47 protein-coding genes and 2 pseudogenes (2 of these 49 cut by a window edge) are annotated in these 57,671 nt (G+C 46.0%); 36 read left to right on the top strand and 13 right to left on the bottom strand.

Features of this window, described 5'->3' with window-relative positions; translation table 11 throughout:
• The 10 genes from ACT6PV_RS08245 to ACT6PV_RS08200 form a co-directional block, all read left to right on the top strand.
• On the top strand, positions 1 to 928 hold the 3' portion of the coding sequence (locus ACT6PV_RS08245; protein ID WP_445115916.1) for an alpha/beta fold hydrolase. Its footprint begins 83 nt before the window's first position; only the last 928 of its 1,011 coding nucleotides appear in the window; the start codon falls outside the window, past its left edge; its stop codon occupies positions 926 to 928.
• A gap of 249 nt (positions 929 to 1,177) precedes the next feature.
• On the top strand, positions 1,178 to 2,098 hold the full coding sequence (locus ACT6PV_RS08240) for an IS5 family transposase (RefSeq protein WP_445115915.1): 921 nt from the start codon (positions 1,178 to 1,180) through the stop codon (positions 2,096 to 2,098).
• 480 nt (positions 2,099 to 2,578) lie between these two features.
• Entirely contained in the window at positions 2,579 to 3,331 is a 753-nt protein-coding gene (locus ACT6PV_RS08235) for a UTRA domain-containing protein (protein ID WP_445115914.1), read from the top strand.
• Positions 3,332 to 3,426: 95 nt separating this feature from the next.
• On the top strand, positions 3,427 to 4,470 hold the full coding sequence (locus tag ACT6PV_RS08230) for a putative 2-aminoethylphosphonate ABC transporter substrate-binding protein (RefSeq protein ID WP_445115913.1): 1,044 nt from the start codon (positions 3,427 to 3,429) through the stop codon (positions 4,468 to 4,470).
• A 27-nt stretch (positions 4,471 to 4,497) separates the two neighbouring features.
• Entirely contained in the window at positions 4,498 to 5,709 is a 1,212-nt protein-coding gene (locus ACT6PV_RS08225; protein WP_445115912.1) for an ABC transporter ATP-binding protein, read from the top strand.
• The gene (locus ACT6PV_RS08220) at positions 5,703 to 7,409 is read left to right on the top strand and encodes a putative 2-aminoethylphosphonate ABC transporter permease subunit (protein ID WP_445115911.1); all 1,707 of its coding nucleotides are present in this window, start codon (positions 5,703 to 5,705) and stop codon (positions 7,407 to 7,409) included. The genes ACT6PV_RS08225 and ACT6PV_RS08220 overlap by 7 nt, the downstream gene beginning before the upstream one ends.
• 99 nt (positions 7,410 to 7,508) lie before the next feature.
• Positions 7,509 to 8,663, top strand: a complete 1,155-nt coding sequence (locus ACT6PV_RS08215; RefSeq protein WP_445115910.1) for a TIGR03364 family FAD-dependent oxidoreductase — start codon at positions 7,509 to 7,511, stop codon at positions 8,661 to 8,663.
• Positions 8,664 to 8,714: 51 nt separating this feature from the next.
• Positions 8,715 to 9,854: a 2-aminoethylphosphonate--pyruvate transaminase gene (gene phnW / locus ACT6PV_RS08210; protein WP_445115909.1), complete on the top strand. Its 1,140-nt coding sequence runs from the start codon at positions 8,715 to 8,717 to the stop codon at positions 9,852 to 9,854.
• 46 nt (positions 9,855 to 9,900) lie between these two features.
• Entirely contained in the window at positions 9,901 to 10,713 is an 813-nt protein-coding gene (phnX, locus tag ACT6PV_RS08205) for a phosphonoacetaldehyde hydrolase (RefSeq protein ID WP_445115908.1), read from the top strand.
• 546 nt (positions 10,714 to 11,259) lie between these two features.
• Positions 11,260 to 12,315, top strand: a complete 1,056-nt coding sequence (locus tag ACT6PV_RS08200; protein ID WP_445115907.1) for a 3-deoxy-7-phosphoheptulonate synthase — start codon at positions 11,260 to 11,262, stop codon at positions 12,313 to 12,315.
• A gap of 55 nt (positions 12,316 to 12,370) precedes the next feature.
• Here ACT6PV_RS08200 and gcvH read toward each other — a convergent pair whose 3' ends face one another.
• The 4 genes and pseudogenes from gcvH to ACT6PV_RS08180 all read right to left on the bottom strand — a co-directional run bounded on the left by gcvH (position 12,371) and on the right by ACT6PV_RS08180 (position 15,816).
• Complete coding sequence (gene gcvH / locus ACT6PV_RS08195; protein WP_445115906.1) at positions 12,371 to 12,745, bottom strand: glycine cleavage system protein GcvH; 375 nt, start codon at positions 12,743 to 12,745, stop codon at positions 12,371 to 12,373.
• 71 nt (positions 12,746 to 12,816) lie between these two features.
• Positions 12,817 to 13,848 (bottom strand): helix-turn-helix domain-containing protein, encoded by a 1,032-nt coding sequence (locus ACT6PV_RS08190; protein WP_445115905.1) that lies wholly within the window; start codon positions 13,846 to 13,848, stop codon positions 12,817 to 12,819.
• 23 nt (positions 13,849 to 13,871) lie between these two features.
• Positions 13,872 to 13,958: pseudogene (locus ACT6PV_RS08185) on the bottom strand (dehydratase); the annotation flags it as partial.
• A gap of 1 nt (position 13,959) precedes the next feature.
• A complete protein-coding gene (locus tag ACT6PV_RS08180; RefSeq protein WP_445115904.1) occupies positions 13,960 to 15,816 on the bottom strand; it encodes an ABC transporter ATP-binding protein in 1,857 nt (618 codons plus the stop codon).
• 653 nt (positions 15,817 to 16,469) lie between these two features.
• Here ACT6PV_RS08180 and ACT6PV_RS08175 point away from each other — a divergent pair.
• The 4 genes from ACT6PV_RS08175 to ACT6PV_RS08160 are packed head-to-tail and all read left to right on the top strand — an operon-like array spanning position 16,470 to position 19,369.
• Positions 16,470 to 17,210: a HesA/MoeB/ThiF family protein gene (locus ACT6PV_RS08175; RefSeq protein ID WP_445117069.1), complete on the top strand. Its 741-nt coding sequence runs from the start codon at positions 16,470 to 16,472 to the stop codon at positions 17,208 to 17,210.
• Positions 17,211 to 17,265: 55 nt separating this feature from the next.
• Positions 17,266 to 18,561, top strand: coding sequence for an ABC1 kinase family protein (locus tag ACT6PV_RS08170; protein ID WP_445115903.1), 1,296 nt, complete (start codon positions 17,266 to 17,268; stop codon positions 18,559 to 18,561).
• An 18-nt stretch (positions 18,562 to 18,579) separates the two neighbouring features.
• Complete coding sequence (folB, locus tag ACT6PV_RS08165; RefSeq protein ID WP_445115902.1) at positions 18,580 to 18,960, top strand: dihydroneopterin aldolase; 381 nt, start codon at positions 18,580 to 18,582, stop codon at positions 18,958 to 18,960.
• On the top strand, positions 18,917 to 19,369 hold the full coding sequence (locus tag ACT6PV_RS08160) for a 2-amino-4-hydroxy-6-hydroxymethyldihydropteridine diphosphokinase (protein ID WP_445115901.1): 453 nt from the start codon (positions 18,917 to 18,919) through the stop codon (positions 19,367 to 19,369). Before folB ends, ACT6PV_RS08160 begins: the two co-directional genes overlap by 44 nt.
• A gap of 167 nt (positions 19,370 to 19,536) precedes the next feature.
• Here the strand turns inward: ACT6PV_RS08160 and coq7 are convergent, their stop codons facing one another.
• Positions 19,537 to 20,172, bottom strand: coding sequence for a 2-polyprenyl-3-methyl-6-methoxy-1,4-benzoquinone monooxygenase (gene coq7 / locus ACT6PV_RS08155; RefSeq protein ID WP_445115900.1), 636 nt, complete (start codon positions 20,170 to 20,172; stop codon positions 19,537 to 19,539).
• Positions 20,173 to 20,174: 2 nt separating this feature from the next.
• A complete protein-coding gene (locus ACT6PV_RS08150; RefSeq protein ID WP_445115899.1) occupies positions 20,175 to 21,491 on the bottom strand; it encodes an MFS transporter in 1,317 nt (438 codons plus the stop codon).
• Between the two features lie 182 nt (positions 21,492 to 21,673).
• Between ACT6PV_RS08150 and ACT6PV_RS08145 the strand changes: the two genes are divergently transcribed.
• From ACT6PV_RS08145 to gltS, 7 genes and pseudogenes are all read left to right on the top strand, one after another.
• Entirely contained in the window at positions 21,674 to 24,406 is a 2,733-nt protein-coding gene (locus tag ACT6PV_RS08145) for an autotransporter assembly complex protein TamA (protein ID WP_445115898.1), read from the top strand.
• Positions 24,407 to 24,444: 38 nt separating this feature from the next.
• The gene (locus tag ACT6PV_RS08140) at positions 24,445 to 28,971 is read left to right on the top strand and encodes a translocation/assembly module TamB domain-containing protein (RefSeq protein ID WP_445115897.1); all 4,527 of its coding nucleotides are present in this window, start codon (positions 24,445 to 24,447) and stop codon (positions 28,969 to 28,971) included.
• A gap of 321 nt (positions 28,972 to 29,292) precedes the next feature.
• Entirely contained in the window at positions 29,293 to 29,658 is a 366-nt protein-coding gene (locus ACT6PV_RS08135; RefSeq protein ID WP_445115896.1) for a hypothetical protein, read from the top strand.
• Between the two features lie 246 nt (positions 29,659 to 29,904).
• The gene (locus tag ACT6PV_RS08130; protein WP_445115895.1) at positions 29,905 to 32,544 is read left to right on the top strand and encodes a bifunctional aconitate hydratase 2/2-methylisocitrate dehydratase; all 2,640 of its coding nucleotides are present in this window, start codon (positions 29,905 to 29,907) and stop codon (positions 32,542 to 32,544) included.
• Between the two features lie 319 nt (positions 32,545 to 32,863).
• Positions 32,864 to 33,847, top strand: coding sequence for an ion transporter (locus tag ACT6PV_RS08125; protein ID WP_445115894.1), 984 nt, complete (start codon positions 32,864 to 32,866; stop codon positions 33,845 to 33,847).
• A 93-nt stretch (positions 33,848 to 33,940) separates the two neighbouring features.
• Positions 33,941 to 34,304, top strand: a pseudogene (locus tag ACT6PV_RS08120) (transposase); the annotation flags it as partial.
• A 125-nt stretch (positions 34,305 to 34,429) separates the two neighbouring features.
• Positions 34,430 to 35,653, top strand: a complete 1,224-nt coding sequence (gltS, locus tag ACT6PV_RS08115) for a sodium/glutamate symporter (protein WP_445115893.1) — start codon at positions 34,430 to 34,432, stop codon at positions 35,651 to 35,653.
• An 85-nt stretch (positions 35,654 to 35,738) separates the two neighbouring features.
• Here the strand turns inward: gltS and ACT6PV_RS08110 are convergent, their stop codons facing one another.
• Positions 35,739 to 36,407, bottom strand: a complete 669-nt coding sequence (locus tag ACT6PV_RS08110; RefSeq protein WP_445115892.1) for an epoxyqueuosine reductase QueH — start codon at positions 36,405 to 36,407, stop codon at positions 35,739 to 35,741.
• A 233-nt stretch (positions 36,408 to 36,640) separates the two neighbouring features.
• Between ACT6PV_RS08110 and ACT6PV_RS08105 the strand changes: the two genes are divergently transcribed.
• Both ACT6PV_RS08105 and ACT6PV_RS08100 read left to right on the top strand, forming a co-directional pair.
• On the top strand, positions 36,641 to 37,774 hold the full coding sequence (locus ACT6PV_RS08105) for a 5-methyltetrahydropteroyltriglutamate--homocysteine S-methyltransferase (protein WP_445115891.1): 1,134 nt from the start codon (positions 36,641 to 36,643) through the stop codon (positions 37,772 to 37,774).
• A gap of 350 nt (positions 37,775 to 38,124) precedes the next feature.
• A complete protein-coding gene (locus ACT6PV_RS08100; RefSeq protein ID WP_445115890.1) occupies positions 38,125 to 39,045 on the top strand; it encodes a LysR family transcriptional regulator in 921 nt (306 codons plus the stop codon).
• An 81-nt stretch (positions 39,046 to 39,126) separates the two neighbouring features.
• On the opposite strand, the gene ACT6PV_RS08095 is transcribed toward ACT6PV_RS08100, so the two are convergent.
• Positions 39,127 to 39,579 carry a DUF441 domain-containing protein gene (locus ACT6PV_RS08095; protein WP_445117068.1) on the bottom strand — a complete coding sequence of 151 codons (453 nt, stop codon included), beginning with the start codon at positions 39,577 to 39,579 and terminating at the stop codon, positions 39,127 to 39,129.
• A gap of 209 nt (positions 39,580 to 39,788) precedes the next feature.
• On the opposite strand from ACT6PV_RS08095, the gene ACT6PV_RS08090 reads away from it, so the two are divergent.
• Positions 39,789 to 40,514 (top strand): pseudouridine synthase, encoded by a 726-nt coding sequence (locus tag ACT6PV_RS08090; RefSeq protein WP_445115889.1) that lies wholly within the window; start codon positions 39,789 to 39,791, stop codon positions 40,512 to 40,514.
• A gap of 24 nt (positions 40,515 to 40,538) precedes the next feature.
• Here ACT6PV_RS08090 and ACT6PV_RS08085 read toward each other — a convergent pair whose 3' ends face one another.
• The 3 genes from ACT6PV_RS08085 to ACT6PV_RS08075 form a co-directional block, all read right to left on the bottom strand.
• Positions 40,539 to 40,982, bottom strand: coding sequence for a GNAT family N-acetyltransferase (locus tag ACT6PV_RS08085; RefSeq protein ID WP_445115888.1), 444 nt, complete (start codon positions 40,980 to 40,982; stop codon positions 40,539 to 40,541).
• A 95-nt stretch (positions 40,983 to 41,077) separates the two neighbouring features.
• A complete protein-coding gene (locus ACT6PV_RS08080; protein WP_445115887.1) occupies positions 41,078 to 41,386 on the bottom strand; it encodes a type II toxin-antitoxin system RelB/DinJ family antitoxin in 309 nt (102 codons plus the stop codon).
• A gap of 104 nt (positions 41,387 to 41,490) precedes the next feature.
• Entirely contained in the window at positions 41,491 to 42,408 is a 918-nt protein-coding gene (locus tag ACT6PV_RS08075; RefSeq protein WP_445117067.1) for a pseudouridine synthase, read from the bottom strand.
• A gap of 182 nt (positions 42,409 to 42,590) precedes the next feature.
• On the opposite strand from ACT6PV_RS08075, the gene tsaE reads away from it, so the two are divergent.
• The 4 genes from tsaE (at position 42,591) to hfq (ending at position 46,662) form a co-directional block, all read left to right on the top strand.
• A complete protein-coding gene (tsaE, locus tag ACT6PV_RS08070) occupies positions 42,591 to 43,067 on the top strand; it encodes a tRNA (adenosine(37)-N6)-threonylcarbamoyltransferase complex ATPase subunit type 1 TsaE (protein ID WP_445115886.1) in 477 nt (158 codons plus the stop codon).
• A gap of 39 nt (positions 43,068 to 43,106) precedes the next feature.
• A complete protein-coding gene (mutL, locus tag ACT6PV_RS08065) occupies positions 43,107 to 45,095 on the top strand; it encodes a DNA mismatch repair endonuclease MutL (protein ID WP_445115885.1) in 1,989 nt (662 codons plus the stop codon).
• Positions 45,096 to 45,098: 3 nt separating this feature from the next.
• Positions 45,099 to 46,043: a tRNA (adenosine(37)-N6)-dimethylallyltransferase MiaA gene (gene miaA / locus ACT6PV_RS08060; RefSeq protein WP_445115884.1), complete on the top strand. Its 945-nt coding sequence runs from the start codon at positions 45,099 to 45,101 to the stop codon at positions 46,041 to 46,043.
• A gap of 91 nt (positions 46,044 to 46,134) precedes the next feature.
• On the top strand, positions 46,135 to 46,662 hold the full coding sequence (hfq, locus tag ACT6PV_RS08055; protein WP_445115883.1) for an RNA chaperone Hfq: 528 nt from the start codon (positions 46,135 to 46,137) through the stop codon (positions 46,660 to 46,662).
• Between the two features lie 148 nt (positions 46,663 to 46,810).
• On the opposite strand, the gene ACT6PV_RS08050 is transcribed toward hfq, so the two are convergent.
• Positions 46,811 to 48,157, bottom strand: a complete 1,347-nt coding sequence (locus ACT6PV_RS08050; RefSeq protein WP_445115882.1) for a peptidylprolyl isomerase — start codon at positions 48,155 to 48,157, stop codon at positions 46,811 to 46,813.
• On the bottom strand, positions 48,157 to 50,601 hold the full coding sequence (locus ACT6PV_RS08045; RefSeq protein WP_445115881.1) for an LPS-assembly protein LptD: 2,445 nt from the start codon (positions 50,599 to 50,601) through the stop codon (positions 48,157 to 48,159). The genes ACT6PV_RS08050 and ACT6PV_RS08045 overlap by 1 nt, the downstream gene beginning before the upstream one ends.
• Positions 50,602 to 50,719: 118 nt before the next feature.
• Here ACT6PV_RS08045 and ACT6PV_RS08040 point away from each other — a divergent pair, with 118 nt between their 5' ends.
• The 8 genes from ACT6PV_RS08040 to msbA form a co-directional block, all read left to right on the top strand.
• Positions 50,720 to 51,733 (top strand): aminoglycoside phosphotransferase family protein, encoded by a 1,014-nt coding sequence (locus ACT6PV_RS08040; protein WP_445115880.1) that lies wholly within the window; start codon positions 50,720 to 50,722, stop codon positions 51,731 to 51,733.
• Positions 51,733 to 52,437, top strand: coding sequence for an N-acetylmuramate alpha-1-phosphate uridylyltransferase MurU (gene murU, locus ACT6PV_RS08035; protein WP_445115879.1), 705 nt, complete (start codon positions 51,733 to 51,735; stop codon positions 52,435 to 52,437). The genes ACT6PV_RS08040 and murU overlap by 1 nt, the downstream gene beginning before the upstream one ends.
• A 71-nt stretch (positions 52,438 to 52,508) precedes the next feature.
• Positions 52,509 to 53,141, top strand: coding sequence for a 16S rRNA (guanine(527)-N(7))-methyltransferase RsmG (gene rsmG, locus ACT6PV_RS08030; protein WP_445115878.1), 633 nt, complete (start codon positions 52,509 to 52,511; stop codon positions 53,139 to 53,141).
• Between the two features lie 22 nt (positions 53,142 to 53,163).
• The gene (locus tag ACT6PV_RS08025; RefSeq protein ID WP_445115877.1) at positions 53,164 to 53,946 is read left to right on the top strand and encodes a ParA family protein; all 783 of its coding nucleotides are present in this window, start codon (positions 53,164 to 53,166) and stop codon (positions 53,944 to 53,946) included.
• On the top strand, positions 53,943 to 54,830 hold the full coding sequence (locus ACT6PV_RS08020) for a ParB/RepB/Spo0J family partition protein (RefSeq protein WP_445115876.1): 888 nt from the start codon (positions 53,943 to 53,945) through the stop codon (positions 54,828 to 54,830). Before ACT6PV_RS08025 ends, ACT6PV_RS08020 begins: the two co-directional genes overlap by 4 nt.
• A 56-nt stretch (positions 54,831 to 54,886) precedes the next feature.
• Entirely contained in the window at positions 54,887 to 55,522 is a 636-nt protein-coding gene (locus tag ACT6PV_RS08015; RefSeq protein WP_445115875.1) for a MotA/TolQ/ExbB proton channel family protein, read from the top strand.
• A 17-nt stretch (positions 55,523 to 55,539) separates the two neighbouring features.
• The gene (locus ACT6PV_RS08010; RefSeq protein WP_445115874.1) at positions 55,540 to 55,962 is read left to right on the top strand and encodes an ExbD/TolR family protein; all 423 of its coding nucleotides are present in this window, start codon (positions 55,540 to 55,542) and stop codon (positions 55,960 to 55,962) included.
• Between the two features lie 3 nt (positions 55,963 to 55,965).
• Positions 55,966 to 57,671, top strand: the 5' portion of a protein-coding gene (gene msbA, locus ACT6PV_RS08005; RefSeq protein ID WP_445115873.1) for a lipid A export permease/ATP-binding protein MsbA. Its footprint extends 25 nt past the window's final position; only the first 1,706 of its 1,731 coding nucleotides appear in the window; its start codon is at positions 55,966 to 55,968; its stop codon lies off the right edge, out of view.

Raw genomic sequence — 57,671 nt, 5'->3', positions numbered from 1 at the left:
TGAGAGACTTGAGGGTTTTAATTATAGCTGGCCAGTTAAAAATTTTACCTTAACCTCGCAAAACCAATCTCTGGAAATGGCTTATCTTGATGTTAAGCCAAAGCTGGAAAAATCCAATGGTCGTACAGTAGTACTGATGCATGGCAAAAACTTTTGTGCAGGAACCTGGGACCGTACAATCCGTGTGCTATCCGATAGTGGCTATCGTGTGATAGCACCCGATCAAATTGGTTTCTGTAAATCCAGTAAACCAGAACACTATCAATACACATTCCAGCAATTGGCAAATAATACCCACGCATTATTAAATGAACTTGGTATTGATCGTGTGACGATCATTGGGCATTCCACTGGTGGTATGTTAGCAACACGCTACTCACTTATGTGGCCACAGCAGGTAGAAAAGCTGGTAATGGTTAACCCTATTGGTTTAGAGGATTGGAAAGCGCTGGGCGTGCCGCATATTACGGTTGACCAATGGTATCAGCGGGAACTGAAAACAAATGCGGATAAGATACGTCAGTATGAGAAAAATACATACTATGCCGGGGAATGGAAACCAGAATACGAGCGTTGGGTTACCATGCTGGCTGGGCTGAACAATGGCCAAGGCAAAAAGCATGTTGCCTGGAACTCAGCTCTGATCTACGACATGATTTATACCCAGCCGGTTATATATGAATTTAGTGATTTAAAAATGCCAGTACTATTAATTATCGGGACGAAAGATAATACGGCTATCGGTAAAGACCTTGCACCGCCAGAGATAAGAAAACAACTTGGTAATTACGCTGTGTTGGGTAAAGAAACCTCCAGGCGCATACCCAGAGCAACATTGGTTGAATTTAACGATATGGGGCATGCACCACAGATGCAGAATCCTGAGCAATTCCATGAAACGCTATTAAAAGAGCTGAAAGTTCACTGATCCGTACAATAATAATATGCATGACAGTGTACTAATTTCTTAGTCTGATAGGCAATTCAGAAGCCTGCTGTATTCTTTAAGAATTATTTTCAGATTTAGTATCAGTTCAACCTGACTAATAAGCATTGTATAAAGCCATCCAATGGATGGCTTTTATCAGAAAATCTATACAACAGCGCTATTCCAGTTCTAAAGGGCTTTGTTGCACAAACCTATCTCTAAAGGCTGATTCCACACTATAATTTTCAAATGAATAAGCCTCGCCCTAAAATTTACCGTACTCTTAATTGGTCTTCATACAACCGAGCTCTCATTAATCGTGGAAATATTGCCATTTGGTTTGATCCCAATACTCAGTGGTATGAACAACCGCAAGGCAAACAAGGTCGAAATCAAACCTATTCAGATACAACAATCCAATGTTGTTTAATGATTAAATCCTTATTCCGTCTGTCTTTACGTATGGTCACTGGCTTTGTTCAAAGTCTCATTCAACTTTTTGGCCTGGATTGGGCAGCACCAGATTACTCCACCCTCTGTAGAAGACAAAAGCATATTGATATTTCGATTTGCTATCAAAGAAGTAGTGGTGGACTCCATCTACTCATTGACTCTACTGGTTTGAAATTTTTAGGTGAAGGTGAGTGGAAACGTAAGAAACATCAGCCTGAATATCGTAGACAATGGCGTAAATTACATATTGGTATCGATGCTGAAACCCTGCAAATACGTGCAGTTCAGCTCACTACAAACAATGTCAGTGATTCACAGGTACTCGGTGATTTACTTAATCAGATTCCACCAGCTGAACCAATTGATTCCGTTTATACTGATGGAGCTTATGATACGAAACAATGTCGAGAAGTGATTTCCGATCGGCAAGCTCATGCAGTAATCCCACCCAGAAAAAATGTTAAACCCTGGAAAGATACAAAGATTAGCTCGCTGGAACGCAATGAACTGCTTCGAACAGTTAAACATTTGGGCAGGACTATATGGAAAAACTGGTCTGGCTATCATCGCCGAAGTTTAGTTGAAACCAAAATGCATTGCGTCAAGTTATTAGGGGATAAACTGACTGCAAGACATTTTCAAAGCCAGGTCAATGAGATTCATGCACGTGTAGCAGTATTAAATAAATTCACGGATTCAGGAAGACCTCATACCTGAGTTATATCTTAAATTTAGATAACTTAGGTGAACTTTAATTTTAAATCTTTGTGCAACAAAGCCGTTCTAAAGCTATACATTCAACTTCCACTCGCGCATTTATTATCAGTTCACTGACTCCAGACACACTTCTTGCCGGATAGTTATTTATATTAAATGTGTTGCTCTTATCCATGTCATATTGAAAATTATGACGGTAATCATCAGTCACATTTAATCAGCTGACAACATTGCTGCCCGTACAAAATTGACAAAATCCTGAATGTTACATGTGGTCTTATCGTTTTTGTTTTAAATTTAAATATATATTTGAATTTAATAATTATTTTTAATTTCCCTTACTTTCTGAAAATCATGCTGCTGGCGTTTAAGACTGACACAATTGGTTCCATATCTGGCAGTGACCATGAATTACATGATTCTTTTTTCACAAATGTTTAGTATATTCAGTCATGGTAACTTTTATTTCATTTTAGTGGTATGACCTCAGATAACGCAGTACCGGGCAGCAAAGACGATCAATTACGTATTCTTCCGAAATATATTCCCATCCGTGATGCGATTGCCCATCAGATTGAATCCGGGGTATTGGTCCGTAATTCCAGGCTGCCTTCAGAGCGTGTGCTTTCAGAGCAGTTTTCAACAACACGTGTTGCTGCACGTGAGGCTTTACTGGCATTGGAAACCGATGGTCTGATTTATCGGCTGGACCGGCGTGGCTGGTATGTACGCGCGCCACGGATTATTTATCATCCGCAATCGACCAAAAGTTTTAATCAGTATGTGCGGGAGCAGGGCTATCAGCCCTCCACCGAACTGATTTCTGCCCAGCTGGTGACGGCAACCGACTGGGATGCACTGCATCTGAACATAGACAGTCATCAGCAACTGTATTCCATCTGGCGTCGCAGAAGTATTAATGGCCGGCCTGTGGTGGTGGAGCATTTACGGGTCAACAGTGCATTATTTCCTGGGTTTCTGGAACATGATTTACAACAGTCACTGACGTTACTGATGGCGGAACAATATCAATGCCATATTACCCGGGCCAATATTAATCTGTATCCGACGGCACTGGCAGAGCAGCAAGCCAGGGCACTGCATGTCAATCCGGGTTCACTGGGCTTATACATCTGCCGTCAGAACCGGAATCAGAATGGTGTGATTACCGATGTGGATCAGGAATACTGGCTGCATGATGTGCTGGATTTGCACTTTGAAGCGACAGAATAAAAAACAAAACTGGTTTAAACCACTTTAATAAAAGTGTCATAAAAAACTGTTGAAATACGGACTATCAGAAAAATTACCTTCTTCAGGGATTGTACATGAGCCAGTATCTTCAACAGCATAAAAAAAGCTTGTTTTCCATTACATTCAGCGTGCTTGCTGCACTCGCCGTGACCGGATGTTCCAAGGGGTCAACTTCGAAAGACTCAGAACAGATTACGGTATATACCGCAGTTGAAGCAGATCAGCTGAAGCTCTATCAGCAGGATTTACATAAAGCCTACCCTGAACTGAAGGTTAACTGGGTTCGTGATTCCACCGGGGTGATTACCGCAAAATTGCTGGCAGAGCAGAACAATCCTCAGGCAGATGTGGTGTTTGGGCTGGCGCTGACCAGTCTGTTGGTGATGGAACAGAAAAATATGCTGCATCCTTATAAACCACAGGGTGTGGAACATCTGAAAGCAGAGTTTGTCAGTCCAAAGCCGCAACCGACATGGACGGGAATGGATGCCTGGGAATCTGCGGTCTGTGTGAATACGGTTGAAATGAAAAAGCGTAATTTGCCAATTCCACAGAGCTGGGAAGATTTAACCAAACCGATTTATAAGGGTCAGGTGGTTATGCCGAACCCGGCATCCAGTGGCACAGGCTATCTGGACGTTACGGCATGGATTCAGCTGTTCGGTGAAAAAAAGGCCTGGGATTATATGCAGGCATTGGATAAAAACATTTCCCAGTATGTGCATTCAGGCTCCAAGCCCTGCAAAATGGCAGCGCAGGGGGAAATTCCCATTGGTATTTCATTTGGTTACCCGGCTTTTAAACTGAAATCAGAAGGTGCGCCGCTGGAAGTGGTTTATCCGAAAGAAGGTCTGGGCTGGGAAATGGAAGCATCTGCCATTGTCGAAGGCAGCAAAAAACTCAGCAGTGCTCAGAAGTTCATTGACTGGTCAGTCAGCCGCAGTGCCAATGAAGCCTATGCCCGTAACTTCTCCATGGTCGCCTACAAGGGTGTGGAAAGTAGTGGCCTGGATTTCCCTAAAAATCTACCGCAGTTATTGGTTAAAAATGATTTTGCCTGGGCAGCTGAGCAACGTGAACCTATTCTGGCTGAATGGTCCAAACGTTTTGAAAAATAATATCGGTTTTTAAGAGTCAGGTGCAATATGCAAATTCCTACGCCGCTGCAATCACCTTCATTATTGGAGCAGCAACATCCATCCGGTTCCGGTGCGGGGCATTTATTGTCCACGCTGAAAACCTATAAGTACGCTGAAAATCGGGCGCCGGTATTGGAGGTGATGGACATTCAGAAACGATTTGATCAGTTTCAGGCACTGAATCATATCAATCTTGATGTCCAGGCGGGGGAATTTGTCAGTTTTCTGGGACCTTCTGGCTGTGGCAAAACCACGTTGCTGCGGATTATTGCCGGTCTTGAACAACCTGATTACGGCAAAGTCATTAAAAAAGGGGTGGATATCACCCGACAGCAGGCTGAAAAGCGCCGCTGTGGCATTGTTTTTCAGAACTACGCATTGTTCCCGAATTTAACGGTGAAGGAAAATATCGCCTTTGGTCTGAGTAAAAATCAGTGGTCATCGGCTGAACGGGATGAGCGGGTCCATCTGTTACTGGATCTGATTGAACTTCCTGATATTGCCGGGAAATATCCAAATCAGCTGTCGGGTGGGCAGCAGCAGCGGGTTGCCCTGGCACGTGCCATTGCACCGAAACCGGATGTACTCTTGCTGGATGAACCACTGTCTGCACTGGATGCCCAGGTGCGTCTGAATGTACGGCAGAAAATCCGCTCCATTCAGCAGCAGTTTGATTTACCGACCATTATGGTGACTCATGACCAGGAAGAGGCACTGAGTATTTCAGACCGGGTGGTGGTGATGAATCATGGGGTGATTGAGCAGATTGATAGCCCGCATAATATTTACTATAAGCCGCAGACCAGTTTTGTTGCCCGTTTTATTGGCAGTATGAATTTTCTTGATGCTGTGTGTCAGCAGCCGCATCAGCTGGATATATTGGGCTCCATGTCTTTGAACTTCCCGCAACAGAACTTACAGGTCGGGCAGCATTATACCCTTGGATTCCGTCCTGAGTCGGTGATGATTGTCGAAGAAGCGGCAGCGGATGAGCAGTTTTTATATATGCCGGTCCAGGTGAAAAGTTCAGAGTTCCTGGGCGCAAAACGCCGGTTATTCTGTGAAATCGAGCTGGAAAATATGCCGTCTGCTGACGTGCCGACATTACAGATCGAAATTGAAAATGCACAGTCTGCACAGATCCAGACGCAGATGTTGATCAGAGTGGCGCACCCATTGATTCATATTTTTGATGAACAGGGGCGTGCTTTATGTTGAATGAGACAGCTTCTGCGGTTCTAAAATCACAACCACGGCTGAATACGCAATATTCCCTGAGGGCAAATCTCATCCTGTGCCTGATTGCCATTGCGTTGACGCTGGCGATTGTTGCGCCGCTGATCATGCTGTTTCAGACTGCTTTTTATGACGACAATCAGCATTTTATCGGCCTTCAGAATTTTGTTACCTATTTTGCCAATCCGGCATTACTCAGTTCTGTGTTTAATTCGCTGTGGATTTCACTGACAGCAACCGTGATTACCGTGGTCCTGGCTGCAATTTATGCCTTTGCATTGACTAATGTGTCCATCCGGGGCAAGGGCTTTTTTAAGGCAGTTGCCTTGCTGCCGATTCTGGCGCCGTCGTTATTGCCTTCACTGGCACTGGTTTATCTGTTTGGTAAACAGGGCATGATCAAGTCTTTACTGGGTGATCAGAGCATTTATGGGCCGATCGGTATTTTAATCAGTTACTGTTTCTGGTTATTTCCGGCTATGCTGATCCTCATGAGTGGCGCTTTTCGTAATGTCGATCAGCGATTGATTGAAGCATCCAGATCACTGGGGAAAGGTGTGTGGGCGACCCATTATGCCGTGACACTGCCTGCCGTCCGTTATGGCCTGGTCAGCGCCTGTCTGGTGTCTTTCACTTATGTCATGACCGATTTCGGGATTCCCAAAGTCATTGGCGGCTCATTCAATATGATGGCGCTGGATGTCTATAAGCAGATTATTGGCCAGCACAATATGAGTATGGGCGCAGTGATTTCCATCCTGTTGCTGTTTCCTGCCATTATTGCCTTTATTTTTAACCGTTTTCAGAATCATCGTCAGGCACGTTATCAGAGTTTTCAGATCAAACCGTATATGTCGGAAAAGAATGTAAAACTTGAAACGGCACTGACCATTTTCTGTAGTGTGGTTTCAGGTTTTATTCTGCTGATTATTGTCACGGCAGTCGTGGCATCGTTTGTCAGTTACTGGCCTTATGATCTGTCTCTGACGCTGAGTCATTATCATTTTGAATATGTCGATGGCGGCGGCTGGGGCGCTTATTTTAACTCCATTAAAATGGCATTGATGAGTACGGTTGCAGGCACCATCATTATTTTCATGGTGGCGCTGCTTTCTGAGCGTTTCAAAACCCATCCCCTGATTAAAAATTATGTACAGATGCTGGCATTATTACCGCTTGCTGTACCGGGGCTGGTACTGGGTATTGCCTATATTCTGTTTTTTAACCAGCCGGATAATCCATTGGGCGTGCTGTATGGCACCATGACCATATTGGTGATTTCAACCATTATCCATTATTACACGGTGCCGCATCTGAACCTGACGGATGCGATTAAGCAGATTCCCGTACAACTGGATCAGGCTGCTCAGAGCCTGGGTATGTCCAAATGGAAAACGTTCTGGAAAGTATATCTACCCATGAGTTTTCCTGCACTTTGTGATGTCACGGTCTATATCTTTGTCAATGCCATGACTACGGTTTCCGCAGCAATCTTCCTGTATTCACCCAATACCAGTCTGGCTGCTGTGTCGGTCCTGAATATGGATGATGCAGGAGATACAGTGGCTGCTGTTGCCATGAGCATTCTGATTTTAGTGACCTCCTGCGTGGTGAAGTTATTGCATTGGTTATTGACCAGAAAAATGATGGCGCATAGTCAGCGCTGGAGAACAAACACCTGAAGCGATGAGTCCCCTGAACTGATGGACGAAATCAAAATGCCTTGCATAACGGGGCAGGGGGGTTTATTGCCCTGAATTTACTGAAACGATGGAATAACTATGAATACAGCACAATTTGACCTGATTATTGTTGGCGCAGGAATCCTGGGATTATCGGCAGCCATTCAGGCGAAACAGCAGGGACTGAACGTCTGTATTTTTGAAAAAGATGCAGAAGCGGTCGGTGCGACCCGTCGTAATTTTGGCATGGTCGGAACATCCACTCTGACCCGTCCGGATGCAAAATGGCGTGATTACGCCATACAGACCCTTGAGTTTTATCAGCAGATTCAGGCGCAGACCGATATTTCATTTCAGCAGCGCCAGGGCGTGTATTTTGCCAACACGGCACTCGAGTATCAGGTACTGACCGAATTTGCCGGAATGGCTGATCAATATCAGATTCCGGTGCAATTACTGGATGCTGCGCAGCTGAGAACACGTTTTGAATATCTGAATCCTGAGACTGAACTTCAGGGCGGACTGATTTTTGAAGAAGATTATTCTGTTGAACCGCAACTGGTGGGGAAACTCTTACTGGCCTATGCACAGGCTCAGGGTGTTGAAATTCACACCAATGCCTGTGTGGTCAGAACAAGTGCTGGTCATGGGCTGTGTCAGGTGTCATTGGCCAGCGGTGCGGTGTTCCAATCGGCAAAGGTGCTGATCTGTCATGGTGATGCGGTTGATATTTTATATCCTGAGCTACTGCAGCGTCTAGGACTAAAACGTTGCGGCCTGCAGATGGCGCTGACCCGGCCGCTGCCTTATCAGCTGAATGCCTCCATTTATTCCGGTCTATCCATTGCACGTTATCCTGCTTTTGAAATATGTCCGGGCTATCCAGCACTGCTGCAACAGTCCCAGCAGGGATTGGTTAAGGATTACGGTATCCATATTCTGATTAAACAGAACGCATCCGGTGAGTTGATTATTGGCGACAGCCATGAATATTTCCCTATTCAGGATGCGCCGCAATTTCAGCAGCGTGAACAGATTAATCAGTTTATTGAAGATTATTGCCGTAACAGGGTGGGACTGGCATTACCGGACATTCAGAACCGCTGGAATGGTTATTACCTGACCCATGATTCGGAACTGGCCTGTGTAACCGAAGCTGAACAGAATATTTTCCTGGTCAGCGCCATTGCCGGTAAGGGAATGACAACCGGGCCGGGTTTTATGGCTGAAGTTTTAACCCAAAATATTTTCTAAACTGGTTTAAACCAGTTTAGAATGATTGCACATTTATCTCAGGGAAATGCCATGACCTTATTTGATGATCTTGAAAATAAATATTTACTGCTGACGCCGGGTCCATTATCTACATCTGCGACGGTACGTCGTGCCATGCAGCGTGACTGGTGTACCTGGGATCACGAATATAATTCACTGGTCCAGCAGATTCGCCATCAGCTGGTCAACCTGGCGACCCGACAGGCTGAATTATATACAACAGTGCTGATGCAGGGCAGTGGCAGCTTTTCTGTTGAGGCGGTACTGGGTTCAGTGATTCCTGAACAGGGCAAAATTCTGATCATTAACAATGGTGCGTATGGTGCACGTATGGTGCAGATGGCCCGCTGCTTAAAGATTGATGTGCTTGAACTGGCGTACCCTGAAACGCAGATTCCCGATCTGAACGACATTGAGAAAGCACTGCAGGATCCAAAGATCACGCATGTGTCCTGTGTGCACTGTGAAACAACGACCGGTTTGCTGAATCCGATTCAGCAGATTGGTCAGCTGGTCAAGGCTGCGGGCAAAGTCTGGATTGTCGATGGCATGAGTTCTTTTGGCGGAATTCCCATGGATATTGCAGAACTTGATATCGACTTTCTGATTTCCAGTGCCAATAAATGCATTCAGGGGGTCCCGGGTTTCGCCTTTGTTGTGGCAAGACGTAAGTTACTGCAACAGTGTAAGGGACGGGCACGTTCTGTCAGTCTTGATCTGTATGATCAATGGAACACCATGGAACAGTATGACGGCAAGTGGCGTTTTACTTCACCGACTCATGTGGTTCGTGCATTCTATCAGGCACTGCTGGAGCTTGAACAGGAAGGTGGTGTAGATGCCCGCCATCAGCGTTATAGCCAGAATCAGCAGATTTTAGCTCAGGGCATGCAAAAACTCGGTTTTGAGCTGGTCCTGGACAGCCAGGTTCCGCAATCCCCCTTTATTACCACGTTTCTTTACCCTTCAGCAGCAGAATTTAATTTTCAGGAATTTTATGAGGCGCTGAAACAATCAGGTTTTGTCATTTACCCAGGTAAGGTGACTGACCTGAGTTGCTTCCGTATCGGCAACATCGGTGAAGTGTATTCAAAAGATATGGAGGCTTTATTAACTGCAATTTCCAGTTATTGCCGGAAGCACCTGCAACAGGGTGTATCAACTGAATAATCCGACCAATTCATTTATTTTATTTTTTATCTGAGGGAGATACATTATGACAACTGCAAACAAAATCCAGGCGGTGGTTTTTGACTGGGCGGGGACCACTGTTGACTTCGGTTCACGTGCGCCCATTCTGGCATTTATGACATTATTCAGCGACAACGGTGTTGATCTGACCATTGAAGAAGCACGTGGGCCAATGGGTATGGAAAAACGTGATCATATTGCTGCAGTTTTAAACATGCCGCGTGTGGCGGAAGTGTGGAAAGCGAAACATGGCAGCGCTGTTACTGAAGCTGATATTGACCGTTTATATCAGGACTTTATTCCATATCAGCTGAAAACCATTCCACTGTGTTCAAAACTGATTCCCGGGGCACTGGAAACCTTTAAAAATATTCGTGACCGCGGGGCAAAAATTGGCAGTAACACCGGTTATGCTGCAATGATGATTGGTGAACTGATTAAGGATGCGGCGGATCAGGGCTATCAGCCGGACTGTATTATTACTGCCACCGATGCCAGATATGGTCGTCCGTATCCGGAAGTGCTGTGGCGCAATCTGATTGAATTCGGTGTTTCTGATATCAAAACCGTGGTTAAAGTGGATGACACGGCTGTCGGGATTGAAGAAGGGCTGAATGGTGGATGCTGGACTGTTGGCCTGGCCATCAGTGGAAATGAGGTTGGGCTGAGCCTGGAAGAATGGCAGGCCTTATCGGCAGATCAGCAAAAAGTGCTCAGGGATAAAGCCTATGCAAAACTGAATGCTTCCGGTGCGCATTATGTGATTGACAGCATTGCAGATTTAGTACCGGTATTGGACGATATTGAAAAGCGGCTGGCCAATGGTGAAAAACCCTGAGCATCTGTTTGACTGAGTCAGCGATCAGTCTGAAACTGATTTTATGAGACCGGACAGGCTGCAGATGCAGCCTGTCCGGTGTCTGTCTGGTGCAATTGTATTGATCGTATTTTATGATGCTGCTTATTCAAATTATTTTGCTCAGCATACTTGTCAAATCAGCAGGCAGCAGGTATTGTAGCCCTTGGACAAATTTATCAGATACTGTAATCAAGATGTTAAAACGACCTTTGATCACAAGCGCTTATTTTTATTTCTGGCAATTCTTTAAATAGTTGCCTGGACGCATTCGGGCAATCATTTAGTTGCCCATCAAAGTTTATACCTGATTGGGCAACCCTGATCAGGTTTTTTTATGCTTATTTTAAATGACTTATTTTCTAACAACCTGGAGAAATCATCATGAAAACACGACACTCTTCATATTATGGCAATTTTTACTGGGTTTACTTTATTCAATTCATGACGAAAATTTTGCAGCCGACTCACTCTCAGATGCTCAGATAAAAGATCGGACTGTCAGTCATCAGTCCGGAGGAACGATCAATGAATGCCTTAAATCATGTACTGAATAGTAATATTTCAAAAGAAACCATACTCAGTTTGCCTTATCAGTTAAAAGCGGAATATCCACTCAGTCCTGTACTGGCCACTCAGGTTGCTGAACACAGACAGGCTATTTCCAGTATTCTCTCAGGTCAGGATCCACGCCTGCTGGTGATTGCCGGGCCATGTTCCCTGCATGATCCACGTTCTGCCCTTGAATATGCCGGGCAATTACAGCAGTTGCAACAGCAGGTATCAGATCAGATACTGCTGGTGATGCGCGCCTATATTGAAAAACCGCGGACCACTGTCGGCTGGAAAGGATTTTTATATGATCCGGATCTGGATGGTTCATCTGATTTGCAGCAGGGGCTGAAACAATCACGGGCGCTGTATCTTCAGTTGATCGAAATGGGTTTGCCCATCGCCAGTGAAATTTTAAGTCCGCTTGCAACGGCTTATTTTGATGATTTACTGGCCTGGGGGGCAATTGGTGCCCGGACCAGTGAATCCCAGGTGCATCGTGAAATTGCCAGCCATATGCCCTACAGCATTGGTTTTAAAAATGGCACAGATGGTTCTGTACAGATCGCCCTGGACGCGATTCAGTCTGCGTCAAATGCGCATCAGTTCATGGGCATCAGTCAGACCGGTTTACCGGCGATTATTCACAGTTCGGGAAATCCACTGGCGCATCTGATTTTACGTGGTTCAAATACCGGGCCGAACCATGACCTGGAATCCATTCTCAGCATCCGGAAAAAACATCAGGCTGATCTGCCTGCGCTGGTGATCGATTGCAGTCATGGCAACAGTTCAAAAAATCCCTTACGTCAGCCAGAAGTGCTGCAACAGATTATTGCAGAACGTGCGCTGACTCAGGTACGTGGTGTGATGCTGGAAAGTCATCTGGTCGATGGAAAGCAACAGATTTCCGATCAGCTGGTCCATGGACAGTCCATTACCGATGGTTGTCTGGGCTGGGATAAAACCAGTCAGTTGTTACTGGGCATACACCGCCAGTTACAGCAGAATGCTCTGTCCTGCAGTGCCTGATATCCAGGGATAAAAAATCAGCCGGTGTGGCTGATTTTTTATATGAAGCCTGACTTTATAGCCCGGCTTCATATTCGGCGCTGTTTAACAGCTGTTCAACGTCTGCCATATGATCCGGTCTGATTTTATAGATCCATCCCTGGTCATAAGGGGAGTCATTCACAAAATCAGGGTCATCTTCAAGAGCAGTATTGACTTCAACCACTTCACCTGAGACAGGAGCGTGAATGTCTGATGCCGTTTTAACTGATTCGACCACACCGGCCTGCTCACCGGCAATAACACGGCTGCCGACTGCTGGCGCTTCCACATACACCAGATCACCCAGTGCCTGCTGAGCATGTTCTGTAATGCCGGTAATCACCAGCTCCCCCTCAATTTTTACCCACTCATGGGTTGCAGCATACTTCAGATCCGAAGGATGATTCATCATAACTCCCTAAAATATTTTCCATCATTTCCGGCAAGTGTTATACCGTTTTTTTCACAAAAACAAAAGCGCTACAGATAGGGATCCTTGCGCCAGTTATTGGGACTACGGCCATTCCAGCGCTTGAATGCCCGGCTGAAATTGGCCACGTCTGAATACCCCAACTGATCTGAAATCAGTTCCAGGCTGTAATCGGTACGTGACAGCAGTGAGATGGCATGTCGATAGCGCACTTCATCCACCAGGGTGGAAAATGATGTTCCTTCAGCAGCCAGTTGCCGTTTGAGCGTACGATCTGACATATGCAGATGATCTGCCACATGTTCAATACTCAGGTAATGCTGTTCAGCATGGGTGAGAATGTCACGGACCCGCATTGACAGCCGACGGCGCTCACCGAATGCTGACAGTTCTGCTTCACACTGGTTAATGGCAATCTGACTGGCAATGGGATCAGCATTGACCATTTTCAGTCCCAGATATTGCTTGTCAAAACTGGCGATTAAGTGTGGTTGTTCAAATTGCATATGGTACTGTTGTTTCAGCAGATCCATATATTTTTCCAGACCGTCAGGCATGGGGAAGTCAAAATCGATATCGCTATGTAAATTCTGGATACCTGTCAGTGCTTTGGCCATGGTCATGATGCCAAAGCTTAGCCCCATGACAATTTCCGTCCGCAAGGGTTCAAGGTCGATATGACACTGCAGTTGCAGCGTCGCTTTTTCGCCAAAGGTGGAAAAATACAATTGCAGAAAGGGCATACGCAGCTGAATGAAGCGATTGGCCAGCACCAGCGCATCGCTGATATCGTGCGCTGTCATAATGGCATAGCCAATAAACCCGTGGATGGAGATCCGCATTTGTGTCCCCAGATGAAAACCGAGGGTACTTTCACCGGTCAAATCCCGTGCATAGCTGATCAGCTCATTGGCGACAGGCAGGGAAATTCGATATTCCGGTTCTGCCAGTTGTTCGACGTTCAGATGAAAGGGTGTAAACAGGGTTTCTGCACTGTAGCCCCAGCGGGAGACCACATCCAGTAACAGCAGGCCATAAACACCTGGAATTCCCTGATTTGGCGGGGATGATATTTTTTTCATTGGCGATCCAGTTCGCTTTTGCCGGCAAATTCCAGAATTTCATCCAGCGTCATTTCATACTCACGACTCTGAAAACGATCACCTACCTGTAAGTCTTCCAGATACAACATGTTAACCTTGCTCCCTGTCCTTAATTTTTTGTTGTTCAACCAGAAAGCCACCGGTCTGTCGCTGCCATAACTGCGCATAAACACCATTCTGCGCAATCAGTTGTTCATGCGTGCCCTGTTCTACAATGCGTCCCTGATCGAGCACAATCAGGCGGTCCATCTGGGCAATGGTGGAGAGTCGGTGTGCAATGGCAATCACTGTTTTATGTGCCATTAAATCATCCAGGCTGGACTGGATGGCGGCCTCAACTTCCGAGTCCAGGGCACTGGTGGCTTCGTCCAGAATCAGAATTGGAGCGTCCTTTAAAAAAACACGGGCAATGGCAATCCGCTGGCGCTGACCACCTGACAATTTTACCCCGCGCTCTCCGACATAAGCCTGATAACCGCGGTTGCCATGCAGGTCGGTCAGGGCAGGAATAAATTCATCGGCTTTTGCCTTGCGGACTGCGGCATACATTTCTTCATCGGTGGCATCAGGACGGCCATATTTAATATTTTCAGCAACAGTACGATGCAGCAGGGAAGTGTCTTGTGTGACCAATGCAATATTCTTACGTAAGCTGTCCTGAGTCACTTCTGCAATATTCTGTCGGTCAATACAGATACGTCCCTGATTCAGGCTATAAAAGTGCAGTAACAGTTGAATCAGGGTGGACTTACCGGCACCGGAACGACCGACAATTCCGATTTTTTCACCGGGTTTAATATCCAGGTTAAAGTGGCTGATAATGTTTTTTCTGTCATTGTAGGCAAAGCTCACATTTTCAAATTGAATGCGCCCGGCAGTGACCTGTAACAATTTTGAGTTTTCCTGGTCCTGAATATGTATGGGTTTGCTCAGCATGTTCATACCATCCTGAATGGTTCCTACATTTTCGAACAGTTCTGATGTCTCCCACATCATAAATTCGGCCATGCTATTCAGTTTCATAATCATGGCGGTGGCTGCTGCAATGACTCCAATAGCGACCTGACCCTGTAACCAAAGCCACACTGCTGTCCCCAATACGCCAAAATATAAGATCACAGTCAGCAGGTTGGTAAAGATTTCATAGAGCGCACCCAACCGCATTTGTTTAAAGACGGTATGCAGAAATTCCTTCATGGATTTCCGGGCGTACCGACTTTCCCGGCCGGCATGTGCAAACAGTTTGACGGTCTGAATGTTGGTATAGGCATCCGTGACGCGACCAGTCATGACGGAACGGGCATCTGCCTGTTCCCGGGCCACTTTGCCTAAACGTGGAATAAAAAAGCATGTGGCACTGATAAACAGGAGCAGCCATAGCATCAGCGGCAATAAAAGTATGGGGGAAATTGCACCCAGTACAATGCTGATGGTAATGAAATAAACAATGACATAAGTCACCATGTCTCCAAGAATAATCCAGAATTCCCGGACTGCCAGTGAGGTTTGCATGACTTTGGCGGAAAGACGTCCTGCAAAGTCATTGTGAAAAAAATCCAGGCTTTGTAATAACAGTAGATTATGGAACCGCCAGCGCAGACGCATGGGGAAGCTGCTGTATAAAATCTGATGTCGGATAATGGATTGCAGATTGGCAAAAAAGATATTCGCCAGTAAAAAGGTACTGAGAATCCAGAGATTCTGGCTGTGATTCTGTAGAAAGTCCTGTGGGGTAGACTGATTTAACCAATCCACTAGATGTCCGATCTGGGAAAAAAAGATGGCTTCAAAACTTGCAGTTGCTGTTGTAAGGAGAATCAGCAGTAGCAGGTAACGTTTGACTCCGCTTGCCGACTGCCATACAAAGGGGAAAAACTTTTTGGGTAATGGCTGATTCAGGCCTTCATCCGGATAAGGGTCAACCAGTTTTTCAAACCATTGCAACATATAGATATACCTGTCTGATCATTTTATTATGAAATTTTTCACCGGAGATCTGTTTTAAAAGCTGAATTTAATCGCTGCTGGCAACCTGTCGAAAATATGGGTTACAGGCACAAGTATATTTCAGGCATCAGGATACCCATGCTATTCAAGCTTTATGTTATATGGAAACTGAATTGTTCAGTTTCTTGGACTCAAAAAGCATATAGGTAAAGACACTGAGAAAAATACCCGCGGCTATTCTGGCATTTTATAGGAGAAATTTAAACCATTGCTGCTTTTTTATGTAGTGTACGGAAGCTGCCTATACGGCAGTGAACATACCCAGCCGGGCGATGGCAAAAAATACAAATTTCTAAGCTGCCTATACGGCAGTGAACAGTAAATTTAAGCCATAAAAATTATAAAGAACAAATGGATAAGTACAATAAGGATAAAATACCCAAAGTTTGTTAGTACTTTCTAAGGCATTGATTTTATTCGGCTGTGAAAGAGTCATTTAAATTTTGGGCTAAAATATACTGTTTGTCAAAATCAATCTGCTGAACCCTGGCCATAATTTCTCTATAATCCCTGTAGCATTTAAAATTGCAATGGCAGAGGGTCGATTGGTGACGGATCAATTTAATACGGTACAGGAATTGAGTGATGATGAAATGCATCTCTATAGTCGCCAGATTCTGTTGGAAGGCTGGGATATTGACGCTCAGGAAAAACTCAGACTTGCCAATGTACTGATTGTTGGATGCGGAGGAATCGGTTGTAGCACAGCTGAACTACTGGCGCGTGCCGGGGTTGGAAAAATTACGCTGATTGATGCAGACACAGTTGAACTGAGCAACCTGCAGCGACAGATTGCCTATACAGCGCAGGACATTGGTTTCCATAAGGCCGAAATCCTGGCAAAACGTCTGCAACAGATCAATCCATACATTGATGTGCAACGCTATACTGTCAGACTGGACCAATCCAATGCAGAACAACTGATTGCGTCACAGGATCTGGTACTGGATGGCTGTGATAATTTTGCGACCCGGTACCTGGTGAATCATCATTGCAGTCAATACCAGGTGCCACTGATCAGCGCCTCAGCCATTGGTTTTCAGGGCCAGTTATTTATGGTGGAAGGTGACTCAGCCTGTTATGAATGTCTGTTCCCCAGGCAGCAGTATGTCACTGAAAGCCTGCGCTGTGCAGATTCAGGAGTGCTGGCGACGACGCCGAATGTCATGGCGGCTTTGCAGGCACATCATGCCTTACTGTTTCTGGGACTGGAGAAAATGCCACTCAGGCAGAAACTGCTATTGTGGGATGGTTTAACAATGAAACAACGAATTTTAGCCTTTGAAAAAGATCACGATTGTTCAAACTGTCAGGCAAAGCAATCTGCAAACTGAGATAATTTTGTTACACTCAGCATAATTTATTTTTACTGACTTCAATCTGGACATTATGAAAAACAGGATCTGGCTGGATGGGCTGCGTTCCGTGGCTCGTGTGGGTGAAACGGCTGTCATTGCGGCAAGGGCCGGTATTAAATATGCAACAGAGAAACCCAGTCATGCAAAATTAATGCGTGAAACCTTTGAATCACTGGGGGCAACCTATATCAAACTGGGGCAGTTTATTGCCAGTACGCCGTCATTATTTCCAAGGGAATATGTGGAGGAGTTTCAGGGCTGTCTGGATCAGACAGTATCTTTGCCTTTCAGTTATGTGCAGGGCGTGCTGGCTTCAGAATTTGCCGGCAGGAATTTAAATGAAATTTTTGCTTCCATTGATGAAAAACCACTGGCATCTGCTTCCATTGCTCAGGTGCATGCCGCCCGCCTGGTCAGTGGTGAGGATGTGGTGATTAAAGTACAGAAACCGGGTGTGGAAACCATTCTCCATACCGATCTGAATGTACTGCACTGGGCCACGAAATTGCTGGAAAAAGCCGTGCCGAAAGTCAAATTTGCTTCACTGGCCGATATTGTGGATGAAATTAAAACCCGGATGGTGCGTGAAGTCGATTTTATTGAAGAAGCTCAGAATCTGGATGATTTTGTGGCCTATCTGAATTTAACCCGGAATCAGATTGCGACGGCACCTAAGGTCTATCATCAGTATTCAACACGCCGTGTACTGACCATGCAGCGTCTGTATGGTGTACCACTGACTGATTTTGATGTGGTGAAAAAAGTGGCGAAGGACCCGGCACAGGTGTTGATTTCAGCCATGAACACCTGGTTTGGCAGTCTGATGCTGTGTAAGAGTTTTCATGCAGATCTGCATGCCGGCAATTTAATGCTGCTGGAAGATGGTCGGATCGGTTTTATTGATTTCGGAATCGTCGGTCAGTTAAAGCCGGAAGTATGGACTGCCTGCATTGCCTTTATGGATGCCTTACAAAAAACTGATTATACCCTGATGGCTGAAAATATGCTGAAAATGGGCATGACCAGTCAGCAGATTGATATTGCGGTACTGGCGGCCGATGTGGAACGTCTGTTCAGTGGTGTATTAATGGCAGATCCGCAGCAGATTCTGACGTCAAATCCATCTGACATGAATGATATCATGATGGATATGGTGGCAGTTGGTGAACGCCACGGCATCCGCTTCCCCCGTGATTTTGCCTTGCTGTTCAAGCAAATGCTGTATTTTGATCGTTTCATGCGGGTATTGGCGCCTTATACCGACATTTATGCAGACCAGCGGCTGCACATGGTGCAGAATGCTGAGCCTGGCTTACGGTTACACTAAAATTTACAGGCTGAAAATATGGATGCGATTATTATTGAAGGATTAAAGGTGGACACAGTGGTGGGCTGTTTTACGTGGGAACGCCAGATCATTCAGCCTTTATTACTGGATATGACCATCCATACCGCGCTGGAACAGGCTGCCCGTTCTGATCAGCTGGAAGATACCCTGAATTATGCAGAAATCTGTGATATTTCTGCCCGGGTGATCCAGCAGGCCCAGCCGCAGCTAATCGAACATGCGGCAAAGCTTGTGCTTGACGCACTTTTTACTGTATTTCCTGCAATTGAATCGATTATGATTACTATCCATAAGCCTGCCATTATTGCGCAAGCAAATTCTGTAGGAATTCGTCTTGAACGTCACCGAAACGATTTTCGCCCTGACACTGGCGAGTAATTACAACCCGCAACAGCATTTCCAGCAAGCCATTGACCAGCTGATGGCAATGGGCAAAACAGTATTCTCCGATATTTATAGGTTGCCGTGCCGGGATGGTATTGGGGAGGATTACTGGAATGCGGCCTGTCTGCTGACCAGTCATTTATCTGTTGACGCAATGATGATTATCCTCAAAAAAATGGAAACCGATGCCGGTCGGGTTCATGGTTTACATCAGATCAGCCTGGATGCTGATGTCATTGCATGGGGACATGATTTAACTCAGATGCAGTTTAACCTGAAGAAATTACCGCTGGCGCTGGATGTCAGAATTCCAATGATGGACATCTGGCAGAACGATGCTTTTGCACATGATCAGCATCAGTTTTCGGTCGTGTCCTTAGACATCCCTGTAAAATCCGTCTGATCAAAACAACATCCGGGTTTTTAGGAAGTCCCTGGTTTTTATGGCAATGAGATGGGCGTTTAGACTCCTGATTTCACTGACACGCAAGGCGTACCAATTGCTGAGCCTGCTGATGCATGAAATAGCTGTACATGCATGCATCAGTCAGACATGAACGAATATATGAACTAAATATAATAACTGGTTTTGGTCATCAGTTTTGAAATGGCAGTCATGGTGATACGGACAGGTGCCGGTAAATCGACACCACCTGCATTGAGTGCAGTATCACGATGCTGAAGTTCGTCTTCATTCATCTGCACTAAAATTTTACGGGAGCGCTGATCCTGCTCCGGCAATTGGCTGATGTGCTGCTGAAGGTGCAAACTGACCTGACGTTCTGTTTCTGCCACAAAGCCCAGGCTGTATTTGTCACCGGCAATGCCGGCAATGGCACCCATACCATAGGAAAGACCGTACCAGACTGGATTCAGCAGGCTGGTATGGCTGTCCAGTTCCCTGAGACGGTCTTCACACCAGGCCAGATGATCCTGCTCTTCAATGGCAGCCTGTTCCATTTCACGGCGGACATCCGGGAGTTTTGCCGTCAGGGCCTGACCATGGTACAGCGCCTGGGCACAGACTTCACCACTATGGTTGACCCGCATTAATCCGGCAACATGACGGGCTTCACTGACTGCCAGCCGGGTTTCTGTATCACTGGCTGGATTATTTCTATGTGCCGCAGTTGCGCCCGGGACTAAACTTCTGAGTGCCTGATCAAAAGAGTTAATCAGTTTGTCAATACCTGTGTGTTGACGCATTTTTAGTCCTCCAGGGAAGTTTTTGTTGAGGCCACCAATGGTTTAAGCCGCAGCAGTAGCCATATGCTGAACATTGCACTGAGTACCGCAGTAATGCAGAACAGTATTTTAATATCGATTTTTAAAACACTGAGAATAATTATAGAGAAAATTGCAGAGCTGACCATGAAAATTGCATTAAAAATATTATTGGCAGCGACGACACGGGCACGATGTGACCTGGGCGCATAAGCCTGCATCATGGCATACAGCGGTACAATATAAAAACCACCACTGATCCCGAGCAGGGTAATGGCAATCATTACATGCCAGTAAGCGCCGCCCAGACTGAACATTTCAGAAATACCAATAAAATCACCACTGCGTTCCGGAATAAATGCAAGACTGGCCGCCAGATATACGGCAAATACCGTCAGACCAATGGCGCCAAACGGTACCATTTTAATATTCACCTCTGTTCCGCCAATTTTACGGCAGAGCAGTGAACCGACGCCGATTCCGACTGAGAACAGGGTCAGTAATAAACTGACCACATGCTCAGAACCATGCAAATTCTGCTGGGTTAACTGAGGAATCTGGGTCAGATAGGTTGCACCGTAGAACCAGTACCACGAATTTCCCAGCAAAATCAGAAAAATTAAAGGCAGGCTTCTGGCATAGCGCATGGTCTGGAAGCTGGTCCGGAAAAAATGCCAGTCAACGGTTAAATCAGTAGCTGTTGTATTTTGTCTGAGAATAAAGCGACTGCACAGCCAGCCAATAATGGCAATTATTGTTACGGTCAGACTGATCCACAGTAAATTGCCGGCTGATGCGTAAATGACGATACCGCCTAAAATCATGCCGGCCAGAATAGCAATGGAGGTCCCGGACTGAAACAGCGCATTACCGGACATCAGTTCATTCGGTTTCAGGATTTCCGGCAAAATTGCATATTTTATCGGGCCAAAAAAAGTACTGTGGGTGCCCATCAAAAAGAGCGCGAACAGCAGAATCCACAAATTCCCCAGCAGAAAACCGGCTGTCGCAATCAGCATGATCACAATTTCCAGTATTTTGATGGATCGGACTAAAAATGAGCGTTCGTACTTATCTGCAATCTGACCGGCTGTCGCAGAGAAAATAAAATAAGGTAAAATAAATAACAGTGCTGCAAGGTTATTCAACGTACTGATACTGCCTGATTGCTGGATCAGTCCGTAGGTAATGACCAGTAATAAGGCCTGTTTGTACACATTATCATTCAGTGCGCCAAAAAACTGAGTGAGAAACATCGGTAAAAACCGCCGTGTGCTCAGTATGTGTTCGTTTTTTTCCATTGCTGTTTGACTTCATTGAGTTTTATTAAGAAATGTCACGAATGACTAACTATATTGCAAAATCATGTATGATGTTTTTTACCTGTAAAATCTGTTAGAAGCTACAGAAAAATTGAGCTTCAGGGAAGCTGAGCGTCAGATTTTCCCATTTGTATTTCAACTATTGCGTTATCGAGCTTGGTATGCCAGCAAAAATTAAATTTAAAAAGTCAGTGCTTGCGCATAGCATGCATGGCATATTCAGTACAAATGATATCAATAAATTGCTGTGTGCCGGTGTTTTTTTAAGTGTTATTGTCAGCCCTGTTATTTATGCTGAAGATATACAGGCATCTGAAAATCAGCAACCTGCTGCAAATGAAAAACCTGTTGTCAGTCCGGAGCAGCTTGAAGAAGCCGCCCGACAGCAGGGCATATCCAATGATAAAGTCGCGCAACTGGATACAAAACTCAGTGAATTAAAGCAACAGAATAATCAGCCGGACAGTTTGTCCATGCTGCAGCAACAGGAACAGCATCCGGATGCAGGCAATGCATTTAAACCGATTCAGTTTGAAGATCTGGAGGAGTTGCCTGAAACAGCGGTTGATTCGTCTATGGCCAATGACATTCTGCGTGTGGCGGAAGAGGCAAAAAATGATGCCCAGACCCTTAGAAGTGGGGTGACTAAGGTGCCTGACACGACTGTGAGTGATGCGACCCAGCAGGAAATGAGTGAAATTACCCAGGCCCCTGTAAATATCGATCAGCTGATGCAGTCAATTCAGGCAGACAGTAAAATTGTGGTTGAAGCCAATGAGAGTGGCCGGACCCTGTCTGAGTCGAGTCTCAGTGGGCCACAACCTGAAACCAGAAAGCCGGGTTTTTTTAAACGTCTGCTGTATCGGATTCGGCCGCCTAAGGACGATACCGTGGTGATTCAGAAAATCAGTGCCGATGTCAGTGGTGCGCCGGCCATTCTGGCCAGTAATATCAAGGCAAAGTTATCGACATTTACCGTGGAGGCTTTTTCTGATTTTAATGCAGCAGTTCCTCAGTTGCGGGCTTTGTCCATCCAGGCGGCTCAGGCAGTGGGCTATTACAATGCACAGTTTAAATTTCAGAAAGAGAGTGACAGCAAAGTCAAAGTCACGGTTACCCCGAATGAACCTGTGACGGTTCAGCAGCAGCATATCGAATTTTCCGGTGCAGGTGAAAACCTGCCACAGTTACAGGTCATCCGTGTATTACCTGATCTGGATGAAGGTGATATTCTGAATCATGGTCTGTATGAGACGACCAAATCACGGATTACGGATGCTGCTTCCAATAATGGCTTTTTTGATGGTTACTGGCGTCTGCATGATGTCAGGGTATTACAGCCGCAAAATAAGGCAGATATCAATTTACGCTATGAGACCGGCCCACGCTATAAATTGGGAGATGTGGAATTCCGGATGAGTGATCCGGATAAGCCGCTGCCGATTGATCTTAAAATTCTGAAGTCGATGGCGCCGTGGCAGGCAGGTGCAGACTATACAGCGTGGCGTGTCAATTTACTGTCCAGCAATCTGACCAACTCCAGGTATTTTAACTATACTCTGGTGGACGCGATTAAACCGGATCCGATTGAAAAGCCAAAGGAGTTACCGCCGGATTTACAGCAGCTGGTGGATCAGGAAAAAGCCTCTGCGTCAGATGTTGCAGAACTGCAGAAGGATGAACATAAAAATACCCCGAATGCCAATGGCGATATCACACAGAATGTAGTGGACGAAAAGCAATTTGCCGGAACCGGGAATCAGACTGATCCGAATCTGCGTCAGATGCAGGTACAGCAGCAGGAAAAGCAATCTGAAACTGACCGTTTGCAGGATCAGGCCAGAATAGACAAAGTGGTCCCGGTGATTGTCACCCTGAATGCTGACCGTCTGAACAGTGTGGAAGCCGGTATCGGTTATGGTACCGATACCGGGGTACGCCTGCGTAGCCAGTATCGCCGTGCCATTGTCAACCATCTTGGACATTCATTTGACGCCAATATAGAGCTCTCGCAGATACGGCAGTCATTTGACGGCAGATATAACATTCCCTATAAGCATCCGCTGAATGATTATTTCAGTCTGGTGGGTGGTTATGAGCGGGAAGAGCGGGATGGTGTCGGTAATGACATGAGTCTGGTGATTGAATCGGCAGTTGCCGGTGTTGACCGGGTTATTAAGGGATCCCGTAAGGAATGGCAGCACATTTTTGGTCTGCGTTATCGGCTGGACCGCATCACTCAGACGGGTGTGGTTGATGTCAGCGATATCCCGGATGCATTTTTAATTCCCGGGGCAGATCAGGAGCAGCAATCCTTATTACTGGGTTATGAAGCGTCAAAAATTACCAGTGATAACCGGGTGAATCCAACCCGTGGTTTCAGGCAGTCCTATAAAATTCAGCTGGGCAGTGATGCGCTGTTATCAGACACCAATATGGCCATTGCCAATGCCAGCTGGAAATTTTTATATTCACTGGGTGAAAATGATGACCATCAGATTGTTGCCGGGGCAGATCTCGGCTACATTTTCACAAGGGAATTTGAAAAAGTGCCTTATAATCTGCGCTTCTTTGCTGGCGGTGATCAGAGTCTGCGTGGTTTTGATTATAAAAGTCTATCCCCGATTGAATATGGCTATAAAGTGGGTGGCCAGGCGCTGGCGGTCGGCTCACTGGAATATAATTACCAGTTTAAGGATGGCTGGCGGGCTGCGGTTTTCAGCGACTTTGGTAATGCCTATGACCAGAAATTCAGCAATGACACTGAGTACAGTGTAGGCTTTGGGATACGCTGGAAGTCACCGATCGGACCTATTCGCCTGGATATCGCGTCGGGTATTTCTGATCCGGGGCATCCGATCCGTCTGCACTTTTTTATTGGTTCACAACTTTAATTTAAATGCTGAAATAGCATGCTGGAATAGATATCGATATGGCTGAAGTTGAGCAGCAGGACGTTCAAAAAAATCGTCAACCGTCGGGACAACCCCCTGTAAAGCGCCATTTATTGCGCAATATATTGTTGTCGGTCGGATTGCTGCTTGTTCTGCTGGTTGCAGCATTGACCGTCATGGTGTCTACCGACAAGGGCAGTAAATTTCTGCTGGATCGGGTGCTTTCAGCGCAACAGACCATCAGTTACCAATATGAAGGCGGTAATTTATTACAGGGTATTATTCTTAAAAATATTCTGGTCAATCTGAGCAGTGTCGAGGTCAGGGTGGACCGGGCCGATGTTTCACTGGGCTGGCGTGCAATTTTAAATAAGGAAATTCATCTGCGGCGTGCCAACGTCAATCAGCTGAGGATTATAAACAAATCACCTCCGGATGATGCGCCTTTCAAATTCAGTGAGATCAGACTGCCATTTATCCTGCGGATGGACCAGGCCAATGTGGATCAACTGGTACTTCAGCTGTCTTCCGGGGACATTGATTTTAAGGATATACAACTGAATGATGCCCTGTGGGCAGAAACGGCGCTGAAGTTTAAAAACTCACGCATGGACATGGGGTACCTTGCTGTAAAAGATGCCACCGGAAACATGAAATTTGAAGGCAAATATCCGTTAAATGCAAAGGCAGTTATCAATCTGCCCTCACTGCACAGCATTAATGTAAAAGATATTCATGTTCAGGCACAGGGTTCACTGGATACGGTGAAGGCCGGATTTGCAACCCAGACCCCGGATCTACTGACCGGCTGGGCAGTGGTTCATCCGGTACGCAGCAATGTGCCAATGAATGGCGCCCTGATTTTTAAGGACTACCACTGGCCGATATTGTCTGAACAGGAATTGCTGTCAAAAAAGGGTATCGGCCGCTTTAAGGGTGATATCCGTCGGCTTGATCTGGAAATCAACACCGACCTGGCCGGGAAAAATATTCCTGAAGGTCAGTATACAGCCTTGATGAATACTGATCTGGTCAATCAACTCGAGATCAGCAATCTGAATGGTCAGTTAATGAAAGGGGCCATGAATCTGGCCGGTGTGGTGCAGTGGAAAGATCATGTCAGCTGGGATCTTAAAGGGCGACTGGATCACATCAATCCGGCAGATAAAGTGATTCCTCAGGTAGTCCGTGACTTTCTGCCACCTGCACTGGATGCTGCCATTGCTTCAAGCGGCGAGCTGAAAGACGGTATGCAGGTCAATGCCAGCCTGGATTTTGATAAATATGAACACTGGCGTGTCAAATTAAATCAGGCGGAACAGAAAAACAAAAAACCTGAACCCATGCTGATGGATGTCAGCTGGAACAATATTGACCGGGCTATGCCTTATGTGGGCTGGTTAAGCAGTGAGTCAGGTCAGGTCCGACTGGCGCTGGTGGATGGACAGCAGGATATTCATGTGGCAACCGTCATCCGTCCGCATGAAAAAGCGACCCTGCCGGCCGGTCAATACAATGCGCAGCTGGATTTAAAGGGTAATGATCTGCACATCCCTTCCTTTAGCTATCTTGCAGCGAAAGGCAGCCTGAATGGCAGTGCTGTTGTACAGTTACCGGATGAAAAACGTCAGTTAAAATGGAATGCCTTGCTCAGTGCAAAAGACTTCAACCCGCAGACAGTCGCTGCGGCAGCACCGATTGACCGGCTGAACGGGCAGATTAAGGCCAGTGGTTATGCCAGACCGAATCAGCAGATTATCCAGCTGGAATCGATTGATTTAACCGGACGACTGGCCAGCCAGACCAGTGCTGAAACAGTAAAACTGACAGGAAAAAGTACAGCAGCGGTTATTTTTAACGATGAAAAAGCAGGCGGCGGCTTTAAGGGATTTGCAGTCAATTATGATGGAACCCTGAATGCCTCACAATTGCAGACTGGAAACGGACTTTTGAAATTTAAGGTGTCAGGTACGCCGGAACTGATCAGAATTGCAGAATTACAGCATGATGGCGTGGCCGGGAAAATTCTGGCAAATGGTCAGCTCTATTTGAAAAATGGCATTGGCTGGGATGTCAATGCGTCACTGGTGCGTTTTAAACCGCATTATTTTGTCTCCTCGGTCCGTGGTGAAATTTCTGGAAATGTCAAAAGTACAGGAGCCTGGGGGGATCGAATGAAACGGGTCAGTATCCAGAACCTGAATCTTGCCGGAATCATCAACAACAAGCCACTCAGAGGCAAAGGCAATCTGGCCTTTGTCATGAATTCAGACCATAAAGGCTTTTTACCGCAGCAGTTTGAAGCCAACAACCTGTTTCTTTCCTATGCAAATAATCAGGTGCAGGCGACAGGTAATGGCCAGAATCTCAGAATCAATGTCAATGCGCCAGCCCTGTCTGAGGTTTATCCGGGTTTACGCGGTAAGGCATATGGTTATCTGAATGTGCAGGCACAACCACGACTGAGTGCAACGGCCAACATGGTGGTGGATGATTTCGGTTATGGATCGTCATTGAGCATTAAAAAAATCAGCCTGAAAGGTGAACTGCCAACTTCAGACACCGTGGCCAGCAAAATGGTTGCACAAATGAATACCCTGCGCAGTGGCAACCGGGAAATTCAATATGCGGCAGCAACGATTTCCGGTACACGCAGGGCTCACATGCTGCAATTGCAGGGTTGGAACTACTATTCCAAATTTTATGTGCAGCTGGCTGGCGGCTTTAATCCGCAGAATGACTGGCTGGGCCAGATTCAGCGGGGAGAATTCGACTCAGTCCGGGCACACTTAAAGCAGGATCAGAATGCAGCAGTTATTTATACCTCTGCAAAAAAAGAGCTTTATGTTGCGCAGCACTGCTGGTCAAGTAAACAAAGCCAGCTGTGTTTTGATCAGCCAATACGTGCAAGCAAAGCCAGGGGCAATGTCTCGTTCCTGACTAAAAACCTTGATTTGCAGGATTTTGCGGCCTTTATGCCAGAAGGCCTTGCCATGACCGGTAAATTGAATGGTTATGCCCGGGCGTCCTGGGCACAGGGTACACAACCTAAAATTGATGCGCGCCTGTTGACGAAGGATGGTCAGATCGGTCTGGCAGCAGCAGATCCGGATGATGCTGCATCAACCATGAATTATGACTCAGCTGGAATTATTGCAAAAAGCATTCCGGATGGTTTATTACTGCGGGTGGATATGAAAGCACCGAATATTGGGACAGGCTATGCCAATGTGGTGATTAACCCATATGCCGATGCCAAACCAATGCGTGGTGAGATTGCCTTTAATGAAGTACAGCTGAAAATTTTAAAACCATTTATTGCAGATATTCGTAAACTGGATGGAACATTGTCCCTTGCCGGTAAAATCAGCGGTACGCTGACACGACCTTTATTTGATGGTGAAATGCGCCTGAAAAATGGGGCAATCAGCATGATATCCCTGCCGGTGAATCTGAATAATATTGAAGTGTATTCATCCATTCGTCAGGACAATGCCGTCATTCACGGCGCCTTTAACAGTGGACGTGGCGTAGGGCAACTGACCGGTAACATTGACTGGAAAAATGATCCCCGGATTCAGCTGCAGTTGAAAGGGGATGGATTACTGGTGCGTCAGGCACCACTGATTACTGCTGTGGTTAATACCGATATTTCTGTTGATGCACTGCCTGTCAGTAAGCAAGTTACGGTCAAGGGTAAGGTGGAAGTCCCCCGGGCCCTGATTTCAATGCCTGAAACCAGTGCAACGGTGGTGGGTGTGTCCTCAGATGTCAGAATTGTGCATGACGGTGAAGACCAATTGGCCATTTTAAAAGCAGCCCAACCCTGGAATATCCGTGCTGATGTGGATGTCAGCCTGGGGAATCAGGTAATCTTTCAGGGCTTTGATAGCCGAATTCCCTTGGTCGGGCGTGTCTATCTGACCCAGCGGGGACAGGAAACAGCCATGCGTGCCAACGGTGCAATTGGGGTCAGTCAGAAAGTGACGATTGAGGCCTATGGTCAGAAACTGGATCTGAACCGTGCAATTGCCCGTTTTAATGGCCCCTTGTCCAACCCGGCACTGGATGTGGAAGCCAATAAAAATATTCAGGGCAGCATTGTCGGTGTCCGGGTAATGGGTACTGCAAGCAGTCCGAATATTCAGGTATATAACGATGCCGGACTTTCTGATCAGGAAGCCCTGAATGCCCTGATTACTGGACGTATCAATGAAGGTTCAAGTGGTTTGAGTAATGCAGAGGGCTTTAAGTCGGATGTCAGTAATACCATTGCAGCAGCAGGGATCAGTCTGGGACTGGGTGGAACCCGGGCGTTTACCAATCAGATTGGGCGGACTTTCGGTCTGAGCGGTCTGGCGCTGGATGCTCAGGGTACAGGTGATGACACACAGGTCAGTCTGACCGGTTATATCACTCCTGACCTGTATATCCGCTATGGTGTTGGCGTGTTTACACCGGTGAATAAACTGACTTTGCGTTATCAGATGAACAAACGACTGTACCTGGAAGCCAGTCAGTCACTGGAAAAAGCCATTGACTTATTTTATCACTGGCGGTTCTAAATACGATATGATCGGTTTTATGCTCAGACGGTGTGCTGCACATAAAACCGGGTTGCGGCTCAATACCCCAATATTTTTCTGTTCTTTGATTTGTTTTTAAAATGAATACGTTATATTTTTTTACGGGAAATTGGGAGCATGATTTTTACCGGTAACGATTTGTTATTTAGACAGTGACTGGGTTTATTGTTCCGTTCACTGCCGTATAGGCAGCCTGGAAAGTATGGAATCATCTGGTGTGGTTTTATACTAAAAACACACAGGAAATACCCCCATTCGCCACGGGTTTCAGTATCATATGGCACGATGAGGAGACATATAATGAAAAAACTGCTGATTTTAAGTGTTGTTTTAATGGTTGTGGGGTGTACGGCAAAGAAACCTGCAACGCCTGAAGAGCAGTGGAAAGGCTATTGCACAAGTATTGGTAATGCAGCCCGTTCCATAACCCTGGATCGTCAGAATGGCATCAGCCACAAAGAAGCGCTTGAATATGCCAGTAAGGTCACGGATCCGACAACCAAGGGTTTGATTATTGCACAACTTGAGAAAATTTATGCCTTGCCTGAAGATCAGTTAAAGTCAGATAAGGATGCCGTACAGGCAAAATTTAAACAGGAAGCCTATACGGTTTGCGTCAATACACCACATGATCCAGCACATATGCCGGATTACAAACCGTTCTGAGGAGCGGTTTTTTTACATCTGATAATCATGTTTATGATGCTTATCAAAGACCTGCATGCAGGCTGGATGGCACAAACCGGTGATCAGGAGATATTTATCTATAAAATAACGGTCATCACGAATTAACACGTTCATTGCATTAACTTTTCACTGGATTTTTAGTAAAATTTGATTGTCCATATTGTCAGTGAAGTTCTGGATCAACTGAAATTCACAGACAATTTTTTATAAAAGAGGAATAACACCGTGCTAGAAGCTTACCGCCAACACGTTGCAGAACGTGCCGCACTCGGAGTCCCACCGAAGCCACTTGATGATACTCAGACTGCTGAACTTGTTGAACTGTTGAAAAACCCACCAGCAGGCGAAGAGGCATTCCTGGTGGATTTGCTTGAAAACCGTGTGCCAGCAGGTGTTGACCAGGCTGCCTATGTAAAAGCTGCATTTCTGGCGGCATTGGCAAAAGGAGAAGCGACATCTCCACTGGTCTCCAGGGAACGCGCTGTTTATTTACTGGGTACCATGCTGGGGGGCTATAATGTTGCACCACTGGTTGAATTACTGGATGACGCAGCGCTTGCAGGTCTTGCGGCTGAAGCACTGAAAAAAACTCTGCTGGTATTTGATGCATTCCATGACGTTGCCGATAAAGCCAAAGCGGGTAATGCCAATGCACAGGCTGTTCTGCAGTCCTGGGCGGATGCCGAATGGTTCACCAGTCGTAAGGACGTACCGGAAGAAATCAAACTGACGGTATTTAAAGTAACCGGTGAGACCAATACCGATGACCTGTCTCCGGCACAGGATGCATGGAGCCGTCCGGATATTCCATTACATGCCAATGCCATGCTGAAAAACGTACGTGATGGCATTAACCCAGAGGTTCCTGGTGAAGTGGGTCCACTTAACCAGATTAAGGACTTAATTGCCAAAGGCAATCAGGTGGCTTATGTCGGTGATGTGGTCGGTACGGGTTCTTCCCGTAAGTCTGCCACCAACTCCGTACTGTGGTTCTTTGGTGACGAAATCGCCCACATTCCAAACAAAAAGGACGGTGGTTACTGCCTGGGTTCTAAAATTGCCCCAATTTTTTTCAATACCATGGAAGATGCCGGTGCGTTGCCTGTAGAAATTGATGTGGGCAATATGAACATGGGGGATGAAATTACCCTGAAAATTGACCATGCGGCTGCAAAAGTCACTGCATTTAAAGATGGCGCACAGATTGCTGAAGCTGAACTGAAAACACCGGTTTTACTGGATGAAGTACGTGCCGGTGGCCGTATTAACCTGATTATTGGTCGTGGTCTGACCACCAAGGCACGTGAAGCACTGGGTCTTGCAGCCTCTACATTGTTCCGTACACCGGTACAGCCGGCTGATTCCGGTAAAGGCTTTACTCAAGCACAGAAAATGGTGGGCCGTGCATGTGGTCTGCCAGCCGGTCAGGGCGTCCGTCCGGGAACCTACTGTGAACCTAAAATGACCACTGTTGGTTCTCAGGATACCACCGGTCCAATGACACGTGATGAACTGAAAGACCTTGCCTGCCTGGGCTTCTCTGCAGATTTGGTGATGCAGTCTTTCTGTCACACAGCTGCTTATCCAAAACCGGTTGATGTACAGATGCAGCACACACTGCCAGACTTCATCATGAACCGTGGTGGCGTTTCATTACGTCCGGGTGATGGTATCATTCACTCCTGGTTGAACCGTATGCTGCTTCCGGACACAGTCGGTACCGGCGGTGACTCACATACCCGGTTCCCAATTGGTATTTCATTCCCGGCGGGTTCCGGTCTTGTGGCATTTGCTGCAGCAACCGGTGTAATGCCACTGGATATGCCTGAGTCGGTATTGGTGAAATTCAAGGGTAAAATGCAGCCTGGTATTACCTTGCGTGACCTGGTGCATGCCATTCCTTATTATGCAATTAAGGAAGGCGATCTGACGGTTGAGAAAAAAGGCAAGAAGAACATTTTCTCCGGTCGTATTCTTGAAATTGACTTAACGGAAATGGAAAATGATCTGACTGTTGAGCAGGCATTTGAACTTTCTGATGCGTCTGCTGAGCGTTCTGCTGCGGGTTGTTCAATCACCCTGTCACAGGAAAAAGTTACGGAATATCTGCGTTCCAACATCACCATGCTGAAGTGGATGATCGCTCAGAATTATGGCGATGCACGTACAATGGCACGCCGTATTGAAAACATGGAAAATTGGCTGGCGAATCCAGAGCTGTTAAAGGCTGATGCAGACGCTGAATACACTAAAGTGTATGAAATAGATCTGGCGGATATTAAAGAGCCTGTACTGTGCTGTCCAAACGATCCGGATGATGCAAAACTGCTGTCTGAAGTACAGGGTGACAAAATTGATGAAGTCTTCATCGGTTCCTGTATGACCAACATTGGTCATTTCCGTGCTGCGGGTAAATTACTGGACAAGGTACCTGGTGGTTCACTATCTACGCGCTTATGGCTGGCGCCGCCAACACGTATGGATGAGCATCAGCTGATGGAAGAAGGCTTCTATAACACCTATGGTCGTGCAGGTGCGCGGACTGAAATGCCGGGCTGTTCGCTGTGTATGGGTAACCAGGCACGTGTTGCACCGAACACAACCTGTGTATCAACATCTACACGTAACTTCCCGAACCGTCTGGGGCAGGGTGCCAATGTATATCTGGCCTCTGCTGAGCTTGCTTCTGTGGCTGCGGTACTGGGTAAATTACCAACACCGGAAGAATACCAGCAGTATGCTTCCCAGATTGACAGCATGTCTGCCGATATTTACCGTTATATGAATTTCGACCAGATGGAAGAATATACCGATGCTGCTGAGCAAGTGGATACCCGTAAAATTTCTGCGGCTCAATTGACTTAATACGCCGGTATCAGGAAAGGCCAAAAGGCTTTTCCTGGCGCAGGAGCAAAGTATGCTTTGCCTGGGTCAATAGCTGAAATAGGGGCTGAGTCATCAGCCCCTATTTTTTATACAGTTTTTTATTTAGATTTCTGCCGGGATAGGAAAAGCAGAATGAATGGATGACAGAGATAACGACCATCCAGCTTCTGGACAGGCCGGTCCTGATGCAAGACTGAAAACAAACACCTGAATAGATGAAATAAATACACTGCAAATTTGTCATGACCGTCAGTGACGTATTAACATGGGGCTTTAAAAAAACTACATTGTTCCTTTTATGAGACTGACAGCCTGGTATACCCTCAGAAGATTCGTGTATAACAACTTACATAATGCCGAATATGAAACAGCATTCAGCCGCTGTATTAATTATCTGCTGATCTTTTTAATCATTGGCAATGTCATTGCTGTACTGCTGGAGTCCGTGGATGATATTTACAGGGCCTATCAGTTTTATTTTAATCTTTTTGAAAATTTGTCCATCATCATTTTTACGGCTGAATATATACTCCGGTTCTGGAGCATTGTCGAAGCAGCGCCGCAGACTTCAGCCTTTAAACAGCGTCTGAAATGGATTACCAGTGGTGCTGCAATCATTGACCTGCTGGCGATACTTCCGGCTTATCTGAATTTCTTTGTACATATCGATCTTCGCTTCCTGCGGATTCTGCGTCTGTTGCGCTTATTGAAGCTGACCCGTTATTTTGTTTCTTTACAGATCCTGTTACGGGTGATTGAGCGGGAAAAAGGCTCGTTTCAGGCAGTAATTTTTATTTTAATTATTATGATTGTCATGGCTGCCGCAGGGGTTTATGTGGTGGAGAGTAAAGCACAGCCGGATGTTTTCAGCTCCATTCCGGCCTCCATGTGGTGGGCCGTGGTTACGCTGACGACCGTCGGTTATGGTGATGTAACCCCGGTGACGCCGCTGGGACGTTTCCTGGGGGCATTAATCACCATTTTAGGGGTAGGACTTGCCGCTTTGCCTGCCGGTATTCTGGCCAACGGTCTGGCCAGTGAACTTGAACTGCGTAAGCAGAAACTGGAGCTGAAATTCAGGGAAAAATTGCAAAACAGTGAAATTGATCTGATTACAGATCAGCAGCAGATTGAAGAGTTACGTAAGGAGGTAGGACTGACTTCTGAACAGACCCATGACATTTTATTGCAGTTAATCCGTGAGCAAAAAGAATATGAACTGGAACAACAACAGCATAAATACTGTTATTGTCCGCATTGCGGGAAAAAACTGCCGGATTAAACCAATCGTAGACTGACCTCCTCCCGAAAAACAGGTTTATTTAAAATTGGAGATATGCCGTATATTTAACTCATGTTAAAGAGGCATGCACAGATGAAGAGAAGCAAATTTCCTGAAGAACCAATGGTATTTGCACTGAAGCAGTCAGAAAGTGGTGTATTGGTTGCTGAGGTCTGCCGTAAGATGGGCATATCAGAAGCGATTTTTTATAACTAAGAAGACATTTGGCAGTCTGGGGGGCAATGAGCTGAGGCGACTGAGCCGGCTTGAATGGGGAACCAGAGGCTGAAGCGACTGGTTGCTGACCTGAGCCGGATAAGGAAATGCTGCAGGACGTCCTGCGGAAAAAGCTTTAAAGCCGGCCCAAAAGCGTCAGCTTGTTAATCACTTGCCTGATGCTTATCGTATCAGTCTTCGACGTAGCTGTGATCTGAGCGAATGGCGGCATTCATTATACTGAATTTCAGTGAATTAAGCCGAATGAGAATCCGGGCTGTCTTTGTGCCACAAATAACGGTATATTTTTGATACGTGTAAGTTGGCTATAGTCAAAATGAATATGATTTATTGCGGGAATATTTTATGAGTTTTCAGGTTGATGCCTTTGGGACACTGGTGATTGCCGTCGTTGTGTTATTTATTGGACGGTTTCTGGTCAGAAACATTACGTTTTTAAAACAATATAATATTCCTGAACCTGTGGCAGGTGGTCTGGTTGCGGCATTACTGGCCTATGGATTATTTGCTTTTTTTAATATCAGCGCTTCATTCAGCAGTGATATTCAGACAGTGCTGATGCTGATGTTTTTTACCTCTATTGGTTTAAGTGCAAGTTTTGCCAAACTGAAAAAGGGGGGCATGGCGCTGGTTATTTTCCTGCTGTGTGTTTCAGGTTATGTGCTAGTGCAGAATGCGGTCGGTATGAGCCTGGCAACATTACTCGGTTTGGATCCGCTGATTGGTCTGATTGCAGGTTCTGTGACCCTGACCGGTGGGCATGGAACCGCAGGTGCCTGGGGTAAGGTCTTTGAAACTGAATACGGTATTCAGGGCGCGGTGGTACTGGGCATGGCCAGTGCAACATTTGGACTGGTGATTGGAGGAATTATTGGTGGTCCGGTCGCTAGATTACTGATTAACCGACATAAACTTGCGACAGAGTTATCCAGTGATGCTTCCACTGATGAGGCCTTACCGCCATCGGCAGATGTGGCACCGTTTGAATACTCCGGGAAAACCCGTTTAATTACCGCCAGTGATGCAGTCACCACACTGGGGATGTTTGCGTTCTGTATTTATATTGCCAATTGGATGACGGATTTCAGCAAGGGGCAATGGTTCGAATTGCCGACATTCGTGTGGGCGCTGGCCAGTGGGGTCATGCTCAGGAATGTATTGGAAAATCTGTTCAAAATTAAAGTTTTTGACCGCGCTGTGGATGTCTTTGGAAATGCGTCATTATCGCTGTATCTGGCCATGGCTTTATTGTCATTGAAATTGTGGTTACTGGCAGACCTGGCAGGACCGCTGGTGCTGATCTTGCTGGTGCAGACGCTTGTACTGGCTTTATTTACATCTTTTGTGACTTTCAGGGTCATGGGTAAAAATTATGATGCTGCCGTGCTGAGCGCAGGACATTGTGGATTCGGCATGGGGGCAACACCCACGGCAATTGCCAATATTCAGGCCGTCACCAATCGTTACGGCCCATCACATAAGGCTTTTTTGATTATTCCGCTGTGTGGGGCTTTTTTTGTGGATATCATTAATGCTGTAGTGATTCAGACTATTTTAAAATTCTTTTAAATATTGCAGCTTACTTTGTATGGTGAGATATAGAGTATGGTGCAGAAAGAATGGCTTCCTTCAATAGTGGGAAGCCATTTTTTATTCAGGGAAGTGGCTGGTCGTCCATTGCATTGCTGTAAAATTTTTCACCAATTTTAATGCGGTCACGTCCCTGGCTCATCCGCCAGCGATTGGTATCCCGTAGTGAATAGACACAGCCGCAGTATTCCTGCTGGTAAAATTCTTCACGCTTGCTGATTTCGAGCATGCGTACCGCCCCGCCATTTTTGCGCCAGTTATAATCCCAGTAACTTAACTCTGGGTAGGGTGCAGCAGCACGAATACCACAGTCATTAATCTGCTGCATATTTTTCCAGCGGGAAATGCCCAGTGAGCTGCTGAAAATTTTAAAATTATGTTCGTGTGCATAAAGTGCAGTGCGCTCAAAACGCATATCAAAACACATGGTACAGCGAATGCCTTTTTCTGGTTCATTTTCCATGCCTCGGGCACGTTCAAACCAATTGTCAGTATCATAATCACAGTCAATAAAAGGAATATTGTGTTTTTCAGCAAAACGGATATTTTCTTCCTTGCGAATTAAATATTCCTTGACCGGATGGATATTGGGATTGTAAAAAAATATGGAATAATCAATAGCAGATTCGAGCAGGGTTTCCATGACTTCACCTGAGCATGGCGCACAGCATGAATGCAACAGCAGTCGGTCTGCCTGATCAGGTAGCTCAAGCTTAATTCGTGGTTTAGTCATTGGATACAGGATTTTTAACTCAGATCAGTCAATTTTAGCCTAAATAGCTGTATGGATCCTGAAAATTATTCATTCTTAGATGAGTATTTCTCATCTTTTTAGCATAAGATATTGATTGTAAATATATATTTAAATATTCTTCAGGTGATGTCAGTCAGGACTGAATTGGACGGGGCGCTTAAAACAGGATTTAATTGGATCCAATTGAAATTTTAATCGGTAATGGATTCAGCATGAGCAACACTTCAGTACAGGCACGCCAGCAATACGCAGGTTTTAAGGCAGATCATGTCGGAAGCTTTTTACGTCCGCTGCATTTAAAGGAAGCACGCCAGCAGTTTGCAGAGGGTCAGTTGAGCCGGGAAGAACTGACCCGCATTGAAAATGAAGAGATCATAAAACTAATTGAATTACAAAAACAAAATGGGGTAAAGGTAATTACTGATGGTGAGCTGCGCCGTGCCTGGTGGCATTATGATTTTATGGAAAACCTGGTGGGTGCAGAGGGTTATACCGACACTGAGGGGCTAAAATTTCATGGTGTAGAGCTGAAACCCCACAATGTGCGTGTCACAGGTAAAATTGATTTTCCGGATGATCATCCCCATCTGGCGCATTATAAATTTCTGCATGATCAGGCCGGGGAAGGGGCAATCGCCAAAATGACTATTCCCAGTCCGAATATGATGATGCGTCCAAAAATTCGTTTTAATGACATCTATGCTGATGATATTGCCCAGTATGTTCAGGACCTTGGCCTGGCTTACAGAAAAGCCATTCAGGCATTTTATGCAGCGGGATGCCGTTATTTACAGCTGGATGATGTGTTCTGGGCTTATCTGGGTTCGCAAGCTGAACGTGAAAAGGAACGTGCGCTGGGCACAGATCTGGATCAGCTGGCTCAGTTTTGTGTGGATACGCTGAATATTGCCTTAAAGGATAAGCCCTCTGACCTGGTGATTGGCATGCATATCTGCCGGGGCAATTTTGCATCCACCTGGAATTATGAGGGGGGCTACAATACCGTTGAAAACTTTATTTTCAAAGGCCTTGAAAATATTGACCGCTATTTCCTGGAGTATGACTCAGAACGTGCCGGTGGGTTTGAGCCGTTGGCACAGCTGAATGGATCCAATGCGGAAGTGGTCCTTGGACTGGTGACTTCAAAAGTCGAAGCACTGGAAGATAAAGATGAGATTATTACCCGTATTCATGAGGCGGCAAAATTTTTACCGCTAGAGCAGCTGGCGCTGAGCCCGCAGTGTGGTTTTTCTTCCACTGAAGAAGGCAATAAGGTTGATTATGCGGCACAATGGAAAAAGCTTCAGCTGATTAATGAAATTGTCGCTGAGGTCTGGAAAAACTGAGAGTGTCCAGTTGATTTCGAGTCATATTCAGGGTGACATTCAAAAGCCTATTCAGCATCATAAAAAACACCGGAAGCTGATCATTCGTGATCAGTTTTTGTATTTTTTATATATGCGTTATTTAGCTGAACATTCTGATCAGTTTTTAAAAGTAAAACAGAATATAAAAAACTCCAGCTCAGAATAAATCTGATCGGGAAATAATGAAATAAAATTCATGTTGAGACAAACTAATTAATATTATGATAAGATGAGTAATATTCATTTTTTGAAAAGACTATTTCCCCTGTCGCAGTGCACTGTCTGATGTCCTGTGTAAAGGAAGAGCAACGTCTTTATGGTCTTTACTTATGCTGGAAGTTCGACACTTAAAAACTCTGATAGCCTTAAGAGAACATGGTTCGCTGGTTGCGGCAGCCAATGATCTGTATCTGACGCCGTCTGCAATCTCCCATCAGCTCAAGGAACTGGACCACTGGTATGGTGTTGAAGTGGTGAACCGCCGCAGCCGTCCGGTCTCATTTTCCAGTGTCGGGCAGCGCTTGCTGAAACTGGCCGATGATGTTTTACCTCAGATTCAGATTGCTCAGACAGATATTACCCGAATTGTGCATGGTCAGACTGGACGGATTATTTTTTCCTCAGAATGCCACAGTTGTTTTGACTGGTTAATGCCTTTATTGAATCAGTATCGTCAGCAATATCCGGATGTGGATCTGGATTTTGCTTCAGGTTTTGAATCCAATCCACATGAATTATTGCAGAATGCTGAGTTTGATTTACTGATTACCGCCGATCCAATTGCCTTAAAGGGCATTGAATATTTCCCGATTTTTGAATATGAATCACGACTGGTCCTGTCCAGTACACATCCAATGGTGCGGGCGGAGAAGATTACGGTGCAGCAGCTTGCCGAAGAGACCCTGATCAGTTATCCGGTGGATAAACATCGGCTGGACATCATGTCTAAACTGTTCATTCCTGCCAATATTCAACCTAAGCAGATCCGCACCACTGAACTGACACAGATGCTGATTCAGCTGGTGGCCAGTGGAAGAGGTGTTGCCGCATTGCCTGACTGGGTGGTCAGTGAATATGAACAAAAAGGATGGGTGACTTCACGTCGACTGGACTGTGTTTCACCGAATGGATTACGTCGTACCCTGTATGCGGGCTACAGAATCGAAGAAAAGGAAAAGAGCTATTTTGAAGGTTTTTTAAAACAGCTGGAAAAATTCTCACAAAAACGCCTGTCTTATTATTCGTCATAAACTGAGGCTGGTCGGATCACAGGCAATGAGCATGCTTATTTTGTCTGTGTTCTGGCCCGAAATACAGAATCATGACTGTACTCAGGAATAACCAATAAGCAGGGACAATATGCCCGCAGCAATCAGTGGTCCGACCGGTACGCCTCTTAACACAGCCACACCTGCTACTGTGCCCAGCAATAAACCTGCAACCACATCCGGTTGATTACTCATTAGTTTCACCCCACGTCCTCCCAGCCAGGCCACTAATAGTCCCACGGCAATGGCCAGCAGTGATTTCCAGCTGAAAAAGGATTTTAAGATTGTGTCCCCGGCAATTTTACCATCTGCAATGGGGGTCAACACGGCAATGGTCAGCACAATAATGCCAATATGTAAGCCATATTGCTGTACATAAGGGAAAAACTCACTCAGTGGCGTTAATCTGAAAATAATCAGCACCGCAGCGGCAATAGTCACCGCACTATTGTGGCTGAAGATACCGCAGGCAAGTAAAATAATCAGGACAATTAAATTCAGATCCAGGCTGGAGATGCTCATAAGAATGAAGAGAGAACAGGGTAGGAATGTGAATTATACCGAAAAATTGCAGCATAAATTTGCTGATCCTGTAATGAGTGTTTGTGGATATTTCATCAAATGCTCAAGTGAGTCCAGTCTGTCTGTCACGAAAAGCATGATTTTATTTTTATCGTGGCGAGGCTCAGGTAGAATAAGCGGGCGATCGATTGGGGGGTAAAGTTATGCTGCTGGAAAAAATGTTACAGTCACAGGGCTTTGGTTCGCGTAAACATTGCCGGCAATTAATTCAGCAGGGAGCTGTAAGCATTGGTGATCAGTTGGTGACCTCACCTGGTGATCAGGTTGATGTGCAGAATTTAAATTATCGGGTGTATGGTCAGACCTATGACTATCATGAGAAAGTCTATATTGCACTGAATAAACCCCGAGGTTATGAATGTTCACACCAGGCCACCCATCATTTCAGTGTATTCGGTTTATTTGACAGTATTTTACTGAACCGAGGCCTGCAATGCGTCGGACGGCTGGATCAGGACACCACCGGTCTGCTGCTCATGACGGACGATGGTCAGTTTTTGCAGGCCTTAACCCATCCTAAAAAACATGTCCCCAAAGTTTATCAGATGCATACCGCAGATGCTGTGACCCCGGAACAGCTTCAGCAGTTGCAGCAGGGTGTTGAGTTGCGGAATGAACAGGGCACATTTGCAGCAACAGATGTAAAAATACTGGCTGACCGGCAGTTGCAGATGACCATCCATCAGGGTGTGTATCATCAGGTGAAACGTATGCTGGCCGCAGTCGGTAATAAGGTTGAGACCCTGCATCGACAGCAGATTGGGAAACTTGCTTTAAATGAACTGGCAGAAGGTGAATGGGTTTATCTGAACCCTGGGCAGCTGATGGCTGTAAGACATGCTGCTGATTCAGACCTTATTATGGTTTAGGGATGTCATGATTTAAAGCAGGCCTCATTTAAGAAAGCAATGATAGGTCTGGAATTCTTCATCTTTGACAAAGCCCATTTGTTCATACAGCTGATGTGACTGGTAATTATTGCGATGGGTTTCCAGGCTGATGCGCAGTGCATCTTCATGGCGGGCAAATAAGATTGCAGTATCAATCAGTTGGCGGGCTGAACCCTGTCTGCGGTAAACCGGGGTGACATAGACATCGTCCAGAATATAGTAGGTAGAACAGGATATCGACGAAAATCCCAGATACAGCGCCACAAAACCGGTAAAAGTATCATCCTTGACATGTACGAAAATCACACTTTCCTTGTTTTCAAAACGTTGCTTTAAAAAATTGAATGATTCCTTAATATTGGAAGAGGTGCCATAGAATTGGCGATATTCATCAAATAATACAGCAAGCTGGTGTAGGTCTTCTAAAGTGGCACGCCGCACGATCATGATATACTCCCTGCAATTGTCGTTATCCCTGCAAATTGAGCATACCTAAAAAACTGAAATTTATAATAAAAATATTGTGTAAAAATGCAACACTGTTAAGTTTTGTCACTTTCACCCAGCAGTGCATTTAACTCCGCAAAAATATCGTCATCAATTTCAGAGTCATCTGCATAAGGCTGTGAAGCCTGTTGTTGCTCCTGTTTCAGCTTTCTGAGTTTCAGCAGCTGTTCCATATTGATATTCTGATTTTCAATGGCAAAGGGAATGGATTTGGTCAGTACCACCTGTTTAAAAAAAAGGCGTACAGCCTGAGCAGGTGTAATGCCCAATTGCTTAAAGACCGCAAAGGCCTGTTTTTTTTCTTGTGAGTCAAGACGGACCTGATAGACTTCTGTTTTTCTCATGAGTTTAACCAAACGATTTTAGTTTGAGGGTCCTATTCTAATCGAATTGATTGTAATTGCAATGTCTAAACACTAAAAAGTCACTTTTTGTCATTACAATGGGATTATAGCGTCAATACCTGTTCAGAACAAAAGCAGACTTCTTCAGCAGTTAATGGATCCCTGAAAGAAATCTGGTTGGCTAGCAGCTGTAAAGGTGCTGAAAAATCATCCTTATTTTTATGTATGACTTCAGGATAAAACGGATCATTTTTAATGGGGATATTTAAATGACTGAGATGAACTCGTAACTGGTGTTGTTTACCTGTGGTCGGTTTCAGACGATATTTGGCCCACCGGCCGTCCTGTTCCAGTAGTTCTATTGCAGTGCTGCTGTTATGGGCGCCTTCGGTGACCTGCATGGTGTAAAAGGGCTGACCTTTTTCCATTCTTAAATTTACGGTTGCAGGCAAAACCAGATCGGCACGGTATGCGGCAATGGCGTGATAAATTTTCTGAACAGCGCGTTCTGCAAACAGCTGCTGATACAGACCACGGGTTTCCGGCCGTTTTGAGAATAAGACCACACCGGCAGTTTCCCGGTCCAGTCGATGTATCGGTGTCAGCCAGGGATTTTGTGTGGTTTTTTTCAGGCGGACCAGCAGGGTTTCCTGAAGGTATTGCCCGGTCGGACTCATAGTTAAAAAATGGGGTTTATCAGCTACGAGTAAGTCATTATTTTCAAATATAATTTTTTCATAAAATGGCACATGGATTTCATGTGACAGAAACCGATAATAATAGATGTGGGTATGAGCAATGTAGGGACTGTCCATTTGCAGTGGATTGCCCTGCAGATCCAGCACCAGCTGGTCCTGAAAACGCTGTTGCCATTCTGAGGGCTGAATATGTGGGAAATGTTCACATAAATAGTCAAACAGATTGTGTGGCCGGGGGCTGAGTTCGGGCAGAAAGGCTTGACTGGCTGTTACCCCTTCACGCATGGGTGGCTGATCATGGTGTGGGCTGACTGGACTGGACATGCAGGAAATGACTGGCTGAAAATATGTGGACATGAACGTCAATGACGGACAGAATTCAGAAAAAGCACTGCTGTAAAAACAGACGGATAGGCTACATCCGGGGTGCCGGACTGACTGGCCCATAGGCTTTATCCTGCTGCAATGTTATCATATTGTCCTGTTCCGGTCATATTGTGGGTATTATGCAATATTCATTTCAATTCAGTCTGCAGAATGAAGGCGATACTCAGAAGCTGGCACAGATGCTGGCACAGCACATAGCACAGGGTGTGATTTATCTGACCGGTGACCTGGGGGCTGGCAAAACCACTTTAACCCGCTACTGGTTACAGGGACTGGGGCATAAGGGGGCGGTCAAGAGTCCGACCTATACCCTGGTTGAGCCTTATCGCATTGCAGATAAAAGCGTATTTCATTTTGATCTGTATCGTCTGAATGATCCATATGAGCTGGAGCTGATGGGAATACGGGATTATCTGGATGTAACAGATGCTTTATTTTTGTTTGAATGGCCATCTAAGGGTGGTGATGAAATTCCACAGCCGGATTGTACTATTGATATTCAGAAAGCAGCGACTGACACGGCCCGGGAAGTGACGCTGCATTTTTATTCAGACCAGTTGGCCGGCGCTTTACAGGGTCAGATGGATTCAGACTAAATGGGTTCAGGTTAAATAACATAGATTCAGGTTAATTTGATGCAGCATGAAGCAATCAGCTTAAAACGTATTCAAACACTCGATCCTGCACTGGCCAACCAGATTGCAGCGGGTGAGGTGATTGAAAGACCATCGTCAGTGGTCAAGGAATTACTGGAAAATTCGATTGATGCCGGTGCCACTGAACTGATTATCCGTGTTGCACAGGGAGGAAGTACCCTGATCGAGATTCTGGATAATGGCAATGGTATTCATGCTGAAGATCTGGCTTTGTCTGTGACCCGGCATGCCACCAGTAAAATTCAGACAGCTGAAGACTTACATGCCATTGTCAGCCTGGGCTTTCGTGGTGAGGCGCTGGCGTCCATTGCTGCCGTTTCCCGGCTGAGCCTGGCAAGCAGTCAGGATGATTCCGGGATCGGTTATCAGGTTGAAGTGAATGGTACGGCATTTGATGATCAGGCTGTTCAGGCCATTGCATTGCAGAAAGGTACGCATATCCGGGTACAGGATTTATTTTTCAATGTCCCGGCACGTCGGAAGTTTTTAAAAAAGCCCAGCACTGAATTCGGCCATATTGAAGAGATTGTCCGTCGTCTGGCTTTAACCCATTTTGATATCCGCTTTGTCCTGGAACATAATGATCATATCCGGCTGAATCTGCCTGTTGCGGACAGCGGTGAGCTACGTTTTCAGCGGGTGCAGCAACTGCTGGGTCGTTCATTTACCGAGAATGCTTACTGGATTGATGCGGACAGTGTGCATATGCGGCTTTCCGGGTGGCTGGGGCATCCTTCAGATGCACGGGCTCAGGCAGATTTACAGTATGTGTATGTCAATGGCCGGATTGTGAAGGACAAGACCATCTCACATGCTTTGCGCATGGCTTATGATGGTATTCTGCATGGTCATCAGCATGCCGGTTATTTACTTTTTCTGGAAGTTGATCCTGAGAATATTGATGTCAATGTGCATCCGACCAAGCATGAAATCCGCTTTTTAAATCAGCGCGAAGTACATGAGTTTGTACGGCATTATGCCAAAGAAACCCTGTCTCAGTTCCAGACGGCAGGTGCTGAGCTGGCACAGGCCATGAAACAGGAAACATCGGATTCAGACTGGCGTCAGCCACAGCCCCGTTATCAGGAACAGTTTCCATTACATCGGGACGCCCCTGTAAACGCTGCTGTCAGTCCTGCCGATCAACAGCAGGCCAATCAGTTGGACCATCATGCGGCTGAGCCTGCACATCTGACGGATTTCAGTTCAAATACTCCTCAGGTGGTTGCCTGGCAGCCGCAATCGCATTATTCAGGGACTCAGCAAGTAAACAATGCGCTGAAGAGCTATCTGGCGCCCTTGCGTGAATCGTCTGAACCTGCAGGTGGGGTTTCGGAGTCGGAAGAATCACTGGTAGCCGCCGGTGGCAGTCGTGTCGATGAGTTTCCACTGGGGGTGGCAATTGCCCAGCTGCATGGTATTTATATCCTGGCGCAAAATACCGAAGGTTTAATTATTGTTGATATGCATGCAGCACATGAACGCATTCTGCTGCAACAGATGAAGGCTGCCTGGGATCAGCCGCAATTCTGGAGTTCTCAGCAGTTGCTGATCCCCAGGATCATTTCCATCAGCCGTTTACAGGCCACCCGCATTGATGATCTGAAACCCCAGCTGGAACGACTGGGACTGGACATTGACCAGTATGGGGAAGAGCAGTTGATTGTCCGCGGTGTTCCCGCAATTTTACAGCATGCAGATTTTGAAGCGCTGATTTCTGAGTTGCTCAATGATCTGGATCCAAATGATGAAGCACAGGCTTTGCAGCAAAAACGTGATCAGCTGCTGGCGGGTATGGCCTGTCATGGAGCGGTACGTGCACATCGCATGCTTAGTCTTTCTGAGATGAATGCACTGCTGCGTCAGATGGAACAGACTGAATTTGCCAGTCAATGTAATCATGGACGACCAACATGGCGTGCATTCCCATTGCAGCAGCTCGATAAACTGTTTGCCCGGGGAGAGTAAGCCATGCCAGCACAATTACCGGTCATCAATTTAATGGGTCCCACGGCAAGCGGCAAGACAGCTGTAGCCTGTGACCTGTATGAACATGGGAATTTTGAACTGATCTCAGTGGATTCTGCATTGGTTTATCAGGAAATGGATATTGGAACAGCCAAGCCGAGCAAAGCAGAACAGCAGCAATATCCACATCATCTGATTGATATTATTACGCCACTTGAAGTATATTCTGCTGCTGAATTTGTAGAAGATGCCTGTCGTCTGATTGATGAAATTCATCAGCGTGGCAAAATTCCCATTCTGGTGGGTGGGACAATGCTTTATTTCAAGGCCTTGCTTGAAGGGCTGGCGGAAAATCTGCCCAGTGCGGATGTTGCGATTCGGGCGGAAATTACAGCACATGCAGAGCAACAGGGTTGGCAGGCTGTTTTTGAGGAATTGCAGCGTGTTGACCCACAGGCCGGTGCAAAGTTTAAGGTCAGTGACAGACAGCGGATTATCCGGGCACTGGAAGTCTACCGGATTACCGGTAAGCCCATTACAAAACTACAGGCGGCGCAGCCTGAAAAAATGCCATATCGTTACAGTTTTTATAATTATGCATTGTTGCCGGATCGTGTAGAATTGCATCGTGGAATTGAATTACGTCTGAAAAAAATGTGGGATATCGGATTTTTAAATGAGGTTAAATATCTTATGAAAAAATACGATCTAAGCAAAAACTTACCCTCGGCGAGGTCTGTTGGGTACCGTCAGGCATTGGAATTCCTGAAAAATGGCGATGAAAATCATAAAAGCAGGCATGAAATGGAGGAAAAGGCCTTATTTGCGACACGACAATTAGCAAAACGTCAATACACATGGTTACGTTCTTTGCAAGAAGCACACCAATTCAGAACTTATTTAACGATGAAGCAGGCCCGGGAAGACTTGCGAAACTTACATGGATAAAGCAAAATTTAGCAACTATCCTTTTTATAATTTCTAATTGAAAAATAAAGGTAGTTTTTTTGCGCTGATTTAAATTTTTTTGGAGTATAAAATGTCTAAAGGTCAAACTTTACAGGATCCGTTCTTAAATTCTCTCCGTAAGGAACGAATTCCAGTTTCTATCTTTCTTGTAAATGGTATCAAATTACAAGGCCATATTGAATCTTTTGACCAATATGTGGTGTTATTAAAAAATACGGTTAGTCAGATGGTTTATAAGCATGCGATTTCAACAGTCGTACCTGCGCGTAATCCACGTCCTGCAGGAGCACCTGCGGGTGGTACACAGGGTGCAGGCGGCTTTGGCGGTCAGGGCGGTGGCTTTGGTGGCGGTCAGGGCGGTGGCTTTGGTGGTGGTCAGGGCGGTGGCTTTGGCGGTCAGGGCGGTTTTGGTGGTCAGGGCGGTGGCTTTGGCGGTCAGGGCGGTTTTGGTGGTCAGGGCGGTGGCTTTGGCGGTCAGGGCGGCTTTGGTGGTCAGGGCGGTGGCTTTGGCGGTCAGGGCGGTTTTGGTGGTCAGGGCGGCAGCTTTGATGGCGAAACAAAATTTGAAGATGGCCAGGACGACGAAAATAATCGTTAATCTGAATGCTGGAAAAGCGCCTGTTACAGGCGCTTTTTTTATCGGAAAATTTTCTGATTGGTTCATTTTGCTTTTAGAGCTAATGCCTCTAAGTTGCATTACACATAAAAAAGACCTCGGAATGAGGCCTTTTCTACAAAGGCTTTAATCAGTCACTTTTTACGGCATCTGCTGTATTGGTTGTATTTTTAGCTTTGCTGTCCAGGCTGGGATCCTTAATTTCCACATAGGTATTGGCGCGTAACTCTCTTAGCCAGCTGTCAGATTCTGAGTCGAACTGACGCTCACCCAGAATCTGACGGGCCATACGTTGCTGATATTCCCGGGTCATATCCTGCTGACGGGTATCAGTGACCTGTAGAATATGCCATCCAAATTGTGTCTCAAAAGGTTCACTGACCTGACCGACAGCCGTGCTTTTCATGACAGCATCAAACTCGGGAACCATCACGCCCGGGCTGACCCATCCAAGACTACCGCCATCACGGGCAGAACCGGGATCATTGGAATAAGTGGATGCCAGGGTTGCAAAGTCTTCACCTGCCTTAACCCGGTTGTAAATGCTTTCTATGGTCTGTTTTGCGTTTTCGGGGCTGACCACTTCAGAGGTTTTAATCAGAATGTGCCGGGTGTTGTACTGCGGTACCAGTGCTTTTTGTTCGTCACTTTTGCGTTCAATCAGTTTCAGCAGGTGAATACCATCCCTGACTGGAATCAGGTCGGTGGTCTGGCCAGGGTTTAACAGGCTGACCCGTGCAGCCAACTCAGCAGGAATATCTGAGATTGGGCGGAAGCCCATATCTGCTCCTTCAACCTTGACGGATGCGGATGAATACTTCTTTTCCAGGCTTTTGACATCATCATTACTGTTTAAATCATTTTTCAGTTGCTGTGCCACGTTTTTCAGTTCATCGGGCGATGCGCTGCCTGAAACCCGCATATGAATGACATGGAACTGACCACCAATTGCAGCCTGACCTTCAGGAGATTTTAAAAAGTTGTCAACATCCTGATCACTGATTTTAATCCGCGACATCACCTGTTGCTGACGTAAGCGTTGAATCAGCAGATCTTCTGAAACACGGCTGCGCAATGCTTCGTAGGTTCCCGGTGCAGTTGCGTCAAGTTTCTGCTGAAATGCTTCAAGACTGTTCACACCAGACTGGCTGGCAACTTTCAGCATGGCCTCGTTCAGGCTTTTTTCATCTGCTTTCAATCCGTAACGTTTGACCTGTTCAAGTTGGGCATTTTGCAGAATCAGCTGATTTAATACCTGACGTTCCAGGTATTGCGGTGGCGGCACTTCTTTTTTTTGTGCCTGAAGCTGGTGTGTGACTTCGGCAATTCCCTGATTCAGATCACTTCTTAAAATAGCACTATCACCGACAACTGCAATTACCTGATCCGCCGGTGCAGCAAATGAATGCATTGATGTAAAAGTAAATAATGCCAATGCGGTTGCTTTAAAGCGTTGTTTTAAATTTTGTGTCTTCATTAATGTGTCCAGGATTGATTAACTTTATCGAAGCCTAAAATACGGTTTTCCAGTAATGAGCTTAATTTGTTGTTTAAGCTCCCTAATCCTTTCAGGGTAAATTCCACCATAACGGCACGCTTGGGTTTTACGCCAGGGTCATTGACGTTATCCAGGTCGTTATAATATGAACGGCCGTACAGGGAAACTCCCCAACAGCAAGATTCATAGTTCAGACCCACCAGGTATTCACGGGCAACACTGTTGTCCATGTCGTACTGAACGTGGCCCATAATACGCCAGTTGTCCTTAACCGGCTGTATAAATGATGCAACAACCTGCTCATAGGCGGCCTGACGATCCGGCAGATAATTTCTGTAAAAATAACCCAGATTATACAGATTGCCCTGATCTCCGGTGTAATACAGCTGGAAATCACGCTGGGCACTGTCGCCGTTTGACATCCATGCTGAATTGGCACCAATGCTGAAATGCTGGGAGAGCTGGCTGGACAGACTGACGACCGGGCCGGTATTTTTTTCAGTATCCATCACATCACTGTTGTTCAGCAGGGTTACTTTACGGTCCTCAAAATAATAACTCTGACCGACACTGGCACGTAAACGTTCCAGACCGACAGTATCAAACAGGCTGTAGCTTACCCCCAGTGACATAAAGTTGTTATCTTCCAGTCGGTCATGCCCATAGAAGCGATAGGGGTTGAACAGCTGATCATAGTTGATGGAGGCTGTTGTCGAGTCAAAATTGGGATAACCGTTCTGATTCTTATACGGTGCATAGGCATAAAAGGCACGCGGTGTAATGGTTTGCAGATACTTGCCTTCACGTTCGAAGGTCAGGCCAGTATCCAGTGTGAACTGTGGCACTACGACAGACTTATTCTGGGAGTCCGAACTGAAGTTGGCATTGTTCCGGGTATCCTGGTCATAAAAAGTGTTCAGGCTGCGGACAGAGACCTCAGGAATGGCAAATCCCCACGGATTTCTGAAGTTATAGCGCGTTGCAAACTGGTTGTATAAACGGGTACCGTTGGGCTGAGCCTGATTTTCAAAATCATCAATATTTTTCTTGAAATAAGCCGTATCGTTGTTGAACTCAAACTCAAGTCCCTGAGGGTTTCCGGTAATATAATTGACCAATAGCTGTGGCAAGCGTGCATAGGGTTTGTCGACATCCGGAATGGTTTTATCCAGGGTCTGAAAATCCTCAACCTTTAACTGGGCACTCAGACCGGGAATACCGTGTGCGTAATTCAGTTCCCATGCGCGGCGCTGATTCAGCTCTGTCCGGGTGCTTGGGCTGCTGTCAAGATCTGAGAAAAAATCCTTATCCGAGACATAGTTATATTCAGCTTTTGTCGACCACTGATCATTCATCTGCCACTTATGCAAAAAGTGGAAGTCTTCCCGGTTCTCGTTGTTGTATTTGTTGTCCGAAGGTAAATAACTGCCCCATACACGACCTTCACCAAAGTTTTCGGTCATGTAACGGAATTCACCTTCTGCCATTGCACCACGGTCACTGATGATCCGGGGAGTAATGGTGGCATCATAATTGGGTGCCAGATTCAAATAGACAGGAACCGCAAGTTCAAAACCACCGTCATTGGTGAAGCCAAAGTTGGGGGATAAAATCCCGGTGGTGCGGCGGTCATCAATGGGGAAGTTGAAATAAGGTACGGCCAGCACCGGGGTGTTTTTAATATAGAGTCTGGTATTACGGGTAACACCACGTCCGGTGTCCTGATTCAGCTCAATTTTTTTCGCCTGAATTCGCCAGGTGGGCGTTTCATCCGGTGGACAGGTGCTATAGCTTGCATCTTCCAGTACAACCGTTGTCGGTGAGGTCCGGGTGATTTTTTCAGCATGACCATGTGCATGGGTGGCTTCAGCAATATAAAAACTGTTGTTTAAGTTCCCGGTTTCATCTTTCAGGTTGTAGTTGAGCTGATCACTTTGTGCAATTAAACCGCCCTGTGCCATCTGTACATTGCCTTTTGCATTGGCAAAGGTCTGGGTTTTGTCGATGGCCACTTCATTGGCACGAATCATCCGGCCTTCCTGGTTGATCACCACATCGCCGGATAAGATGGAGTCACCATTCGGGTTGTAATAGCCCTGATCAGCAGTAATGACAGAGCTGCCATCGGCAGGTGCAACCGTCTTATTTTCTGTATTAAAGGGAGTCACCCATACGCCCTGACAGTAGCGATTACTGACGGAATCCGTGTCACGGAGTTGCTGTGCCTGAGCGGTATTTTTGTCGACATAATATTGTTCAAAGAAATTCTGGCCGGGGAAGCTTTCTTTGATGGCTGCCTTTAATTGCCCATTATCCACATCTGAAATATTGTCTGTCGAATCGGCATAGCTGGATACAGAGTTCCCGCAGAGAAGGGTCAAAATAGCAGTCGCTAAAGGATTAAATTTAAACTGATGCTTCATTAGTCTCATTAACCAGGTGTGCAGATTGCAATTAATTATTGTCGCATCATAGAGAAAAAGTTGATAAGTAGCTACACTTAGCACTTCAAAAATTCAGCCTGCACCAGATTAATTGCAAATGAAAACACAACGTGAACAATTGATACAATCGTGGATGACATCTGTACTCAGTTCAGATCAATTTGAAATCAACTTTTTGGCAGGTGATGCGAGTTTCCGTCGTTATGCCAGGATTACTTTGAATAATAAAACATTTATGCTGATGGATGCACCTCCTGAACAAGAAGATTGTGTACCTTTTGTGACGATTGATGAGTTTTTTGACAGGCATGGTGTAAGGGTGCCGCATATTGTTGCAAAGGATATGCAGCAGGGTTTTCTGTTGCTTGAAGACTTTGGTGATGTTGTGCTGTCGACCTTGCTGAATGAAGATAGTGTCGATGCCTACTACATGCAGAGTTTCAGACAGCTGATTCAGCTTCAGGCCATAGACGGAAGCCGGCATTTTCCCGTCTATTCCTATGAAAAGTTAATCAGTGAAATGCAGTTGCTGACTGACTGGTTGCTGCCGTCTTTGAATGTGGTGCCAACAGCAGAAGAAAAAACCATGATTGAACAGACCTTTGCATACCTGGCGGAATCGGCAATGCAACAGCCTCAGGTGATTGTTCATCGTGATTTTCACAGCCGTAATCTGATGAAAATTGCCAGTGAAACCGTACTAGGGGTGATTGATTTTCAGGATGCGGTGATTGGTGCAGACACCTATGATTTAATTTCCATTACCCGTGATGCCTATTTGCAGTGGGATGCGGATCGCGTTGAGCAGTGGTTTAAGGTGTTTTATGACATGTTGCCTGAAACATCCAGACAGGACCGTGATTTTCAGCAGTTTAAACGTGACGCAGATTTAATGGCTGTTCAGCGGCATATTAAAATTCTGGGCATTTTTGTACGTCTGTTTGAGCGTGATGGTAAATCAGGCTACCTGAAGGATTTACCGCGGGTGATGTGTTATCTGCTTGAAGAAAGCCGGCCCTATACGGAATTACAGCCCTTCATGCAGTTTATTCGGCATAAAGTGATGCCGGCCTTTGAACAGAAATATGGCAGTTATGGAGTAGTGGCCTGATGAAAGCAATGATTCTTGCCGCAGGCATGGGCAACAGAATGCGCCCGCTGACCTTATATAAGCCAAAGCCCTTACTGGAAGTGGGAGGCAAACCACTGATTGTCTGGCATATTGAAAAATTAAAAAAAATTGGTGTGAACGAAATTGTCATTAACTCTGCATGGCTGGCAGATGTATTGATTGGTGCGCTGGGAGATGGTTCCCAGTTTGGTGTCAGCATCTTATGGACACGTGAACAGGAAGGACTGGAAACAGCAGGTGGTATTATCAATGCATTGCATTTACTGGGTACTGAGCCGTTCATTCTTGTAAATGGGGATGTATGGACCACCATGGATTTCAGCTCGTTACTGGAGGTTCGGCTGGAGAATGATCTGGCACACCTGGTGTTTGTAACGAACCCGGAACAGCATCCGGAGGGTGATTTTACCCTGGCAGATGGACGGGCTTATGCTTTTGAGCAGAATCATCAGGGTGAAAACCTGACTTATAGTGGGATTGCGGTTTATTCACCGGACATGTTTTATGGACTGGCGCCGGGGAAACGGCCATTATTGCCGTCTCTGAAACAGGCCATGACAGATGGGCGTATTTCTGCTGAAAAAATGCGTGCAGCATGGGTCGACGTAGGGACACCGGAGCGATTAAGCGCGCTGGATTTACAGATCCGGCAGGGCATTTATGATCAGCTGCATAATCACTAAGCGCTGACTACTGTTCCACGGGCAGGAAATCGGTATACTTCCATCTACTTTATTTGAGATGTTGTTTGTTTATGCATCCATTTTTTCAAGCGTTAAAGCAGGGCAGTCAACGGTTGGGCCTTGAGTTGAGTGAAGAGACCCTGGCTTTGTTACTGAAGTATCAGGATGCATTGTTGCTGTGGAATAAAGCCTATAATCTGACGGCAATACGTGCGCCGGCTGAAATGCTGGTGAAGCATTTGCTGGATAGTCTGAGTATCCTGAATGCCTTGCCGGAAGGGCGTCTGCTGGATATCGGTACCGGTGGTGGTATGCCGGGCATGATCATTGCTCTGTGTCAGCCGGAACGTCAGTGTGTGCTGCTGGATTCAAATGGGAAAAAAATCCGCTTTTTGAAGCAGTTTATTGCTGATTTAAAATTAGAAAATGTGGTTGCCGTACAGACCCGGGTTGAAAATGAAGCGATGATTCAGGAACTGGGGCAGTTCGATGTGATTACCAGTCGGGCTTTTGCCTCGCTCACTGATTTTATCCATGCTTCGCAACCCTATATGCATCGTCAAAGTGTAATTGCCGCAATGAAAGGCCTGATTCCTGAAAATGAAATCGTTGCATTTCAGCAACAGCTTTTATGTGAAACAATTGAATTGCATGTTCCGGATCTGGATGAACAACGGCATTTGCTGTTATTAAAACAAATTTAATACATATGGGATGGGGGTGATCATGGCTCAGATTATTGCGATTGCAAACCAGAAAGGTGGTGTCGGGAAAACGACAACTGCCGTAAATCTGGCCGCTTCACTGGCCGTCCTGAAAAAACGTGTGTTACTGGTGGATATGGACTCCCAGGGCAATGCCACAATGGGATCCGGTATTCAGAAAAATGATCTGCTTTATTCTGTGACCGATGTATTGCTGGGTGAAGTACCCATGGAAACAGCCATCACCACCGCCGAAGTGGGTTATAAAATACTGGGTGCAAACCGTGATCTGGCGGGCGTTGAACTGGTGATTGCAGAGCAGGATGGCCGTGAGTTCATCTTGCGTAACGCCCTGCAGGATGTCGAAAAAAACTTTGATTATATTCTTGTGGATTGTGCGCCGAGCCTGAGCCTGATTACCGTCAATGCACTGGCGGCTGTACAGGGCGTCATGATTCCAATGCAGTGTGAATATTATGCACTGGAAGGACTGGCAGATTTAACCCAGACCATTGATAAAATTCAGCAGGCATTAAACCCGGAACTGGAAATTATCGGGGTGTTGCGGACCATGTATGATGCACGTAATGCATTAACCCGGGACGTTTCTGCTGAACTGGAACAGTATTTCGGTAAAAAACTTTATGATACTGTCATTCCAAGAAACGTCCGGCTTGCTGAAGCACCAGCACATGGTTTACCGATTATTTACTTTGAGAAAAGCTCAAAGGGTGCAATTGCATATTTAAATCTGGCAGCTGAAATGTTGAAAAAGGGCAAATTGAGAAAAGGAAATAAAGCATGACCACAAAGAAACGCGGTTTGGCAAAGGGTCGTGGCTTGGATGCGTTACTGGGTTCGATCCAGAAAGAAAAATTACAGCTTGAAGTTCAGACGCTTGATCATGGCCTGCTGAAACAGATTGCTGTCAGTGAGCTGAAGCGTGGGACCTATCAGCCACGCAGCCTGATCCATGAACAGGACCTGCAGGAGCTTGCGGCGTCCATTAAAAAGCATGGTGTCATGCAGCCCATTGTGGTCCGTCCGGTTGATGACGGGCAATATACATATGAAATTATTGCCGGTGAGCGTCGCTGGCGGGCAGCACAGCTGGCAGGGCTGACTGAGGTGCCGGCCATTGTGCGGGATCTGACGGATCAGGTTGCCATTGCACTGGCATTAATTGAAAATATTCAGCGTCAGGATTTGAACCCGATTGACCAGGCTGTAGCTTTACAACGCTTTCATGATGAATTCGGGCTGAGCCATCAGGAAATTGCCGATACCGTGGGTAAAGCCAGAACCACAGTCAGCAACCTACTGCGTTTGCTCAGCTTGTCCGCTGAAATTAAGGATTTTATTCAGCAGGGCTTGCTGGATATGGGACATGCCCGGGCCATTCTGACACTCAAAGCCCGTGATCAGGTGCAGATTGCACAAACCGTGATTGATAAAAACCTGTCCGTACGTCAGACTGAACAACTGGTCCGGGATTGGAATACGCCAAAGCAGAAAAAGGAAAAAGCAGCAGCTGCACCGGATGTTGAACAGTTAACACAAAAATTGTCAGAGCGCTTCAGCGCCAGTGTGAAAATTGATTACAATCAGCAGGGCAAGGGTAAGCTGGTGATCAGTTATAACTCACTGGATGAGCTGGAGGGTATTTTAAATATCTGCCTGCCTGAATAAAACAATACGATTAAATACTGCATAACCATTTAAATTAAATTACTGGGGAATTAAAGATGTGGGAACTTGTTAAGGCAGGTGGGTGGCTGATGCTGCCACTCGTGCTGTGTTCCATATTTACCGTGGCCATTTCCATTGAAAGGTTTATTCGTCTGAGAAGATCACTGGTTTTGCCTGATACCCTGCTGATCGGGAAAAACCGTTCACTGCAGAATGTTGTTGATGTGCTGAAACACGAGCCGTCTACAGCTGACTCGACGCTGGGTTATATTTTTCAGGATGGTCTGGACGCTGCTGAAAAAGGAGAGGCGTTCAGCCGTGCGCAAATGGAAGCAAGTGCTTCCCGGGAAATCGGCTTACTGGAAAAAAATATTAACTTCCTGGGAACACTCAGTGCCGTGGCTCCCTTGCTGGGTCTACTCGGGACGGTCATTGGTATTATTGAATCCTTCCTGATGATTGATATGAACTCAGCCGGCAACCCCACCATGATGATCCCCGGTATTTCCAAGGCATTGATTACCACTGCCGCGGGGATGATCATTGCGATTCCGGCCCTGTTTGCCTATCGCTATTTTCAGCGGTTGGTTCAGGAGTATATTGCAGAACTGGAACAGCAGTCGACACTGTTTCATGCCGCGTTATTTTATCAGGACCGCCATGAGTCAGAACAGAGAAAAAAAGCGGGCTAAGGCGCAGGAAGACTTCAATGAAATTTAAACGATCCCGTGTTGAAGAGATCCATATCAATTTAACCCCGATGATTGACTGCCTGCTGTTTATTCTGGTCTTTCTGCTGCTGACCACCAGTTTTACCCAGCAGAGCCGTATTAATCTGTCCCTGCCAGATGCGCAGGGTGTTCCACCAAAACAATACGATCATAAAATTGAAGTCATGGTAGACTCTTCAGGCCACTATGCGGTGAATGGTCAGGCGCTTTCCAGTAAGGAAACCGCAGATTTAAGCACTGCGATCAAACAGGTTGCCAATGAGCGTCGTGATTTAATGTTTATAATTGCAGCAGATGCCAAAGCAACGCATCAGGATGTAATTCGGGTCATGGATGTTGCGGGGCAGCTTGGTTTTGTCAATATGAATATCAGTACTAAAGTTCCGTCCCGAGGTTATTAATCAGTGAATCAAGATTTTAAGGTCTATCTACGTCTCATTTCGTACTTAAAGCCCTATTGGGGCGTTGCCTTACTGGTTCTTGTTGGTTTCGGGATCAATGCTGCAACAGAAGTCTCTGTTGCCAGATTGCTCAAGTTTATTATTGATGCCATTCAGGAAGGTAGTCGCAGTAATCTTGACTGGTTCCCGGCATTGATTGTATTGCTGATTTTTTTCCGTGGACTCGGCCTGTTCATGGGCGGGTATTTTACCGCGGTCATCTCAAGAAGTCTGGTGTTCAGCATTCGTCAGGAAGTCTATGCCAAATTACTGCGTCTTCCTTCACAGTATTACCTGGATAATTCTTCGGGGCATATTACTGCCAAAATCATGTACAACGTGGAACAGGTGACGGCGGCCTCATCCGAGTCATTGCAGGTACTGGTAAAAGACGGCCTGATTGCTGCAGGTCTATTGGGTTATCTGCTGTATTCCAATTGGCGTCTGACCCTGTGTATCTTTGTGTTTATGCCGATAATTGCCCTGCTGGTCCGTAAAGCCTCAAAGCGTATGCGTAAATTATCGATACAGGTTCAGAATACTATGGGTGATGTGAACCATGTGGTTCAGGAAAGCATAAACGGTCAGACGATTGTCAAAAGTTTTGCCGGTGAAGTCAGTGAGCAAAAGCGTTTTTACAAATCTTCGGAAGAAAACCTAAGGCGTGGTCTGAAAATGGTGGTGGTTCAGAATCTGAACAGCCCGTTGGTGCAATTGGTCATGGCTATTGCCATGAGTACCATTGTGTGGCTGGCGCTTCGCCCGCAAATTTTTGGGAATACCACTTCCGGCGAATTTGTTGCCTATATCACAGCAGCAGGTTTGCTGGCAAAACCGATTAAGAATCTGACTGATATCAATGAAAAACTACAGCGGGGCATGGCGGCGGCACATTCGGTTTTTGAACTGCTGGATATGCCAGAGGAGCAGAATACCGGCGCACAAAAACCTGTGCTGAGTGGTGCAATACAGTTTGATCATGTCAGCCTGGTGTATAAAGATACCATTAATGCCATTCAGGATTTTTCCCTGAATATTCAGGCGGGTCAGACCGTTGCCCTGGTCGGACGTTCCGGCGCTGGAAAATCTTCACTGGTCAATATGCTGGTGCGTTTTCAGGAAATCAGCCAGGGACAGATTTATCTGGACGGTATTCCCATTCAGGATATTGATTTGTCCTGTTTACGGACACAGGTGGCGATGGTGAACCAGCAGGTGATTTTATTTGACCGGACCATCCGTGAAAATATTGCCTATGGTCAGCTGGAAAATGCAACGGATGAGCAGGTTGTTGCCGCAGCAAAAGCGGCTTATGCACATGACTTTATTATGGAGCTGCCACAGGGTTATGATACTGCCATTGGTACGCAGGGGTTAAGTTTATCCGGTGGTCAGCGTCAGCGCATTGCTATTGCCCGGGCGATCCTGAAAAATGCACCGATTCTGATTCTGGATGAAGCCACCAGTGCGCTGGACAACGAGTCTGAACATTTTATCCAGCAGGCCTTTGATGCCGCCATGCAGGACCGGAACCGGACCACTATTGTCATTGCCCATCGCTTATCGACCATTGAAAATGCTGATTTGATTGTGGTGATGGATCATGGGCAAATTACAGAACAGGGCAGTCATGCTGAATTGCTGGCGAAGCAGGGTGCCTATTATCAGTT

It is taken from the genome of Acinetobacter sp. WZC-1 (assembly GCF_052544965.1).
This window is presented reverse-complemented; position numbering and strand designations above follow the sequence as displayed.

Bases quoted from the DNA above. Each gene is read 5' to 3' on its own strand.
- ACT6PV_RS08240 (WP_445115915.1), top strand. From the start codon at position 1,178: ATGAATAAGCCTCGCCCTAAAATTTACCGTACTCTTAATTGGTCTTCA.
- ACT6PV_RS08085 (WP_445115888.1), bottom strand. From the start codon at position 40,982: ATGATCGTGCGGCGTGCCACTTTAGAAGACCTACACCAGCTTGCTGTA.
- folB (WP_445115902.1), top strand. From the start codon at position 18,580: ATGGATGCGATTATTATTGAAGGATTAAAGGTGGACACAGTGGTGGGC.
- ACT6PV_RS08105 (WP_445115891.1), top strand. From the start codon at position 36,641: ATGAGCAACACTTCAGTACAGGCACGCCAGCAATACGCAGGTTTTAAG.
- mutL (WP_445115885.1), top strand. From the start codon at position 43,107: ATGCAGCATGAAGCAATCAGCTTAAAACGTATTCAAACACTCGATCCT.
- ACT6PV_RS08200 (WP_445115907.1), top strand. From the start codon at position 11,260: ATGAATGCCTTAAATCATGTACTGAATAGTAATATTTCAAAAGAAACC.
- ACT6PV_RS08050 (WP_445115882.1), bottom strand. From the start codon at position 48,157: ATGAAGACACAAAATTTAAAACAACGCTTTAAAGCAACCGCATTGGCA.
- coq7 (WP_445115900.1), bottom strand. From the start codon at position 20,172: ATGCGTCAACACACAGGTATTGACAAACTGATTAACTCTTTTGATCAG.
- ACT6PV_RS08140 (WP_445115897.1), top strand. From the start codon at position 24,445: ATGGCTGAAGTTGAGCAGCAGGACGTTCAAAAAAATCGTCAACCGTCG.
- miaA (WP_445115884.1), top strand. From the start codon at position 45,099: ATGCCAGCACAATTACCGGTCATCAATTTAATGGGTCCCACGGCAAGC.
- ACT6PV_RS08125 (WP_445115894.1), top strand. From the start codon at position 32,864: ATGAGACTGACAGCCTGGTATACCCTCAGAAGATTCGTGTATAACAAC.
- tsaE (WP_445115886.1), top strand. From the start codon at position 42,591: ATGCAATATTCATTTCAATTCAGTCTGCAGAATGAAGGCGATACTCAG.
- ACT6PV_RS08235 (WP_445115914.1), top strand. From the start codon at position 2,579: ATGACCTCAGATAACGCAGTACCGGGCAGCAAAGACGATCAATTACGT.
- phnW (WP_445115909.1), top strand. From the start codon at position 8,715: ATGACCTTATTTGATGATCTTGAAAATAAATATTTACTGCTGACGCCG.
- rsmG (WP_445115878.1), top strand. From the start codon at position 52,509: ATGCATCCATTTTTTCAAGCGTTAAAGCAGGGCAGTCAACGGTTGGGC.
- ACT6PV_RS08090 (WP_445115889.1), top strand. From the start codon at position 39,789: ATGCTGCTGGAAAAAATGTTACAGTCACAGGGCTTTGGTTCGCGTAAA.
- ACT6PV_RS08020 (WP_445115876.1), top strand. From the start codon at position 53,943: ATGACCACAAAGAAACGCGGTTTGGCAAAGGGTCGTGGCTTGGATGCG.
- ACT6PV_RS08100 (WP_445115890.1), top strand. From the start codon at position 38,125: ATGCTGGAAGTTCGACACTTAAAAACTCTGATAGCCTTAAGAGAACAT.
- ACT6PV_RS08040 (WP_445115880.1), top strand. From the start codon at position 50,720: ATGAAAACACAACGTGAACAATTGATACAATCGTGGATGACATCTGTA.
- gcvH (WP_445115906.1), bottom strand. From the start codon at position 12,745: ATGAATCATCCTTCGGATCTGAAGTATGCTGCAACCCATGAGTGGGTA.
- ACT6PV_RS08080 (WP_445115887.1), bottom strand. From the start codon at position 41,386: ATGAGAAAAACAGAAGTCTATCAGGTCCGTCTTGACTCACAAGAAAAA.
- gltS (WP_445115893.1), top strand. From the start codon at position 34,430: ATGAGTTTTCAGGTTGATGCCTTTGGGACACTGGTGATTGCCGTCGTT.
- ACT6PV_RS08025 (WP_445115877.1), top strand. From the start codon at position 53,164: ATGGCTCAGATTATTGCGATTGCAAACCAGAAAGGTGGTGTCGGGAAA.
- ACT6PV_RS08220 (WP_445115911.1), top strand. From the start codon at position 5,703: ATGTTGAATGAGACAGCTTCTGCGGTTCTAAAATCACAACCACGGCTG.
- phnX (WP_445115908.1), top strand. From the start codon at position 9,901: ATGACAACTGCAAACAAAATCCAGGCGGTGGTTTTTGACTGGGCGGGG.
- ACT6PV_RS08010 (WP_445115874.1), top strand. From the start codon at position 55,540: ATGAAATTTAAACGATCCCGTGTTGAAGAGATCCATATCAATTTAACC.
- ACT6PV_RS08110 (WP_445115892.1), bottom strand. From the start codon at position 36,407: ATGACTAAACCACGAATTAAGCTTGAGCTACCTGATCAGGCAGACCGA.
- ACT6PV_RS08230 (WP_445115913.1), top strand. From the start codon at position 3,427: ATGAGCCAGTATCTTCAACAGCATAAAAAAAGCTTGTTTTCCATTACA.
- ACT6PV_RS08190 (WP_445115905.1), bottom strand. From the start codon at position 13,848: ATGAAAAAAATATCATCCCCGCCAAATCAGGGAATTCCAGGTGTTTAT.
- ACT6PV_RS08135 (WP_445115896.1), top strand. From the start codon at position 29,293: ATGAAAAAACTGCTGATTTTAAGTGTTGTTTTAATGGTTGTGGGGTGT.
- ACT6PV_RS08145 (WP_445115898.1), top strand. From the start codon at position 21,674: ATGCCAGCAAAAATTAAATTTAAAAAGTCAGTGCTTGCGCATAGCATG.
- ACT6PV_RS08150 (WP_445115899.1), bottom strand. From the start codon at position 21,491: ATGGAAAAAAACGAACACATACTGAGCACACGGCGGTTTTTACCGATG.
- ACT6PV_RS08075 (WP_445117067.1), bottom strand. From the start codon at position 42,408: ATGTCCAGTCCAGTCAGCCCACACCATGATCAGCCACCCATGCGTGAA.
- ACT6PV_RS08225 (WP_445115912.1), top strand. From the start codon at position 4,498: ATGCAAATTCCTACGCCGCTGCAATCACCTTCATTATTGGAGCAGCAA.
- hfq (WP_445115883.1), top strand. From the start codon at position 46,135: ATGTCTAAAGGTCAAACTTTACAGGATCCGTTCTTAAATTCTCTCCGT.
- ACT6PV_RS08180 (WP_445115904.1), bottom strand. From the start codon at position 15,816: ATGTTGCAATGGTTTGAAAAACTGGTTGACCCTTATCCGGATGAAGGC.
- ACT6PV_RS08215 (WP_445115910.1), top strand. From the start codon at position 7,509: ATGAATACAGCACAATTTGACCTGATTATTGTTGGCGCAGGAATCCTG.
- ACT6PV_RS08045 (WP_445115881.1), bottom strand. From the start codon at position 50,601: ATGAAGCATCAGTTTAAATTTAATCCTTTAGCGACTGCTATTTTGACC.
- ACT6PV_RS08015 (WP_445115875.1), top strand. From the start codon at position 54,887: ATGTGGGAACTTGTTAAGGCAGGTGGGTGGCTGATGCTGCCACTCGTG.
- murU (WP_445115879.1), top strand. From the start codon at position 51,733: ATGAAAGCAATGATTCTTGCCGCAGGCATGGGCAACAGAATGCGCCCG.
- ACT6PV_RS08170 (WP_445115903.1), top strand. From the start codon at position 17,266: ATGAAAAACAGGATCTGGCTGGATGGGCTGCGTTCCGTGGCTCGTGTG.
- ACT6PV_RS08175 (WP_445117069.1), top strand. From the start codon at position 16,470: ATGCATCTCTATAGTCGCCAGATTCTGTTGGAAGGCTGGGATATTGAC.